Origin of the sequence: Catellatospora vulcania, assembly GCF_009720385.1 — a bacterium.
Classification (GTDB): Bacteria; Actinomycetota; Actinomycetes; order Mycobacteriales; family Micromonosporaceae; genus Catellatospora; species Catellatospora vulcania.
The window spans coordinates 1-56,808 of sequence record NZ_ML769305.1 but is presented as its reverse complement, the minus strand read 5'-3'; the positions used below and the strand labels follow the sequence as shown (position 1 = coordinate 56,808).

Annotated in this window: 56 protein-coding genes and 1 rRNA gene (1 of these 57 only partly in view); 49 read left to right on the top strand and 8 right to left on the bottom strand. The window is 71.8% G+C overall.

Going from position 1 to position 56,808, the window contains the following annotated elements; translation table 11 throughout:
- Both F6W97_RS12185 and F6W97_RS12180 read right to left on the bottom strand, forming a co-directional pair.
- Window positions 1-816 carry the 5' portion of a sensor histidine kinase gene (locus tag F6W97_RS12185; RefSeq protein WP_155370380.1) on the bottom strand. The gene continues 456 nt to the left of window position 1, outside the view, so 816 of the gene's 1,272 nt are visible here — the first part of the coding sequence; the start codon lies at window positions 814-816; its stop codon lies off the left edge, out of view.
- 121 nt (window positions 817-937) lie between these two features.
- Window positions 938-1,594 carry a response regulator transcription factor gene (locus F6W97_RS12180; RefSeq protein ID WP_269059687.1) on the bottom strand — a complete coding sequence of 219 codons (657 nt, stop codon included), beginning with the start codon at window positions 1,592-1,594 and terminating at the stop codon, window positions 938-940.
- Between the two features lie 218 nt (window positions 1,595-1,812).
- Here F6W97_RS12180 and efp point away from each other — a divergent pair, with 218 nt between their 5' ends.
- Window positions 1,813-2,370 (top strand): elongation factor P, encoded by a 558-nt coding sequence (gene efp, locus F6W97_RS12175; RefSeq protein ID WP_120320098.1) that lies wholly within the window; start codon window positions 1,813-1,815, stop codon window positions 2,368-2,370.
- 30 nt (window positions 2,371-2,400) lie between these two features.
- Window positions 2,401-2,838, top strand: a complete 438-nt coding sequence (nusB, locus tag F6W97_RS12170) for a transcription antitermination factor NusB (protein WP_155370378.1) — start codon at window positions 2,401-2,403, stop codon at window positions 2,836-2,838.
- 72 nt (window positions 2,839-2,910) lie between these two features.
- Here the strand turns inward: nusB and bldD are convergent, their stop codons facing one another.
- The gene (gene bldD / locus F6W97_RS12165; protein ID WP_120320100.1) at window positions 2,911-3,399 is read right to left on the bottom strand and encodes a transcriptional regulator BldD; all 489 of its coding nucleotides are present in this window, start codon (window positions 3,397-3,399) and stop codon (window positions 2,911-2,913) included.
- A 324-nt stretch (window positions 3,400-3,723) separates the two neighbouring features.
- Between bldD and pyrR the strand changes: the two genes are divergently transcribed.
- The 24 genes from pyrR (at window position 3,724) to F6W97_RS12045 (ending at window position 30,520) form a co-directional block, all read left to right on the top strand.
- Entirely contained in the window at window positions 3,724-4,314 is a 591-nt protein-coding gene (pyrR, locus tag F6W97_RS12160; protein ID WP_155370377.1) for a bifunctional pyr operon transcriptional regulator/uracil phosphoribosyltransferase PyrR, read from the top strand.
- Window positions 4,311-5,219, top strand: coding sequence for an aspartate carbamoyltransferase catalytic subunit (locus tag F6W97_RS12155; RefSeq protein WP_155370376.1), 909 nt, complete (start codon window positions 4,311-4,313; stop codon window positions 5,217-5,219). The genes pyrR and F6W97_RS12155 overlap by 4 nt, the downstream gene beginning before the upstream one ends.
- A gap of 17 nt (window positions 5,220-5,236) precedes the next feature.
- Window positions 5,237-6,511, top strand: coding sequence for a dihydroorotase (locus F6W97_RS12150; protein ID WP_230686616.1), 1,275 nt, complete (start codon window positions 5,237-5,239; stop codon window positions 6,509-6,511).
- Entirely contained in the window at window positions 6,508-7,647 is a 1,140-nt protein-coding gene (carA, locus tag F6W97_RS12145; RefSeq protein WP_155370374.1) for a glutamine-hydrolyzing carbamoyl-phosphate synthase small subunit, read from the top strand. Before F6W97_RS12150 ends, carA begins: the two co-directional genes overlap by 4 nt.
- 1 nt (window position 7,648) lies before the next feature.
- On the top strand, window positions 7,649-10,987 hold the full coding sequence (carB, locus tag F6W97_RS12140; RefSeq protein WP_155370373.1) for a carbamoyl-phosphate synthase large subunit: 3,339 nt from the start codon (window positions 7,649-7,651) through the stop codon (window positions 10,985-10,987).
- Window positions 10,984-12,036 (top strand): quinone-dependent dihydroorotate dehydrogenase, encoded by a 1,053-nt coding sequence (locus F6W97_RS12135; protein ID WP_155370372.1) that lies wholly within the window; start codon window positions 10,984-10,986, stop codon window positions 12,034-12,036. The genes carB and F6W97_RS12135 overlap by 4 nt, the downstream gene beginning before the upstream one ends.
- Window positions 12,037-12,110: 74 nt before the next feature.
- Window positions 12,111-13,370 carry an adenosylmethionine--8-amino-7-oxononanoate transaminase gene (locus F6W97_RS12130; protein WP_269059683.1) on the top strand — a complete coding sequence of 420 codons (1,260 nt, stop codon included), beginning with the start codon at window positions 12,111-12,113 and terminating at the stop codon, window positions 13,368-13,370.
- A gap of 71 nt (window positions 13,371-13,441) precedes the next feature.
- Window positions 13,442-14,287, top strand: coding sequence for an orotidine-5'-phosphate decarboxylase (pyrF, locus tag F6W97_RS12125; RefSeq protein ID WP_155370370.1), 846 nt, complete (start codon window positions 13,442-13,444; stop codon window positions 14,285-14,287).
- A gap of 212 nt (window positions 14,288-14,499) precedes the next feature.
- On the top strand, window positions 14,500-14,814 hold the full coding sequence (gene mihF / locus F6W97_RS12120) for an integration host factor, actinobacterial type (protein WP_120320109.1): 315 nt from the start codon (window positions 14,500-14,502) through the stop codon (window positions 14,812-14,814).
- Window positions 14,815-15,138: 324 nt separating this feature from the next.
- The gene (gene gmk / locus F6W97_RS12115) at window positions 15,139-15,753 is read left to right on the top strand and encodes a guanylate kinase (RefSeq protein WP_155370369.1); all 615 of its coding nucleotides are present in this window, start codon (window positions 15,139-15,141) and stop codon (window positions 15,751-15,753) included.
- A gap of 37 nt (window positions 15,754-15,790) precedes the next feature.
- On the top strand, window positions 15,791-16,057 hold the full coding sequence (rpoZ, locus tag F6W97_RS12110; protein WP_120320111.1) for a DNA-directed RNA polymerase subunit omega: 267 nt from the start codon (window positions 15,791-15,793) through the stop codon (window positions 16,055-16,057).
- 10 nt (window positions 16,058-16,067) lie between these two features.
- Window positions 16,068-17,261, top strand: coding sequence for a bifunctional phosphopantothenoylcysteine decarboxylase/phosphopantothenate--cysteine ligase CoaBC (coaBC, locus tag F6W97_RS12105; protein ID WP_155370368.1), 1,194 nt, complete (start codon window positions 16,068-16,070; stop codon window positions 17,259-17,261).
- A gap of 133 nt (window positions 17,262-17,394) precedes the next feature.
- Window positions 17,395-18,585: a methionine adenosyltransferase gene (gene metK / locus F6W97_RS12100; protein WP_155370367.1), complete on the top strand. Its 1,191-nt coding sequence runs from the start codon at window positions 17,395-17,397 to the stop codon at window positions 18,583-18,585.
- 263 nt (window positions 18,586-18,848) lie between these two features.
- A complete protein-coding gene (locus tag F6W97_RS12095; protein ID WP_155370588.1) occupies window positions 18,849-20,750 on the top strand; it encodes a primosomal protein N' in 1,902 nt (633 codons plus the stop codon).
- 271 nt (window positions 20,751-21,021) lie between these two features.
- Window positions 21,022-21,579: a peptide deformylase gene (def, locus tag F6W97_RS12090; RefSeq protein WP_155370366.1), complete on the top strand. Its 558-nt coding sequence runs from the start codon at window positions 21,022-21,024 to the stop codon at window positions 21,577-21,579.
- Window positions 21,580-21,584: 5 nt separating this feature from the next.
- The gene (gene fmt, locus F6W97_RS12085) at window positions 21,585-22,511 is read left to right on the top strand and encodes a methionyl-tRNA formyltransferase (protein WP_155370365.1); all 927 of its coding nucleotides are present in this window, start codon (window positions 21,585-21,587) and stop codon (window positions 22,509-22,511) included.
- Window positions 22,508-23,965: an RsmB/NOP family class I SAM-dependent RNA methyltransferase gene (locus F6W97_RS12080; RefSeq protein WP_230686614.1), complete on the top strand. Its 1,458-nt coding sequence runs from the start codon at window positions 22,508-22,510 to the stop codon at window positions 23,963-23,965. Before fmt ends, F6W97_RS12080 begins: the two co-directional genes overlap by 4 nt.
- Window positions 23,966-24,141: 176 nt before the next feature.
- Complete coding sequence (rpe, locus tag F6W97_RS12075) at window positions 24,142-24,849, top strand: ribulose-phosphate 3-epimerase (RefSeq protein WP_155370364.1); 708 nt, start codon at window positions 24,142-24,144, stop codon at window positions 24,847-24,849.
- A gap of 2 nt (window positions 24,850-24,851) precedes the next feature.
- The gene (locus F6W97_RS12070) at window positions 24,852-25,922 is read left to right on the top strand and encodes a GGDEF domain-containing response regulator (RefSeq protein WP_155370586.1); all 1,071 of its coding nucleotides are present in this window, start codon (window positions 24,852-24,854) and stop codon (window positions 25,920-25,922) included.
- 134 nt (window positions 25,923-26,056) lie between these two features.
- Window positions 26,057-27,145: a bifunctional diaminohydroxyphosphoribosylaminopyrimidine deaminase/5-amino-6-(5-phosphoribosylamino)uracil reductase RibD gene (gene ribD, locus F6W97_RS12065; RefSeq protein WP_155370363.1), complete on the top strand. Its 1,089-nt coding sequence runs from the start codon at window positions 26,057-26,059 to the stop codon at window positions 27,143-27,145.
- A gap of 40 nt (window positions 27,146-27,185) precedes the next feature.
- Window positions 27,186-27,788, top strand: coding sequence for a riboflavin synthase (locus F6W97_RS12060; RefSeq protein WP_155370362.1), 603 nt, complete (start codon window positions 27,186-27,188; stop codon window positions 27,786-27,788).
- A gap of 2 nt (window positions 27,789-27,790) precedes the next feature.
- Window positions 27,791-29,023 (top strand): bifunctional 3,4-dihydroxy-2-butanone-4-phosphate synthase/GTP cyclohydrolase II, encoded by a 1,233-nt coding sequence (locus F6W97_RS12055; protein WP_155370361.1) that lies wholly within the window; start codon window positions 27,791-27,793, stop codon window positions 29,021-29,023.
- The gene (ribH, locus tag F6W97_RS12050; protein ID WP_155370360.1) at window positions 29,023-29,496 is read left to right on the top strand and encodes a 6,7-dimethyl-8-ribityllumazine synthase; all 474 of its coding nucleotides are present in this window, start codon (window positions 29,023-29,025) and stop codon (window positions 29,494-29,496) included. The genes F6W97_RS12055 and ribH overlap by 1 nt, the downstream gene beginning before the upstream one ends.
- Window positions 29,497-29,611: 115 nt before the next feature.
- Window positions 29,612-30,520, top strand: a complete 909-nt coding sequence (locus F6W97_RS12045) for a GerMN domain-containing protein (protein WP_155370359.1) — start codon at window positions 29,612-29,614, stop codon at window positions 30,518-30,520.
- Between the two features lie 104 nt (window positions 30,521-30,624).
- On the opposite strand, the gene F6W97_RS12040 is transcribed toward F6W97_RS12045, so the two are convergent.
- Window positions 30,625-31,572, bottom strand: a complete 948-nt coding sequence (locus F6W97_RS12040) for an NADP-dependent oxidoreductase (RefSeq protein WP_155370358.1) — start codon at window positions 31,570-31,572, stop codon at window positions 30,625-30,627.
- Between the two features lie 94 nt (window positions 31,573-31,666).
- Between F6W97_RS12040 and F6W97_RS12035 the strand changes: the two genes are divergently transcribed.
- The 11 genes from F6W97_RS12035 (at window position 31,667) to F6W97_RS11985 (ending at window position 41,564) form a co-directional block, all read left to right on the top strand.
- Complete coding sequence (locus F6W97_RS12035) at window positions 31,667-31,930, top strand: phosphoribosyl-ATP diphosphatase (RefSeq protein WP_155370357.1); 264 nt, start codon at window positions 31,667-31,669, stop codon at window positions 31,928-31,930.
- 112 nt (window positions 31,931-32,042) lie between these two features.
- Window positions 32,043-32,888 carry an ATP phosphoribosyltransferase gene (gene hisG, locus F6W97_RS12030; RefSeq protein ID WP_155370356.1) on the top strand — a complete coding sequence of 282 codons (846 nt, stop codon included), beginning with the start codon at window positions 32,043-32,045 and terminating at the stop codon, window positions 32,886-32,888.
- A gap of 252 nt (window positions 32,889-33,140) precedes the next feature.
- Window positions 33,141-33,605, top strand: a complete 465-nt coding sequence (locus F6W97_RS12025) for a PH domain-containing protein (protein WP_155370355.1) — start codon at window positions 33,141-33,143, stop codon at window positions 33,603-33,605.
- 346 nt (window positions 33,606-33,951) lie between these two features.
- On the top strand, window positions 33,952-34,542 hold the full coding sequence (gene infC, locus F6W97_RS12020) for a translation initiation factor IF-3 (protein WP_155370585.1): 591 nt from the start codon (window positions 33,952-33,954) through the stop codon (window positions 34,540-34,542).
- Between the two features lie 72 nt (window positions 34,543-34,614).
- Window positions 34,615-34,809: a 50S ribosomal protein L35 gene (rpmI, locus tag F6W97_RS12015; protein WP_120320124.1), complete on the top strand. Its 195-nt coding sequence runs from the start codon at window positions 34,615-34,617 to the stop codon at window positions 34,807-34,809.
- A gap of 40 nt (window positions 34,810-34,849) precedes the next feature.
- Window positions 34,850-35,221 (top strand): 50S ribosomal protein L20, encoded by a 372-nt coding sequence (gene rplT / locus F6W97_RS12010; RefSeq protein WP_120320125.1) that lies wholly within the window; start codon window positions 34,850-34,852, stop codon window positions 35,219-35,221.
- Window positions 35,222-35,229: 8 nt separating this feature from the next.
- On the top strand, window positions 35,230-36,039 hold the full coding sequence (locus tag F6W97_RS12005; RefSeq protein WP_230686612.1) for a TrmH family RNA methyltransferase: 810 nt from the start codon (window positions 35,230-35,232) through the stop codon (window positions 36,037-36,039).
- Window positions 36,040-36,376: 337 nt separating this feature from the next.
- Window positions 36,377-37,468, top strand: a complete 1,092-nt coding sequence (gene pheS / locus F6W97_RS12000) for a phenylalanine--tRNA ligase subunit alpha (RefSeq protein WP_155370354.1) — start codon at window positions 36,377-36,379, stop codon at window positions 37,466-37,468.
- A 2-nt stretch (window positions 37,469-37,470) separates the two neighbouring features.
- Window positions 37,471-39,951 (top strand): phenylalanine--tRNA ligase subunit beta, encoded by a 2,481-nt coding sequence (gene pheT, locus F6W97_RS11995; RefSeq protein ID WP_155370353.1) that lies wholly within the window; start codon window positions 37,471-37,473, stop codon window positions 39,949-39,951.
- On the top strand, window positions 39,951-40,841 hold the full coding sequence (gene folP / locus F6W97_RS11990; RefSeq protein ID WP_155370352.1) for a dihydropteroate synthase: 891 nt from the start codon (window positions 39,951-39,953) through the stop codon (window positions 40,839-40,841). Before pheT ends, folP begins: the two co-directional genes overlap by 1 nt.
- A gap of 9 nt (window positions 40,842-40,850) precedes the next feature.
- A complete protein-coding gene (locus F6W97_RS11985; protein WP_155370351.1) occupies window positions 40,851-41,564 on the top strand; it encodes a pyrimidine reductase family protein in 714 nt (237 codons plus the stop codon).
- A 178-nt stretch (window positions 41,565-41,742) separates the two neighbouring features.
- On the opposite strand, the gene F6W97_RS11980 is transcribed toward F6W97_RS11985, so the two are convergent.
- Both F6W97_RS11980 and F6W97_RS11975 read right to left on the bottom strand, forming a co-directional pair.
- Entirely contained in the window at window positions 41,743-43,011 is a 1,269-nt protein-coding gene (locus tag F6W97_RS11980; protein ID WP_155370350.1) for an MFS transporter, read from the bottom strand.
- Window positions 43,008-43,628, bottom strand: a complete 621-nt coding sequence (locus F6W97_RS11975; protein ID WP_155370349.1) for an ArsR/SmtB family transcription factor — start codon at window positions 43,626-43,628, stop codon at window positions 43,008-43,010. Before F6W97_RS11975 ends, F6W97_RS11980 begins: the two co-directional genes overlap by 4 nt.
- Before the next feature lie 109 nt (window positions 43,629-43,737).
- Here F6W97_RS11975 and F6W97_RS11970 point away from each other — a divergent pair, with 109 nt between their 5' ends.
- The 9 genes from F6W97_RS11970 to argH all read left to right on the top strand — a co-directional run bounded on the left by F6W97_RS11970 (window position 43,738) and on the right by argH (window position 52,151).
- Complete coding sequence (locus tag F6W97_RS11970; protein WP_230686611.1) at window positions 43,738-44,418, top strand: TNT domain-containing protein; 681 nt, start codon at window positions 43,738-43,740, stop codon at window positions 44,416-44,418.
- Entirely contained in the window at window positions 44,415-44,666 is a 252-nt protein-coding gene (locus F6W97_RS11965; protein WP_155370347.1) for a hypothetical protein, read from the top strand. Before F6W97_RS11970 ends, F6W97_RS11965 begins: the two co-directional genes overlap by 4 nt.
- Before the next feature lie 69 nt (window positions 44,667-44,735).
- The gene (gene argC, locus F6W97_RS11960) at window positions 44,736-45,749 is read left to right on the top strand and encodes an N-acetyl-gamma-glutamyl-phosphate reductase (RefSeq protein ID WP_155370346.1); all 1,014 of its coding nucleotides are present in this window, start codon (window positions 44,736-44,738) and stop codon (window positions 45,747-45,749) included.
- A 67-nt stretch (window positions 45,750-45,816) separates the two neighbouring features.
- A complete protein-coding gene (gene argJ, locus F6W97_RS11955) occupies window positions 45,817-46,974 on the top strand; it encodes a bifunctional glutamate N-acetyltransferase/amino-acid acetyltransferase ArgJ (RefSeq protein WP_155370345.1) in 1,158 nt (385 codons plus the stop codon).
- Complete coding sequence (gene argB / locus F6W97_RS11950; protein WP_155370344.1) at window positions 46,971-47,855, top strand: acetylglutamate kinase; 885 nt, start codon at window positions 46,971-46,973, stop codon at window positions 47,853-47,855. Before argJ ends, argB begins: the two co-directional genes overlap by 4 nt.
- On the top strand, window positions 47,852-49,129 hold the full coding sequence (locus F6W97_RS11945) for an acetylornithine transaminase (RefSeq protein WP_155370343.1): 1,278 nt from the start codon (window positions 47,852-47,854) through the stop codon (window positions 49,127-49,129). Before argB ends, F6W97_RS11945 begins: the two co-directional genes overlap by 4 nt.
- Complete coding sequence (argF, locus tag F6W97_RS11940; protein ID WP_155370342.1) at window positions 49,126-50,052, top strand: ornithine carbamoyltransferase; 927 nt, start codon at window positions 49,126-49,128, stop codon at window positions 50,050-50,052. The genes F6W97_RS11945 and argF overlap by 4 nt, the downstream gene beginning before the upstream one ends.
- Window positions 50,053-50,095: 43 nt before the next feature.
- Window positions 50,096-50,629 carry an arginine repressor gene (locus F6W97_RS11935; protein ID WP_155370341.1) on the top strand — a complete coding sequence of 178 codons (534 nt, stop codon included), beginning with the start codon at window positions 50,096-50,098 and terminating at the stop codon, window positions 50,627-50,629.
- 109 nt (window positions 50,630-50,738) lie between these two features.
- Window positions 50,739-52,151: an argininosuccinate lyase gene (gene argH, locus F6W97_RS11930; RefSeq protein ID WP_155370340.1), complete on the top strand. Its 1,413-nt coding sequence runs from the start codon at window positions 50,739-50,741 to the stop codon at window positions 52,149-52,151.
- 183 nt (window positions 52,152-52,334) lie between these two features.
- Here argH and F6W97_RS11925 read toward each other — a convergent pair whose 3' ends face one another.
- Window positions 52,335-53,252, bottom strand: a complete 918-nt coding sequence (locus F6W97_RS11925; RefSeq protein ID WP_155370339.1) for a prenyltransferase/squalene oxidase repeat-containing protein — start codon at window positions 53,250-53,252, stop codon at window positions 52,335-52,337.
- 6 nt (window positions 53,253-53,258) lie between these two features.
- Between F6W97_RS11925 and F6W97_RS11920 the strand changes: the two genes are divergently transcribed.
- Complete coding sequence (locus F6W97_RS11920; RefSeq protein ID WP_155370338.1) at window positions 53,259-53,960, top strand: DNA-3-methyladenine glycosylase; 702 nt, start codon at window positions 53,259-53,261, stop codon at window positions 53,958-53,960.
- A 137-nt stretch (window positions 53,961-54,097) separates the two neighbouring features.
- On the opposite strand, the gene F6W97_RS11915 is transcribed toward F6W97_RS11920, so the two are convergent.
- On the bottom strand, window positions 54,098-54,748 hold the full coding sequence (locus F6W97_RS11915; protein WP_155370337.1) for a hypothetical protein: 651 nt from the start codon (window positions 54,746-54,748) through the stop codon (window positions 54,098-54,100).
- Window positions 54,749-54,888: 140 nt separating this feature from the next.
- On the opposite strand from F6W97_RS11915, the gene tyrS reads away from it, so the two are divergent.
- The gene (gene tyrS, locus F6W97_RS11910; protein ID WP_407924571.1) at window positions 54,889-56,157 is read left to right on the top strand and encodes a tyrosine--tRNA ligase; all 1,269 of its coding nucleotides are present in this window, start codon (window positions 54,889-54,891) and stop codon (window positions 56,155-56,157) included.
- A 575-nt stretch (window positions 56,158-56,732) separates the two neighbouring features.
- Window positions 56,733-56,808, top strand: a 16S ribosomal RNA gene (locus F6W97_RS11905); the annotation flags it as partial.

The window sequence follows — 56,808 nt, the reverse complement described above, 5'->3', positions numbered from 1 at the left end:
GGTGAGCAGCGCGGCGACCGCGTCGGTGAGCCGGTCGGTGGCCGCGATGACCCGGCGCAGCGCGTCCGGTTGCCGGGCGGGTGAGTCCAGCGCCGCCTCCGACACCGCCCGGATCACCGTCAGCGGGGTGCGCAGCTCGTGCGCCGCGTCGGCCACGAACCGCTCCTGCTGGGTGAGCGCGTCGGCGATGGGCTGGGTGCCGCGGCGGGCCAGCAGGTAACCCCCGACGCAGGTCATCACCGTGAACGCGGTGCCGCCGACGACCAGCGCGAGCGCCAGCCGCCGGTGCGCGGCCTGTCCCGGACCCGGGTCGGCGACCGCCACGACGGTGCCTGCGATCGCCCCCGTCTCGGCATGCCGGAACGGCACCGCCAGCAGGTGCACGACCTCCTGCCGCTCGTCACGGACCGCCTCGCTCAGCTCGCCGCCCACGGCGCGCACCTGCCGTGCCGGCCCGAGCAGCGTGGGCGGGGCGATGACGGCCAGCCGGGCCGGGTGCGCGAAGACCAGGGTGACATCGGTCCGGTCGGCCTCGTACACGTAGACCGCGGTGGACCCCTGCGCGATCGCGTTGTCGTAGAGCTTGTCCAGCAGCAGCGCACCGGAGTCGTAGTACAGCAGCGCCACCGCCGTGCCCGCGGTGCGGTGCAGATCGGCCGTGACCGCCTCCGCCCGCTGCCGCTCATCCACGACCAGCGCCACCGCCCCCATCCCCGCCAGCCCGATGATGTTGAGCGCCAGCAGCAGCGCCGTCAACCGCATCCGCAACCCCGCCAGCCGCTCGGCAGTCTGCAACTGCCGCGTCTCCCGCCTCACCCCACACCCCCGCCCCGCCCCGCCCCGCCACCCAAGATCGCGACGATCTTGCGCGAACTGTTGCCCTTCTGCCCGGTATGAGTGTGTCGCACCCACCGGCCGCGCAAGATCGTCGGGGGCATCAGCGGCCGGCCAGGTCGACGCGGTAGCCGGTGCCGCGGATGGTCGTGATGATGGGTGGGTCGCCTAGTTTGCGGCGGAGTTGGCCTACGACGACGTCCACGACGTTCGAGGTGGGGTCGGCCTGCTCGTCCCAGCAGTGTTCGAAGAGGTCGGCGCGGGTGACCACGGCGGGGCGGCGGACCAGGAGCATCTCCAGGACGGAGAACTCCTTGGGGGTGAGGGTGAGCAGGACGCCGTCGCGGCGGACTTCGCGGCGGGCGGTGTCGACCTCGACGTCGCCGGCGCGCATCACCGGGGGGAGCATGGTGCCGCGGCGGCGGCAGAGGGCGCGTACGCGGAGCACCAGTTCGGCTGCGACGAAGGGTTTGACGACGTAGTCGTCGGCGCCGGCCTCGAAGCCGGCTACGCGGTCGGTGACGTCGTCGAGGGCGGTTAGCATGAGGGCTGGCACGCCGAGGCCGGCCTCGCGGCGGCGGCGCAGCTGGCCGGCGGAGTCGCCCTCGGGCAGGATGCGGTCCAGCACCAGGCAGTCGTAGTCGTTGACGCTCATGCTCACGTCGGCCTGGCTCCAGTCGGCCGCCTGGTCGACGGCGAACCCGACCGAGCGCAGGGCGGTCACGACCACCCCACGCACCTCAGGGTCATCCTCTACCACCAGTACCCGCACGGCGGCGAGGCTAGCAACCGCGGTGCTCGCCCGGCTAGCGCGGCCGCTCGGGACGCCTCGCCGCGACCGTCGCGGACCGGCGGCCGCGACGGGTGATCGTCACAGGGTGTCCCCGGCCACCCGCGCGCCCGGCCTGAGATCACGGGCCGGTAAAGTAGTCAGGTCTGTTCTTTGTCAAGTATCTGATCATGTACGGGAGCCTGGCTGTGGCTAGCACGAACGACCTCAAGAACGGCATGGTGCTCAACCTCGACAAGGAGCTCTGGGCCGTCGTCGAGTTCCAGCACGTGAAGCCCGGCAAGGGTCCGGCCTTCGTGCGCACGACCCTCAAGCACGTGCTCACGGGCAAGGTCGTCGACAAGACGTTCAACGCGGGCACCAAGGTCGAGACCGCGAACGTCGACAAGCGCACCATGCAGTACCTGTACGCCGACGGCGACGACTTCGTCTTCATGGACCTGGACACCTACGACCAGATCCACGTCAGCGGCGTGACCGTCGGCGACAACGTGAACTACCTGCTGCCCGAGGCCGAGGTGGTCGTCGCCACCCACGAGGGTGTGCCGCTGTACGTCGAGCTGCCGACCAGCGTGATGGTCAAGATCACCTACACCGAGCCGGGCCTGCAGGGCGACCGCTCCACCGGCGGCACCAAGCCGGCCACCATCGAGACCGGCGCGACCGTGCAGGTGCCGCTGTTCATCACCAACGGCGAGAAGATCAAGGTCGACACCCGCGACGGCCGTTACCTGGGCCGGTCCTGATGGGCCTGTCGCCCGTCCGGGGGACTGCTCGTGGCTGAGGCGCCGAAGTCGCAGTCGTCCGCGCGCCGCAAGGCACGCAAGCGGGCGCTCGACGTGCTCTACGAGGCGGATCTGCGCGACCTGCCGGTGCGCACCGTGCTGGCGGCATACCTGGAGCGCATGGAGGCGCCGCGCCCGGAGCACCTGCCGTACGCGGTGTCGCTGGCCGAGGGCGTCAACGAGCACCTGGACAACATCGACGAGACGATCGCCACCTTCGCCGAGGGCTGGACGATCGACCGGATGCCGGTGGTCGACCGCAACCTCGCCCGCATCGCGGTGTACGAGCTGCTCTACGTGCCCGAGATCGACGACCCGGTGGCCATCACCGAGGCCGTCGAACTGGCCAAGGAGCTCTCCACCGACGATTCGCCGCGCTTCCTCAACGGCCTGCTCGGCCGTATCGCGGACTACGCGCCGCGCCACTGAGCACATCCGACGCGAAAGCGGCCTTTCACCCTTGCCGGGGTGAAAGGCCGCTTTCGTCGGTGCGGGAGAGTGTCAGCTCGCGAAGAACGCGCGCGGGTCGGCGACGAGCACGCCGTGGTCGGCCAGCCGCTCGATCAGTTCGGTGGGGGTGCAGTCGTAGAACACGGCCAGCGCCTGCAGGTCCACGGCACGGATGGAGAGCACCCGGCCGTTGTAGTCGCCGCGCTGCTGCTGGATGGCGCGCGCGTAGCGGGCGACCGAGGCAAGATCTTCCTTGGCGCCGTCGTAGAGGCGCTCCAGGTCCAGGACGATCTTGCTAGTTGCCTCCTGGCGCGGGGCCGGGCCGTCGGGCAGGAGCTCGCCGACGGGCACGCGGTAGAAGTCGGCCAGCTCGGCCAGCCGGGACACCGTGACAGCACGGTCGCCGCGCTCGTACGAGCCGACGACGACAGCCTTCCAACGCCCGTTCGACTTCTCCTCCACGCCCTGCAGGGACAGGCCCTGCTGCTGGCGGATGGAGCGCAGTCGCGCACCGAGGGACTTGGCGTAATCAGACGGCATTCCGACACTCCCAGCTATATGCCGGGGCGGGTTCCCCGACGATCGCTACGCAGCGTGACGGTACGGCGCGGAAGACACGTGGTCAAGTGCTCGTTGACCACAAGTTGAGACAACCTCATCCGACCAGCTTGATCAACTGAACTGATCCGCCAGTGTCAACGGTATGACCTGCGGATTGACTCACCCCCGCGCGTATAGGCCGCCGTCACACTGCTAAGTTTACTGATCAGATGGTCGTCGGCTCACCCCGCCGACCATGGACATTGACATCCTTTAACGACCCGTCCAGTGAGGCGGGGAAGGAGGTCTGCCTTGGCGCGCCCAATGACAGACGAGTCGAACCACCAGCAGCCGGCCGGGCCGGCTCCCACGAAGATCGTGATCTCCGCCGCGGACGTCTCCCGCGTGCTGGACCGCATCGCGCACCAGATCCTCGAGAAGACCTCCGGGGCCGCGGACGTGGTGCTGATGGGCATCGCCACCCGCGGGGTCCCGATCGCCCGCCGGCTGGCCGAGCGCATCCACGCCTTCGAAGGCGTGCAGGTGCCCGTCGGCATCCTCGACATCACGCTCTACCGCGACGACCTGCGCAGCAGCTCCGTACGCGCGGTCGGGCGCACCGAGGAGCCCGTGGGCGGCATCGACGGCCGCAAGGTCATCCTCGTCGACGACGTGCTCTTCTCCGGCCGCACCATCCGGGCCGCCCTCGACGCCCTGTCCGACCTCGGCCGCCCCGCGGCCGTGCAGCTGGCCGTGCTCGTCGACCGGGGCCACCGGCAGCTGCCGATCCGCGCCGACTATGTCGGCAAGAACATCCCCACCGCCCTGTCCGAGCAGGTCAAAGTGAAACTGGTGGAGATCGACGGGAACGACGAGGTGGTCCTCGCCACCGGTTCGAAGGGCGGAACCCGATGAAGCACCTGCTGTCGACGGCCGACCTGGACGCGGCCACCGCGACAGAGATCCTGGACATCGCCACCGAGATGGCCAGCGTCTCCGGCCGCGAGATCAAGAAGCTGCCCACCCTGCGCGGCCGCACCGTGGTGAACCTCTTCTACGAGGACTCCACCCGCACCCGGATCTCGTTCGAGGCGGCCGCCAAGCGGCTGAGCGCCGACGTGATCAACTTCTCGGCCAAGGGCTCCAGCGTGGAGAAGGGCGAGAGCCTCAAGGACACCGCCTGGACGCTGCAGGCCATGGGCGCCGACGCGGTCGTCATCCGGCACCCCGCCTCCGGCGCGCCGCACCGCCTGGCCAACTGGGTCACCGGCAGCGTGCTCAACGCCGGTGACGGCACCCACGAGCACCCGACGCAGGCGCTGCTGGACGCGTACACGATGCGCTCGCGGATGGGCCGGCTCGACGGCCTGCACGTGGCCATCGTCGGCGACGTGCTGCACAGCCGGGTGGCCCGCTCCAACGTGCTGCTGCTCAACACCCTCGGCGCGAAGGTGACCCTGGTCGGGCCGCCGACCCTGGTGCCCACCGACCTCAACGCCTCGGTCCAGGTCGCCTACGACCTCGACGCGGTGCTGCCGCAGGCCGACGTGGTGATGATGCTGCGGGTGCAGAGGGAGCGGATGACCGACTCCTACTTCCCCTCGGCCCGGGAGTACTCCCGCCGCTACGGCCTCGACGGCGCACGGCTGCGCCGGATGCCCGCGCACGCGATCGTCATGCACCCCGGCCCGATGAACCGCGGCATGGAGATCACGCCCGAGGTGGCCGACTCGCCCCGCTCCACCATCGTCGAGCAGGTCACCAACGGCGTCTCCGTGCGGATGGCCTGCCTCTACCTCCTCCTCGGAGGAGCCCGATGACCGTCCGGAGGACGCCTGTGACCATCCTGATCCGCAACGCCCGCGTGCTGGGCGGCGAGCCCACCGACCTGCTGCTGCGTGACGGTGTCATCGCCGAGATCGGCCCGGGCCTGGCCGCCGACGGAGCCGAGGTCGTCGACGGCACCGGCCTGGTGGCCCTGCCCGGCCTGGTGGACCTGCACACCCACCTGCGCGAGCCGGGCCGCGAGGACGCCGAGACGGTGTACACCGGCTCCCGTGCCGCGGCGCTGGGCGGCTACACCGCCGTCTGCGCGATGGCCAACACCTCGCCGGTCGCCGACACGGCCGGCGTGGTCGAGCAGGTGTACCGGCTGGGTCAGGAGGCCGGACTGGTCGACGTGCAGCCGATCGGCGCGGTCACCGTCGGGCTGGCCGGCGAGCGCCTGGCCGAGCTGGGCGCGATGGCCGACTCGGCGGCGCGGGTGCGGGTCTTCTCCGACGACGGCTTCTGCGTGGCCGACCCGCGGCTGATGCGCCGGGCGCTGGAGTACGTCAAGGCGTTCGACGGCGTCATCGCCCAGCACGCCGAGGAGCCCCGGCTCACCCAGGGCGCGCAGATGCACGAGGGCGACGTCTCGGCCCGGCTCGGGCTGACCGGCTGGCCCGCGGTCGCCGAGGAGTCGATCATCGCGCGGGACGTGCTGCTGGCCGGGCACGTCGGCGCGCGCCTGCACGTCTGCCACGTGTCCACCGCGGGCAGCGTCGACATCATCCGGATGGCCAAGGCCCGCGGCGTACGCGTCACCGCCGAGGTCACCCCGCACCACCTGCTGCTCACGCACGACAAGGCGGAGTCCTACGATCCCGTCTACAAGGTGAACCCGCCGCTGCGCACCGACGCCGACGTCGAGGCGCTGCGGGAGGGCCTGCGCGACGGCACGATCGACATCGTGGCCACCGACCACGCCCCGCACGCCGCGGAGGACAAGGAGTGCGAGTGGGCGTACGCCCGCCCCGGCATGCTCGGCCTGGAGACCGCGCTGCCCATCGTCCTCGACGTGCTCGGTGAGGACTGGCCGCTCATCGCCGAGCGCATGTCCTACGCCCCCGCCCGCATCGCGGGCCTGGACGGGCACGGCAACGCGCTGACCGCGGGCGCGCCCGCGAACCTGACCCTGGTCGACCCCACGGTGCGGTGGAGCGTCGACCCGACCGGGCTGGCCAGTCTCAGCCACAACACGCCGTACGCCGGGATGACCGTGCCCGGCCGGATCGTCGCCACCTTCCTGCGGGGCGTGCCGACGGTGCTCGACGGAAAGGTTCAGAAGTGACCGAAGCAATCTTGGTCCTGGAGGACGGCCGCACCTTCCGGGGTGAGGCCTACGGGGCGGTCGGCGAGACCTTCGGCGAGGCGGTCTTCACCACCGGCATGACCGGCTACCAGGAGACCCTCACCGACCCGTCGTACCACCGCCAGGTCGTGGTGCAGACCGCGCCGCACATCGGCAACACCGGCGTCAACGACGAGGACGACGAGTCCGACCGCATCTGGGTCGCGGGCTACGTGGTGCGGGACCCGGCGCGGGTGCCGTCGAACTGGCGCTCGACCGAGGACCTCGGCACCCGGCTGGAGCGCTCCGGCGTGGTCGGCATCAGCGGCGTCGACACCCGCGCGCTGACCCGCCACCTGCGCGAGCGCGGCGCGATGCGGGTTGGTGTGTCCAGCGTGGAGACCGACCCGCAGGCGCTGCTGGCCCGGGTGCTGGAGCAGCCGGAGATGACCGGGGCGGACCTGTCCCTGCAGGTCTCCACGCCGGAGATGTACACCGTCGACGCCGTAGGCGAGCACCGCTTCACCGTCGCGGCACTGGACCTGGGCATCAAGCGCAACGTGCCGCGGCGGCTGGCCGCCCGCGGGGTGACCACGCACGTGCTGCCCGCGAACTCGACCCTCGGCGACCTGCTGTCGGTGGGCGCGGACGCGGTGTTCTTCTCGCCCGGCCCCGGCGACCCGGCCACCGCCGACCACGCGGTGACGCTGGCGCAGGAGGTCATGAAGCGGAGCCTGCCGCTGTTCGGCATCTGCTTCGGCAGCCAGATCCTGGGCCGCGCGCTCGGCTTCGGCACGTACAAGCTGGGTTACGGCCACCGCGGCATCAACCAGCCGGTGATGGACCGCGCCACCGGCAAGGTCGAGGTCACCTCGCACAACCACGGCTTCGCCGTCGACGCGCCGCTCGACGGCGTGGCCGACACGGAGTTCGGCCGGGTCGAGGTGTCGCACGTGTGCCTCAACGACAACGTGGTGGAGGGCCTGCGCGCGCTGGACGTGCCCGCCTTCACCGTGCAGTACCACCCGGAGGCGGCAGCGGGGCCGCACGACGCCGACTACCTGTTCGACCGCTTCGTCGAACTGGTCGAACGACCCGGCCAGGTCCGCGCGCGACTCATCAACGGAGGCAAGTGAGATGCCGAAGCGGACTGATCTCAAGCACGTGATGGTGATCGGCTCCGGGCCGATCGTCATCGGCCAGGCCTGCGAGTTCGACTACTCCGGCACCCAGGCCTGCCAGGTGCTGCGCAGCGAGGGCCTGCGGGTCAGCCTGGTCAACTCGAACCCGGCGACCATCATGACCGACCCCGAGTTCGCCGACGCCACCTACATCGAGCCGATCACGCCCGAGTTCGTGGAGAAGGTCATCGCGGCCGAGCGCCCCGACGCGCTGCTGCCCACCCTGGGCGGGCAGACCGCGCTGAACACCGCGGTCGCCCTGTACGAGTCCGGGGTGCTGGAGAAGTACGGCGTGGAGCTGATCGGCGCCGACATCGAGGCGATCCGCCGCGGCGAGGACCGGCAGCTGTTCAAGGGCGTCGTGGCCAAGGCCGGGGCCCGGCTCGGGCTGACCGGTGACCTGGTGCCGCGAAGCCGGGTCTGCCACTCGATGGACGAGGTCCGCGACACCGTCGCCGAGCTGGGCCTGCCGGTCGTCATCCGGCCGTCGTTCACCATGGGCGGCCTCGGTTCGGGCATGGCGCACACCCCGGAGCAGCTCGACCTCATCGCGGGCACCGGCCTGGCCGCCTCCCCGGTGACCGAGGTGCTCATCGAGGAGAGCGTGCTCGGCTGGAAGGAGTACGAGCTCGAGTTGATGCGCGACAAGCACGACAACGTCGTGGTCATCTGCTCGATCGAGAACATCGACCCGATGGGCGTGCACACCGGCGACTCGGTGACCGTGGCCCCCGCGATGACCCTGACCGACCGCGAGTACCAGGAGATGCGCGACCTCGGCATCGCGGTGCTGCGTGAGGTCGGCGTCGACACCGGCGGCTGCAACATCCAGTTCGCGATCAACCCGGCCGACGGACGCATCGTGGTCATCGAGATGAACCCGCGGGTGTCGCGCTCGTCCGCGCTGGCGTCCAAGGCCACCGGCTTCCCGATCGCGAAGATCGCGGCGAAGCTGGCCATCGGGTACACCCTCGACGAGATCCCCAACGACATCACCCTGAAGACGCCGGCCGCGTTCGAGCCGACGCTCGACTACGTCGTGGTGAAGATCCCCCGGTTCGCGTTCGAGAAGTTCCCCGGCGCGGACCCGGAGCTGACCACGACCATGAAGTCGGTGGGGGAGGCGATGAGCCTGGGCCGCAACTTCCCCGAGGCGCTGAACAAGGCGATGCGCTCGATGGAGACCAAGGCCGCCGGCTTCTGGACCACGCCCGACCGCTTCGGCTCCGCCGAGGAGGCCCTGGAGGCGCTGCGCATCCCGCATGACGGCCGGCTCTACGCCGTCGAGGAGGCGCTGCGCCACGGCGCGACCGTCGCCCAGGTCACCGCGGCCTCCGGCGGCATCGACCCGTGGTTCGTGGACCAGATCCTGGGCCTGGTCGAGCTGCGCGCGCAGATCCTCGACGCGCCCGTGGTCGACCTGCCGCTGCTGCGCAAGGCCAAGCGGGCCGGCCTGTCCGACCGGCAGCTCGCCGCGCTGCGGCCCGAGTTCGCGGGCGAGGACGGCGTGCGCATCCTGCGCCACCGCCTGGGCGTGCGGCCGGTCTACAAGACCGTCGACACCTGTGCGGCCGAGTTCGCCGCCGCCACGCCGTACCACTACTCGTCCTACGACGAGGAGACCGAGGTCGCCCCGAGCGCCCGGCCCAAGGTGCTGATCCTGGGCTCCGGCCCGAACCGCATCGGGCAGGGCATCGAGTTCGACTACTCGTGCGTGCACGCGGTCATGGCGCTCAAGGGCCGGTACGAGACCGTCATGGTCAACTGCAACCCGGAGACCGTCTCCACCGACTACGACACCGCCGACCGCCTCTACTTCGAGCCGCTGACCTTCGAGGACGTGATCGAGGTCGTGCACGCCGAGCACAGCTCCGGCGTGGCCGCGGGCGGCCCCGGCGTCATCGGCGTCATCGTGCAGCTCGGCGGGCAGACCCCGCTGGGCCTGGCGCAGCGGCTCAAGAACGCCGGCGTGCCGATCGTGGGCACCAGCCCCGAGTCGATCCACCTCGCCGAGGAGCGGGGCGCGTTCGGCCGGGTGCTGGCCGAGGCGGGGCTGCGTGCTCCGGCGCACGGCACCGCCATCTCGTACGAGGACGCCAAGCGCATCGCGGACGAGGTCGGCTACCCGGTGCTGGTGCGGCCGTCGTACGTGCTCGGCGGGCGCGGCATGGAGATCGTGTACGACGACGCCACGCTGCGCGACTACATCACCCGCGCCACCGACATCTCGCCGGAGCACCCGGTGCTGGTGGACCGGTTCCTCGACGACGCGATCGAGATCGACGTGGACGCGCTCTGCGACGCCGACGGCGTGGTCTACATCGGCGGCGTGATGGAGCACATCGAGGAGGCCGGCATCCACTCCGGCGACTCGGCGTGCGCGCTGCCGCCGATCACCCTCGGCGGGCGGCACCTGGACGTGGTGCGCGAGTACACCGAGGCGATCGCCCGCGGCGTCGGCGTGCAGGGACTGCTCAACGTGCAGTACGCGCTCAAGGACGACATGCTCTACGTGCTGGAGGCCAACCCGCGCGCCTCGCGTACCGTGCCGTTCGTCTCCAAGGCGACCGCGGTCCCGCTGGCCAAGGCCGCCGCCCGGATCATGCTCGGCGCGACCATCGCCGAGCTGCGCGCCGAGGGCATGCTGCTGGCCACCGGCGACGGGGGCCTGCTGCCGGAGAACTCCCCGGTCGCCGTCAAGGAGGCGGTGCTGCCGTTCAAGCGGTTCCGCACCCCCGCGGGCAAGGGCGTCGACACCCTGCTGTCGCCGGAGATGAAGTCCACCGGCGAGGTCATGGGCATCGACATGGCGTTCGGCCACTCCTTCGCCAAGTCCCAGGCCGCGGCGTACGGCACGCTGCCGACCAGCGGCAAGATCTTCGTCTCGGTCGCCAACCGCGACAAGCGGGGCATGATCTTCCCGATCAAGCGCCTGGCCGACCTCGGCTTCGAGATCGTCGCCACCGTCGGCACCGGTGAGGTGCTGCGCCGCCACGGCATCGTCTGCGAGGTCGTCGGCAAGCACAGCGAGGACGCCGAACGCGACGCCGTCAGCCTGATCGCCTCCGGCGAGGTGAAGATGGTCATCAACACCCCGCAGGGCTCCGGCGCGAAGGCCCGCTCCGACGGCTACGAGATCCGCTCCGCCGCCGTGGCCGCCGACATCCCCTGCTGCACCACGGTCCCCGGCGCCGCCGCGGCCGTGATGGGCATCGAAGCCCTCATCCGCGGCGACATGACCGTCCGCCCGCTGCAGCACCTGCACGCCGTGATCCGCCCGGAGCTGTCGGCGTGACCCTGTTCGAGAAGGTGGTCCGCCCCCGGTTGTTCCGGATCGGGGGCGGCGACGCCGAGCACGCGCACGAGTGGACGCTGCGCCGGCTGGCCGGGATCTCCCGGCAGCCGGCGGTGCTGAGCCTGCTCAAGCGCCGCTACGCGGTGGACCGGCCGGTCGACGTGTTCGGGGTGCGGTTCCCGAACGCGGTCGGGCTGGCGGCGGGCATGGACAAGAACGGGGTCGCGCTGAAGGCGTGGCCCGCGCTCGGGTTCGGGTTCGTCGAGGTCGGCACCGTGACGGCGCTGGCGCAGCCGGGCAACGACCGGCCGCGGCTGTTCCGGCTGCCGGACAGCCGGGCGATCATCAACCGGATGGGCTTCAACAACGAGGGCGCGCACGCCCTGGCGCGACGGCTGGCCGAGCTGGGCCCGCTGGGCGTGCCGCTGGGCATCTCGCTGGGCAAGTCCAAGGTGACCCCGCTGGAGGAGGCGGTGGCGGACTACCGGGCGTCCTACGACGCGCTGAAGTCCTACGGCGACTACTTCGCCGTCAACGTCTCCTCGCCCAACACTCCGGGGCTGCGCAGCCTCCAGGACCGCGACCAGCTGGACGCGATCCTGGCGGCCCTGACCGAGCCCGCGGGCACGCCCGGGGGCACGGGGTCGGCCAAACCCGTCCTGGTGAAGATCGCGCCCGACCTGACCGACCACGCCGTCGCCGAACTGCTCGAAGTGTGCCTGGCCCGGGGGGTGGCCGGTCTGATCGCGACGAACACCACGCTCAGCCGTGACGGCGTCGCCCCGGCCGACCAGGCCACGGCGGCACAGGCGGGCGGCCTGTCCGGCGCACCGCTGACCGAGCGGGCGCACAAGGTCGTGTCGTTCGTGCACGGCGAGACGAACGGCCGCCTTCCGGTCATCGGTGTCGGCGGCCTGATGACCGCCGACGACGCGGCCCGGATGTTCGACGCGGGCGCGAGCCTGGTCCAGCTCTACACCGGATTCATCTACCACGGCCCCGCCCTGATCCGCGCCGCGGCCACCCGGGCCCCCGAGGCCACCCGGTGACCGACGAGGTTGAGAAGGGCGCCTTCCACAACGGAAACCGTGGTGAAGGTGCCCTTCCTTTCACACAGGACGAGTTGGTACGGCTGGATCGGGCGCATGTGTGGCACCCGTACGGGCCGATGCCTGGCCGCGCCGAGCCGCTGGTCGTGGAGAGCGCGCAGGGCGTCAGGCTGCGGCTGGCCGACGGGCGCGAGCTGGTCGACGGGATGTCGAGCTGGTGGGCGGCGATCCACGGCTACCGGCACCCGGTGCTCGACGCCGCGGTGAGCGCGCAGCTCACGCGGATGAGTCATGTCATGTTCGGCGGGCTCACCCACGAGCCCGCGGTGCGGCTGGCCAAGACCCTGGTCGACATCACCCCGGACGGGCTGGAGCACGTGTTCCTGGCCGACTCCGGTTCGGTGAGTGTCGAGGTCGCGGTCAAGATGTGCCTGCAGTACCAGGTGTCGCGCGGCCGCCCGGCCAAGCGGCGGCTGGCGACCTGGCGGGGCGGCTACCACGGCGACACGTGGCAGCCGATGAGCGTGTGCGATCCCGACGGCGGCATGCACTCCCTCTGGGGCGACGTGCTGCCCCGACAGGTGTTCGTGGACGTTCCCCCGGTCGAGTACGACGAGTCCTATGTGACGGTGCTCAAGGACGCGCTCGCGGCGCACGCGCACGAACTGGCCGCGGTCATCGTCGAGCCGGTGGTGCAGGGGGCGGGCGGCATGCGCTTCCACGACCCGCGTTACCTGCGCGCGCTGCGGGAGCTGTGCGACGAGTTCGACGTGCTGCTGGTGTTCGACGAGATCGCCACCGGCTTCGGGCGCACCGGTGAACTGTTCGCCGCCGACCACGCCGGGGTGACGCCCGATGTGATGTGCGTGGGCAAGGCGTTGACGGGCGGATATCTGACACTCGCCGCGGCGCTGTGCACGGCCGAGGTGGCCCGGGGCATCTCGCAGGGCGCGGTGCCGGTGCTCGCGCACGGGCCCACGTTCATGGGCAACCCGCTGGCCTGCGCGGTCGCGAACGCCAGCATCGAGCTGCTGCTGTCGGGTGACTGGCGGGGCGACGTCCGCCGGATCGAATCCGGGCTGCGTGCCGGTCTCGCACCGGTGCGTGAGCTGCCCGGCGTCGCCGACGTACGGGTGCTCGGCGCCATCGGCGTGGTGCAGCTCGACCACGACGTGGACATGGCGGCCGCCACGGCCGCCGCGGTGGCGCACGGCGTATGGCTGCGCCCGTTCCGCGACCTGATCTACACGATGCCGCCCTTCGTCAGCTCCGATGAGGATGTGTCGGCCATCACGAACGCGATGTACGCGGCCGCTGCCGCCTGTGCGTCGTGACCCGGCGCCGGCGCGGTCGTGCAGCACGACCGTGCGGGCGCGACGGTCACGTCCGAGAGTGAGGAGAATTCATGGAGCCGTTCGGTGCGCGCCTGGCGCGGGCGATGGACGAGCGCGGACCGCTGTGTGTCGGGATCGACCCGCACAGCTCGCTGCTGAAGGCGTGGGGCCTGCCCGACGACGCGGACGGGGTGGCGTCGTTCTGCCGGACGACGGTCGACGCGCTGGCCGGCAGGGTCGCCGTCGTCAAGCCGCAGTCGGCTTTTTTCGAGCGATTCGGGTCCCGCGGAGTGGCGATTCTTGAGTCAACTATCCGACAGTTTAGGCAGGCCGGAACCCTTGTGCTTCTCGACGTGAAGCGAGGCGACATCGGCTCGACCGCCGCCGCATACGCGGACGCATATCTGAACCCATCGAGACCCATGTATGTCGACGCGATCACCGCGAGCCCGTTCCTGGGCCTCGGTTCGCTCGCGCCGATGTTCGACATGGCGGCTGAGCACGGCGGAGGCGTCTTCGTTCTGGCTCTCACGTCCAACCCGGAGGGTCCGGGCGTGCAACACGCTCGGGGTATCGACGGCCGTACCGTCGCGCAGACGATCATCGACGAGATTTCCCAGCTCAACAAGGGTGTGGAGCCGATCGGAAGCCTCGGACTGGTGGTCGGCGCGACCATCGGCGAAACCGGTCACGACCTGTCCCAGGTGAACGGCCCGTTCCTCGTTCCGGGGCTCGGCGCGCAGGGCGGCACGGCCGGTGATCTTCGTCGGATCTTCGCCGGGAACCTCGGCGCGGTGCTGCCCTCGTCGTCGCGCGAAGTGCTCGGCGCGGGTCCCGACGTGCAATCGCTTCGGGACGCGGCATCTCGGACTCTCGATGCCTGCCGGGACGCATTGGGACGTCCGGGCCGGTCGTGACCTTTCCGTGATCATGCGCGGTGACGTTGCCGAAAACGCCGTCGACCGCTAGGTTTCCCCGCGCTGGGCTGATCTGCTCGCGTGGCCCACCAGTCACGCGGGTTTTCACCAGCAACGGATGCCGAAGGTTAGCCGCCGAGTCCGGTGGGGAACCCGACGCACCACACGCCGGCGATCCCGTCGGCGTGACCAAGAGGACCTGAGGAGAACTGGTGCCGCTCCCGTCACTGACCCCAGAGCAGCGCGCTGCCGCGCTGGAGAAGGCCGCGGAGGTCCGCAAGGCTCGGGCTGAGCTCAAGGAGCAGCTCAAGCAGGGCAAGACCACCCTGGCCGCCGTGCTTGACCGCGCCGAGGGCGACGATGTCGTCGGCAAGCTCAAGGTTTCGGCCGTGCTGCAGGCGCTCCCCGGCATCGGCAAGATCCGGGCCACGCAGATCATGGAGAAGCTGAAGATCGCCGACTCCCGCCGCCTGCGCGGGCTGGGCGACCAGCAGCGTAAGGCGCTGCTGGCCGAGTTCGCGGCCTGAGCCGACGAACCTCGTCAGCTGAAAAAATCGCCGCGGGCGGACGCCCCGTCCGCGGCGAACGGGCAGCGGTGTGCCGAGGCTCCACCGCCTGCCCACCGGAACGGTCCGCCACCTGCGGTGTGAGTGACCCTCACACCTTCGGGTGATCGGTTCGTTCCACAGATCGTCGCCCGGCGGCGCTGTCGTTTCGACAGCGCCGCTGGTTCGTTTATGCGGGCAGGAAGGCCCCATCCGGGCCGGAACCCCCTGTTAAGTCTTGGTGACGTACTGCTCAAACAGGGGCCCGGCTGCCACCTCCGCTCCTCGATTGGGTAGAACTTGAGAATGGAAGACGACGTACCGCTCGCCGCCAGAGCGGCCGCGCCCGCCCGCCTGACCGTGCTCTCCGGTCCTTCCGGTGTCGGCAAGGATGCCGTCATCGAGGTCATCCGGAAGCGTTCTCCCTGGGTTTGGCTGTCCGTCTCGGTCACCACCCGCAAGAAGCGCGACTACGAGATCGACGGCAAGCACTACACGTTCGTCAACCGCACCGAGTTCGAGCGCCTGGCCGACACCGGCATGCTGCTGGAGTGGGCCGAGTTCGCCGGCAACCTCTACGGCACGCCGCGCGCCGCGGTGGAGGGCCGGATCGCCGCCGGCATCCCCGCCCTGCTGAAGATCGACCTGCAGGGCGCCCGCCAGGTCCGCGAGACCTGGCCGGACGCCCAGCTCGTCTTCCTCGCCCCGCCCAGCCGCGAAGAGCTGCGCCGCCGGCTCATCGGCCGCGGCACCGAGAGCCCGGACACCATCCGCCGCCGCCTGGCCCACGCCGACGAGGAACTGGCCGCGGAGTCCGAGTTCGACACCACTGTCGTGAACGACTACCTCGAGCGCGCTGCGGACGAGTTGGTAGGATTGCTCGGTTCGCCGGCGCTCGCCGCTGCACGCCCGCGCGTTTAGCGCCCGGAACACTCTTCTACGACAAGGACTGGACACCGTGGCTGGAACCGTCGCACACCCCGAAGGCATCACCAACCCGCCCATCGACGAGCTGCTCGAGAAGACCTCGTCGAAGTACGCGCTGGTGATCTTCGCGGCCAAGCGTGCCCGGCAGATCAACGCCTACTACAGCCAGCTCGGTGAGGGCCTGCTCGAGTACGTCGGCCCGCTGGTCGAGACCACCCCGCAGGAGAAGGCGCTGTCCATCTCCATGCGGGAGATCAACGCCGGCCTGCTCACCGCCGAGCCCACCAACGAGGCCTGAGCCTCCCGGCATGGCTCGCGTCGTCCTGGGTGTAGGCGGCGGCATCGCCGCCTACAAGGCCTGCGAGCTGCTGCGCCTGCTCACCGAGTCCGGTCACTCGGTGCGCGTGGTGCCCACCGCTTCCGCGCTGCGCTTCGTCGGCGCGCCGACCTGGGAGGCGCTGTCCGGCCAGCCGGCCGCGACCGAGGTCTGGTCGGATGTGCCGCAGGTGCCGCACGTCAAGCTCGGGCAGACCGCCGACCTGGTGCTCGTCGTGCCCGCCACGGCCGACCTGCTGGCCAAGGCCGCCCACGGCATGGCCGACGACCTGCTCACCAACACGCTGCTCACCGCGCGCTGCCCGGTCGTGTTCGCCCCGGCGATGCACACCGAGATGTGGGAGCACCCGGCCACCGCCGACAACGTGGCCACCCTGCGCCGCCGCGGCGCGCTGGTGATCGAGCCCGCGGTCGGCCGACTCACCGGCAAGGACACCGGCAAGGGCCGGCTGCCCGACCCGGAGCAGATCTTTGAGACGGCGCAACGGGTGCTGGCCCGCGGCGTCGCGCCGCAGGCCGACCTGGCCGGCCGCCACGTCGTGGTCACCGCGGGCGGCACCCGAGAACCGCTGGACCCGGTCCGCTTCCTGGGTAACCGCTCCTCCGGCAAGCAGGGGTACGCCTTCGCGCGCACCGCGATCGCCCGGGGCGCCCGGGTGACCCTCGTCGCCGCCAACGTGTCGCTGCCCACGCCCGCCGGGGTCGACCTGGTCCGGGTCGGCACCACGGCCGAGCTGCGCGACGCGGTGATCGGCGCGGCCAAGGAGGCCGACGCCGTGGTCATGGCAGCGGCCCCGGCCGACTTCCGCCCGGTGGCGTACGCCGACCAGAAGATCAAGAAAACCGCGGACGGCGCCGCGCCGGTCATCGAGCTGGCCCTGAACCCGGACATCGCGGCCGAACTCGGCGCGGGCAAGCGTCCCGGCCAGGTGCTGGTCGCCTTCGCGGCCGAGACGCACGACGCGCTGGAGCACGCCCGCGGCAAGCTGATCCGCAAACGAGCCGACCTGATCGTGGTCAACGAGGTCGGCCCGGACAAGGTCTTCGGGGCCGACCACAACGAGGCGGTCGTGCTCGGCGCGGACGGCTCACAGCGAGAACTGCCCGCCCGCAGCAAGGACGATCTCGCCGACGCGGTCTGGGACCAGGTCGTCGCGCTGCTGTGATCACCGTCCCGTCCTGCGGACTCTCGGGCAGGGCTTGCGCCCGTGCGGCGCTGTAGGGAACTAGACTTTCGCCAGGACGCCGATGGCCTTACGGTCCATCCATCGTCATCAAGCGCTGTATTGGAGAAATCGAGTGGCACGTCGCCTGTTCACCTCGGAGTCGGTCACCGAGGGTCACCCGGACAAGATCGCTGACCAGATCAGCGACGGCATCCTGGACGCGCTGCTCGCCCGGGACCCGCGCAGCCGCGTCGCCGTCGAGACGCTGATCACCACCGGCCAGGTGCACGTCGCCGGAGAGGTCACCACCCAGGCGTACGCCGACATCCCGACCATCGTGCGCGACACGATCCTGGGCATCGGCTACGACTCCTCCAAGAAGGGCTTCGACGGCGCGTCCTGCGGCGTGAGCGTGTCGATCGGCTCGCAGTCGCCCGACATCGCCCAGGGCGTCGACAGCGCGCTGGAGCAGCGCTCCGGCGAGGGCGCCGACAGCCTCGACGCGCAGGGCGCGGGCGACCAGGGCATGATGTTCGGCTTCGCCTGCTCGGAGACCCCCGAGCTGATGCCGCTGCCCATCGCGCTGGCACACCGGCTGGCCCGCCGCCTCACCGCGGCCCGCAAGGACGGCGCGATCCCTTACCTGCGCCCCGACGGCAAGACCCAGGTCACCATCGAGTACGACGGCTTCAAGCCGGTCCGGCTCAACACGGTCGTGGTCTCGTCGCAGCACGCGCCCGACATCTCGCTGGAGTCGCTGCTCACGCCCGACGTCCGCGAGCACGTGATCGCGCCCGAGCTGGACGGCCTGGGCCTGGACACCGAGGGCTACCGGCTGCTGGTCAACCCGACCGGCCGCTTCGAGATCGGCGGCCCGATGGGCGACGCCGGCCTCACCGGCCGCAAGATCATCGTCGACACGTACGGCGGCTACGCCCGCCACGGCGGCGGCGCGTTCTCCGGCAAGGACCCGTCGAAGGTCGACCGCTCGGCGGCGTACGCGATGCGCTGGGTGGCCAAGAACGTCGTCGCGGCCGGCCTCGCCGAGCGCTGCGAGGTGCAGGTGGCGTACGCCATCGGCAAGGCCAAGCCGGTGAGCCTGTTCGTGGAGACGTTCGGCACCGAGACGGTGTCGGTCGAGCGCATCGAGCGCGCGATCGGCGAGGTCTTCGACCTGCGTCCCGCCGCGATCATCCGCGACCTGGACCTGCTGCGCCCGATCTACCAGCAGACCGCCGCCTACGGCCACTTCGGCCGCGAGCTGCCGGACCTGACCTGGGAGCGCACCGACCGCGTCGCCGACCTCAAGTCCGCCGTCAGCTGACCTGCTCGGCCCCGCCTGCGGCAGGCGCCCCTGAGGCGTTCCGCGCCCCCCGTTTTGCATAGACGTTGGCCTATCTGGATGAGTTCGATCGCCGAACTCTCACCCAGATAGGCCAACGTCTATTTCGGGCGGGGTGTGGGGCGGTGAGGGCGGGGGCGGGGTGGGTGGGGGGAGTCGGAGGGGTCTGCTAAGACTTCCTGGTGACTCCGCGCCCGAAACGTGATCGTGAGCCGGCCGAGCGCCTGCCCGTCGCGCGGGTGTGCGTGGACGTGCCGCTGCCGCACCTGGACCGGACCTTCGACTACCGGGTGCCGGCCGAACTCGACGTCAAGGCGTGGCCGGGGACCCGGGTGAAGGTGCGCTTCAGCGGCCAGCTCGTCGACGGGTGGCTGCTGGACCGGGTCGAGGACACCGCGCACGAGGGACGGCTGTCCTGGCTGGAGAAGGTCGTCTCGGCCGAACCGGTGCTCGACCCGCAGGTGCTGCGCGCGGCCCGGGAGATCGCCGACCGGTACGCGGGCGGCCTCGCCGACGTGCTGCGCCTGGCGGTGCCGCCCCGGCAGGCGAAGGTCGAAGCCGAACCGGCCCTGCCCGCCCCCGAGGGCCGGGTTCCGGAGCCGCCGCACGAGGGCTGGCGGCGTTATCCGGCGGGCGAGGCGTTCCTGCGGGCGCTGGGCGAGGGGCGTGCGCCGCGGGCGGTGTGGTCGGCCCTGCCGGGGGAGCAGTGGCCGGACCGGATCGCCGAGGCCGTCGCCGCGACCCTGCACGCGGGCAGGGGCGCGGTCGTCGTCGTGGCCGACGCCCGCGACCTGGAGCGCCTGGACACCGCCCTGACCGCCCTGCTGGGACCGGACCGGCACGTGGCGCTGGCGGCGGCGCTGGGGCCCACCGAACGCTATCGCCGCTTCCTGCGGGCCCGGCGCGGTCAGGTCGCGGCCGTCGTAGGCACCCGGGCGGCCGGGTTCGCCCCGGTGGCGGACCTGGGCCTGGTGGCGATCTGGGACGACGGGGACGACGTGCACGCCGAGCCGCGCTCGCCGTACCCGCACGCCCGGCAGGTGCTGCTCACCCGGGCGCAGCAGCAGGACGCCGCGGTGCTGGTGGGCGGGTTCGCGCGGACCGCCGAGGCGCAGCTGCTGCTGGCTACGGGCTGGGCGAAGGAGATCGCCGCCAACCGGGACGAGTTGCGCCGGTACGCGCCGGTGGTGCAGCCCGCCGACGAAAATCAGCTGGCCCGGGACCCGGCGGCCGCGTCGGCCCGGCTGCCCAGTGCGGCCTGGCTGGCGGCCCGGGACGCGCTGGCCGCCGGTGCGCCGGTGCTGGTGCAGGTGCCCCGGCGGGGGTACGTGCCCGCGGTTTCCTGCCAGGAGTGCCGCGAGCGGGCCCGCTGCGCGCACTGCGCGGGTCCGCTGGCGCTGGGCAGCGCGCAGGGCGTCGCCACGTGCCGGTGGTGTGCCCGGCCCGCCGCGGGGTGGACATGCCCGGCGTGCGGCGGGCGGCGGCTGCGGGCCGCGGTGACGGGCGTGCGGCGTACCGCGGAGGAACTGGGCCGGGCCCTGCCCGGTGTGCCGGTGCGCACCTCGGGGCGGGAGGCGGTGCTGGCCTCGGTGCCCGCGGAGGCTGCCCTGGTGCTGGCCACGCCGGGCGCGGAGCCGGTGGCCGAGGGCGGTTACGGCGCGGTGCTGCTGCTGGACGCCTGGGCGCTGCTGACCCGGGCCGATCTGCGGGCCACCGAGGAGGCGGCCCGGCGCTGGTTCAACGCCGCCGCGCTGGCCCGCCCGGCCGGGCGGGGCGGCAAGGTGGTCGTGGTGGCGGACACCGGCTTGGCCATCGTGCAGGCGCTGGTGCGCTGGGACCCGGCCTGGCTGGCCGAGCGGGAGCTGGGGGAGCGCCGCGAGCTGGGCTTCCCACCGGCGGCCCGGATGGCCACGCTGACCGGCCAGGCCGACGCCGTGAACGAGCTGCTGGACCTGGTCAAGCTGCCCGACGGCGTGCAGGTGCTGGGCCCGCTGCCGGTCGGCGAGGACGAGGAGCGGATGCTGCTGCGCACCGGCCGTGCCGCCGGCCTCGCCCTGGCCAAGGCCCTGCACGACGCGGCGGGCGTACGCAGCCTCCGCAAGGCAGCCCACCCCGTCCGCATCCAACTGGACCCCCACGAACTCTGACCCCGGCCACCCGGCCTCGACCGCCGCCGCGCCCGGCCTCGCCCGCCGCCGTCCCGTCGCCTGCGGGCGAAGATCGCCGTTTCGTGCCACAAAGTGCGGTGGGACCTCGCCTGGTGACACGAAACAGCGATCATGCTTCCACGGTGACCCAGCCGGACCGTCGCCAACAGGACAAAGGTCTCGCCGCGCGACCGATCGTGCAGGCGGGCACGGGGCACTCCGTAGACTGATCAGCACTGCCCTTCGTGCGACTGCCTAGGAGACGACCCCTGTGACCGTCCAGCCCATCCGTCTTTTCGGGGATCCGGTGCTGCGCACCGCCGCCGACGAGGTGGTCACCTTCGACAAGGAACTGCGCGGGCTCGTGCGCGACCTGACCGAGACCATGCGCGATGCCGGAGGTGTGGGACTGGCCGCGCCGCAGATCGGCGTCGGGCTGCGGGTGTTCAGCTTCGACGTGGACGACGTCGTCGGCCACCTGATCAACCCGGTGCTGCACTTCCCCGACGAGGAGGAGATGGACGGCGACGAGGGCTGCCTGTCCGTGCCGGGGCTGTACTACGACACCAAGCGCCGCAAGAACGTCATCGCCAAGGGCTTCAACGAGACCGGCGACGCGCTGCAGATCGTCGGCACCGGGCTGATGTCGCGGTGCATCCAGCACGAGACCGACCACCTCGACGGCGTCATCTTCATCGACCGCCTCGACATGGCCTCGCGTAAGACCGCGCTGCGCGACATCCGCCGCGCCGACTGGTACGACCCGACCCGGACCGTGGTGAAGGTGTCCCCGCACGCCGCGCCGAGCCCGTTCGGCCTGGGGAGGTAGTCCCCGTGCGCCTGGTATTCGCCGGCACGCCCGAGGTGGCGCTGCCCTCCCTGGACGCCATCGAGAAATCCGGCCACGAGCTGCTGGCCGTGGTCACCCGCCCCGACGCGCCCTCGGGCCGCGGGCGGCGCATGGTGCGCTCGCACGTGGCCGCCTGGGCCGACGAGCGCGGCATCGAGGTGCTCACCCCGGCCCGGCCGCGTGAGCCCGAGTTCCTGGACCGGCTGCGTGAGCTGGCCCCCGACTGCGTGCCCGTCGTCGCGTACGGCGCGCTGGTGCCGCCGGTCGCGCTGGAGATCCCCGTACACGGCTGGGTGAACCTGCACTTCTCGCTGCTGCCCGCATGGCGCGGCGCGGCCCCGGTGCAGCACTCGGTCTGGCACGGCGACGAGTTCACCGGCGCTTCGGTGTTCCAGCTGGAGGCGGGCCTGGACACCGGGCCGGTGTTCGGCACTCTGACCGAGACGATCCGCCCCCGCGACACCTCCGGCGACCTGCTGGAGCGGCTCGCCGTGGACGGGGCTGGACTACTGGTCACGGTGCTGGACGCGATCGGCGCGGGCGGGGCGCGCGCCGTGGCGCAGCCGGCCGACGGCGTCACCCTGGCTCCGAAGATCACCGTCGAGGACGCCGAGGTGCGCTGGGCAGAGCCCGCGTTCGCGGTGGACCGGCGGGTGCGTGCCACCACGCCCGGCCCCGGCGCGTGGACGACGTTCCGCGGTGAGCGGGTCAAGCTCGGCCCGGTGCTGCCGGTGGCCGACGGGCCCGCGCTCAAGCCCGGCGAAATGCTGGTGGAGAAGCGCAGGGTGCTGGTCGGCACCGCCACCGGCCCCGTCGAGCTGGGCGAGGTACGTGCCGCGGGCAAGAAGCCCATGTCGGCGGTGGACTGGGCCCGTGGGGTCCGCGTCGAGGGTGAGGACAGCTTCCAGTGACATCGTTCCGCGGGGGCAGCAGCTCCGGTGCGGCCAAGCCGCGCCAGCACGACCGCGACGCCCGGGGCGGGCGCGGTCCACGGGCCGGGCGGCCCGCGCACGACCCGTCCCGGATGGCGGCGTACCAGGCGCTGCTGGCGGTCCACCGCGACGACGCGTACGCGAACCTGGTGCTGCCGGGGCTGCTGCGCGAGGCGGGCCTGTTCGGCCGCGACGCGGCGTTCGCCACCGAGCTGACCTACGGCACGCTGCGCGCCCGGGGCACCCTCGACATGATCATCGCATCGGCGGCGGACCGCGACATCTCGCGTATCGACCCGCCGGCCCGTGACGCGCTGCGCCTGGGGGCGTACCAGGTGCTGCACACCCGGGTGCCCTCGCACGCCGCGGTGGCCTCCACGGTCGACCTGGTGCACTCCGTCGCGCCGGGCGCGGCCGGCTTCGCCAACGCGGTCATGCGCCGGATCGCCGAGCGCGACCTGGACGCCTGGCTGGCCGTGGTGGCGCCGTCCGAGCAGGACGACCCGGTCGGCCACCTCGCGGTCGTCGAGAACCATCCGGAGTGGATCGTGCGGGCGTTCCGGGAGGCGCTCGGCGGCGACCTCGCCGAGACCGCCCAGCTGCTCGGCGCGGACAACGACCGGCCCGAGGTGCACCTGTGCGCCCGGCCCGGCCGGTCCGACGCGATCGAGCTCGCCGACGCCGTCGGCGGCCAGCCCGGCGCGTTCTCCCCGTACGCGGTCTACCTCGGCGGCGGCTCGCCGGGCGAGCTGGTCGAGATCAAGACCGGTCGGGCGCACGTGCAGGACGAGGGCAGCCAGCTGGTCGCCAGCGCGCTGCTCGACGCCCCGCTCGATGGTCAGGACGAGCGCTGGCTGGACCTGTGCGCAGGGCCGGGCGGCAAGGCGGGCCTGCTGGCGGCGGTGGCCGCGCAGCGCGGCGCGCACCTGACCGCGGTCGAGGTGACCGAGCACCGGGCGAAGATGGTCGCCAACGCGGTGCGCGGCCTGCCCGCGACCGTCGTCTGCACCGACGGGCGCAGCGTCGGCTCCGATCGTGACCTGCCCGAGGGCGGCTTCGATCGGGTGCTCGTCGACGCGCCGTGCACCGGCCTGGGCTCGCTGCGGCGGCGTCCGGAGTCGCGCTGGCGGCGCCAGCCGTCGGATCTGCCGCCGCTGACCAAGCTGCAGCGCGAGCTGATCACCGCGGCGCTGCGCGCGGTGCGCCCAGGCGGGCTGGTGGCGTATGTGACCTGCTCGCCGCACCTGGTCGAGACCCAGGTCAGCGTCACCGAGGCGGTGCGCCGGTCCGGATTGGACGTCGAGTTCGTCGACGCCCGGCAGTCGCTGCCGGCCGGTATGCCCGGTCTCGGCGATGGGCCGACGGTGCAGCTGTGGCCGCACCGGCACGGCACCGACGCGATGTTCCTGGCCCTGCTGCGCCGCAAGGCCTGAGCCCGCCGGCCTCGGCTTGCTCGCGGCCGGGACGCTGCGCCCGGACGTGCTCGGCGGCAAAGGGCGCAGAGTCCGCCGCCGCAACAGCCGAACGACCGACAAGCCCCTCCCGTCGTGTGACGGCGGGAGGGGGACGCGGCGGGCGAATCCCGGTTCACGCTCCGTAAGCTGATCGTGTGACGCCCGACATCATCATCGCCCCCAGCATCCTCGCCGCGGACTTCGCGAACCTCGCCGCCGAGGCGCGAGCGGTGGAGGGCGCGGCGGACTGGTTGCACGTCGACGTGATGGACAACCACTTCGTGCCGAACCTGACCATCGGCCCGCCCGTGGTGGAGAGCCTGCGCCGGACCACTGCGATCCCCTTCGACTGCCATCTGATGATCGAGGACCCGAAACGCTGGGCCCCGGCGTACGCGCAGCTCGGCGCGTACAACGTGACGTTCCACGCGGAGGCCTGCGCCGACCCGGTGGCGCTGGCGAAGGATCTGCGCGCGGCCGGGACCCGGGCCGGGCTGGCGGTGGACCGCGACACCCCGATCGAGCCGTACCTGGAACTGCTGCCGCACTTCGACACGATCCTGGTGATGACCATCAAGGCGGGCTTCGGCGGCCAGGCCTTCATGCCCGAGATGCTGGACAAGGTGCGCACCGCCCGCAGCCACGTCAACGCCGGCCACCTGGACATCCGCATCGAGGTCGACGGCGGCATCGCCGCGGACACCATCGAGGCCGCGGCGCTGGCGGGCGCGGACGCGTTCGTCGCCGGAACAGCGGTGTACGGAGCCGACGATCCCGCGCAAGCCTGTCGTAAACTGCGTGCTCTGGCGGAGGCGTCCCGCGTTCGTCAGACCACATCGGACAGTGGGGGCGCGACAGTTTGACCATCGAGCCGCAGGCAGCCGGTCAGGCCGAGGTGATCCTGGTCGTCGACGACGACCCGGACATCGTACGCGTGGTCGAGGTCAACCTGCGCCTGCACGGGTTCGACGTGATGACAGCCCACAGCGGCCCGGAGGCGCTGGCGCTGCTGGAGCACCGCCGTCCCGACCTGGCCCTGGTCGACCTGATGATGCCCGAGATGGACGGCCTGGAGCTGACCCGGCGGCTGCGCGCCGACCCGATGGTCACCGCGCTGCCCATCATCGTGCTCACCGCCAAGGCGCTCACCTCCGACAAGGTGGCGGGGCTGGCCGCGGGCGCGGACGACTACATCGTCAAGCCGTTCGACACCTCGGAGCTGATCGCCCGGGTGCGCGCTGCGCTGCGGCGCAACCAGGAGGCGCGGGAGGTCTCCCCGCTGACCGGGCTGGCCGGCAACACCCGCATCCTGCGCGAGATCGCCGACCGGCTGAAGGCGGGCGACGACTACGCCGTCTGCTATGTCGACATCGACCGGTTCAAGAGCGTCAACGACGTGTACGGTTTCGGCCGCGGCGACCAGTTCATCAGCGCGCTGGCCCGGTCCATGCGCCGGGCCACGGTGTCGGTGGGCCTGCCCCCGGCGTTCCTGGGCCACGTGGGCGGCGACGACTTCGTGGTGGTCTGCCACCCGTCACAGGTGCAGGAGATCACCAGCTACGCCATCTACGACTTCCAGCGGGCCTCGGACGCGCTCTACGACCCGATCGACTCCTCGCGCGGCTACCTGGAGGTCGTCGACCGGCGCGGCATCGTGTTCGAGGTCAACCTGGTGACGCTGTCCATCGGGGTCGCCGTGTCGACCAGCCGCGCGTTCAGCCACCCCGGCGAGGTCGTCGCGGTCGCGTCCGAGATGAAGATGTCGGCGAAGAAGTACAAGGGCAATTTCGTCGCCCTCGACCAGCGCTCGGACCACCCGCCCGACCCCTCCGCGCCGCTGCCCCAGCGCCGGCCCGCCGCGGACCCCGCGGCGGTGCTGCCCCAGCAGCGCGTCACAGAGAGCGACACCGCCGCCGAAACCGGCCCGCACGCGTGACACACTGGCGTGCCGGTCAGGCACACGTCGCCTGCCGGAGCAGGACCTGGGCGTCCTTCGCAGCGCGGCGGAGGCAGACGCCGATCAAGGCTGCGTGAGCAGGCGAGCAAAACACCGCAGGGAGGTTCGAGCGGATGGGGCAACTACCCACGGTCAGCCCGGCCGAAGACAAGGCCATGGCTCGGGCGATCGAGCTCGCCGCGCGCGGACTGGGCACCACCAGCCCGAACCCCGTCGTGGGCTGCGTGCTGCTGGACTCCGCCGGGCACGTCGTCGGCGAGGGCTTCCACGCGTACGCGGGCGGCCCGCACGCCGAGATCGTGGCGCTGGCCCAGGCGGGCGAGAAGGCCCGCGGCGGCACCGCGGTGGTCACCCTGGAGCCCTGCAACCACACCGGCCGCACCGGCCCGTGCGTCCAGGCGCTGATCCGCGCGGGCGTGTCCCGCGTCGTGATCGCGGTGGACGACCCGAACCCGCTGGCCGCCGGCGGCGAGGCGACCCTGCGCGACGCGGGCGTCGAGGTCCTGACGGGGGTACGCACCGCCGAGGCGGAGGAGGGCAACATCGCCTGGCTCACCTCGGTGCGCCGGGGACGGCCCTACGTGATCTGGAAGACCGCCTCCACCCTCGACGGGCGCTCCGCGGCGGCCGACGGCACCAGCATGTGGATCACCTCCGAGGCCGCCCGCATGGACGTGCACCGGCTGCGCGGCACCGTCGACGCGATCATGGTCGGCGTCGGCACCGTGCTCGCCGACGACCCCCGGCTGACCACCCGTGACCTGCGCACCGGCAGCCTGGCCATCCGGCAGCCGCTGCGCGTGGTGATCGACTCGCACGGGCGTACGCCCACCGGCGCCCGGGTCCGCGACGGCGCCGCCCCGACGCTGATCGCCACCACCGCCCTGCTCGGCGGCGACGCCGAGGGCCGGGTGGACCTGCGGGCTGTGCTCAGTGAACTTCACCACCGCGGCATCCGCAGCGTGCTGCTCGAAGGCGGCCCCCGGTTGGCCGGAGCGTTCCTGGCCGCGGGCCTCGTCGACCTGATCGTCTCGTACGTCGCGCCGAAGCTGCTCGGTGACGGTCCGGCCGCGCTCGTCGGCGCGGGGGTGACAACCATCACGGACGCCATCGACCTCGAGGTGCTAGATGTTGACCGTGTCGGGCCGGATCTGCGCCTGACCGCCCGTCCGCGCGCGAGCGCGGACAGCGGCACTTTGTGACACGGCCGGACGCCAGTCGCCGGCACGCGAGGAGGAACGAGTGTTCACCGGCATCGTGGAAGAGCTCGGCGAGGTCGTGAGCCTGGCCTGGGAGGGCGACGGGGCCAAGGTCACCGTACGCGGCCCGCTGGTAGTCACCGACGCCAAGCACGGGGACTCGATCGCGGTCAACGGCGTCTGCCTGACCGTCATCTCCACCGCGGGCGACACCTTCGAGACCGAGGTCATGAAGGAGACGTTCGACCGCAGTTCGCTCGGTTCCATCGCCCCCGGCGAGCGGGTGAACCTGGAGCGCGCGGTCACCGCGGCGACCCGCCTGGGCGGGCACATCGTGCAGGGCCACGTGGACGGCGTGGGCACGATCGCCTCGAAGAACCCCGGCGGGGGCTGGGAAGATGTCCGGATCCTGCTCCCGGAGGGCATGTCCCGGTACATCGTGGAGAAGGGGTCGATCACCGTGGACGGCATCTCGCTGACCGTGGTCGCGGTCGACGACGAGTCCTTCACGGTGAGCCTGATCCCGACCACGCTGGAGCTCACCACGCTCGGCCGCAAGCAGCCCGGCGCGCTGGTGAACCTGGAGGTCGATGTGATCGCCAAGTACGTCGAGAAGCTGGTCGCAGCGCAGCGGGGAGCGAAGTGAACATGGGACTCAATACGATCGAGGACGCGATCGCCGCGATCAAGGCGGGCAAGCCCGTCATCGTGGTCGACGACGAGGACCGCGAGAACGAGGGCGACCTGATCTTCGCCGCCGAGCTGGCGACGCCGGAGCTGGTCGCCTTCACCGTGCGCTACACCTCGGGCTACATCTGCGTGGCCATCACCGAGGAGGAGGCCGACCGCCTCGAACTGCCGCCGATGTACTACACCAACCAGGACCGCCGCGGCACCGCGTACTGCGTGACCGTCGACGCCCGCGAGGGCGTGTCGACCGGCATCTCCGCCGCGGACCGCGCGCGCACCCTGCGCCTGCTCGGCGAGCCGGCCACCAAGCCCACCGACCTGGCCCGGCCGGGCCACGTGGTGCCGCTGCGGGCCAAGACCGGCGGCGTGCTGCGCCGTCCCGGGCACACCGAGTCCGGCGTCGACCTGGCCCAGCTCGCGGGCCTGCACCCGGCCGCCGCGATGTGCGAGATGGTCAACGACGACGGCACCATGATGCGCCTGCCCGACCTGCAGCGCTTCGCCGAGGAACACGAGCTGGTGCTGGTCAGCATCGCCGATCTGATCGCCTACCGCCGCCGCACCGAGCAGCTGGTCCGCCGGGTCGTCGAGGCCCGCCTGCCCACCGAGTATGGCGAGTTCACCGCTGTCGGCTACCACGCCACGCACGACAACGCCGAGCACGTGGCGCTGGTCTACGGCGAGGTCGGCGACGGCCAGGACGTGCTGGTCCGGGTGCACTCCGAATGCCTGACCGGCGACGTGTTCGGCTCGGTGCGCTGCGACTGCGGGCCGCAGCTGCAGGCGGCGCTGCGCAAGGTGGCCGAGGAGGGCCGCGGCGTGGTGCTGTACGTGCGCGGGCACGAGGGCCGCGGCATCGGCCTGCTGCACAAGCTGCAGGCCTACCAGCTGCAGGACGCGGGCCGCGACACCGTCGACGCCAACCTCGACCTGGGCCTGCCCGCCGACGCGCGCGACTACGGCACCGGCGCGCAGATCCTCTACGACCTGGGCGTGCGCACCATGCGCCTGCTCACCAACAACCCGGCCAAGCGCGCCGGGCTGGACGGGTACGGCCTGAAGGTGACCGGCCGCGAGGCGCTGCCGATCCGGCCACACCCGGAGAACCTGCGCTACCTGCGTACCAAACGCGACCGGATGGGCCACGACCTGGACCTGTCCGAGCTGGACGACCTGGAAGGGCTGAGCTGATGGCCGGTCACGGCGCCCCCGAACCGACGACCGTGGACGCGACCGGGCTCAGCCTCGGCATCGTCGCCACCCGCTGGCACGCCGACCTGGTCGAGCAGATGCTCGACCGGGCGCAGGCCGCGGCCAAGGCGTGCAATGTGGCTGACGTGCAGGTCGTCCACGTCGCGGGCGCGGTCGAGCTGCCGGTGGTCGCGCAGGCCCTGGCCCGCCGCCACGACGCGGTGGTGGCACTCGGCGTGGTGATCCGCGGGGAGACCGCCCACTTCGAGTACGTCAGTTCCTCGGTCACCGAGGGCCTGACCCGTATCGCGCTCGACGAGTCCACCCCGGTCGCGCACGGCGTGCTCACCGTGGACACCGTCGCGCAGGCCCGCGACCGCGCCGGCCTGCCCGAGTCCAGCGAGGACAAAGGCGGGGAGGCGGTAGTCGCCGCCCTCGACGCCGCCGTCACCCTGCGCACCCTCGCCCGCTGACCGACACGAAGGAAGGGCGCCTTCCACACGGACGTCCGTGTGGAAGGCGCCCTTCCTTCGTCCTTCGCCTGAACGGTGGGTGGCGGGCATTGACGGGTGGACGTACACCTGAGGTATGTCTGCGCTGAGGTTCAAGGTGCTCCTGCCGGTCGCGCTGGTCGCGCTGTCGGCCGCGTGCACCCCCACCACGCCCTCACCGGACCCCACGGGGTCAGCGGCGCCGTCGGCCTCGGCCGCGCCGGGCACCACCGCACCCTCACCCAGCGCGCCGGGCTCCACTGACGAGCCCGCCCCGCCCGCGAACACCGCCGGCTCGCTGGCCGTCTACTACCTCGCCAACGACCGCGGCGAGCCGAAGCTGGTCCGCGAGTTCCACCGGCTGTCCACCGGCGACGGGTCCGCCGCGGCGAAGGTGAAGGCCGCGGTGGCCGAGATGCTCGACGGCCGCACCGCGTACGACCCCGACTACTCCAGCATGTGGCCCGCCAGTGCCCGGGTGCGCGGAGCGACCGTGTCCGGCGACACTGTCACCGTCGACCTGGCCGGGGCGCGGATCAACGGCGATGCCGGTTCCTTCGCCGCCCACCAGGCGGTGCAGCAGCTGGTGTGGACCGCGACCGCGGTCAGCGGCAAGCCCAAGGTGCGCATCCACCTCGACGGCAAGCCCGTCGACGAGCTGTGGGGCCACGTCGGCACGAAGGACCCGCTGCGCCGCGCCCCGGCGGTGGACACGCTGCTGCCGGTGTGGCTGATCGACCCGCAGGAGGGCGCGACGGTGCCCAAGGACTTCACCCTGCACGTGGCCGGCATGGTCTTCGAGGCCACCATGAACTACGAGATCCGGCGGGGGAGCACCGTGGTCCGCGAGGGTTTCATCACCCTGGACGCGGGCGGCCCGGCCCAGGGTGAGGCGAAGCTGCGGCTGTCGCTGCCGACCGGCACGTACGTCATCGAGGTCTTCGACATCTCGGAGAACGACGGCGCGAAGATGTTCGTCGACAACCACACGGTCACCGTGAAGTGACCGCCGCCGGGGCCGCCGCCCCGATGCGATGGCGGCCCCGGCGCGGATCTTGTGCAGTTGGTGTCGTTCCAGCGACACCAACTGCACAAGATCCATTCCACCGGTCAGTCGACGGTCAACACGATCTTGCCGGAGGTCTGCCCGGTCTCGCCCAGCTCGTGCGCCTGCGCCGCCTCGGCGAGCGGGAACGTCGCGGCCACCAGCGGGCGCAGCTTGCCCGCCTCGATCAGCGCGGCGACCTCCTCCAGCCCGGTGTGGTCGGGCTCGACGAGCATGCCGGTGCCGCGTACGCCCAGCGCCTGGGCCTTGCGGGCGGTCTCGGCGGCGCTGCCCGCGTTCAGGATGCCGACGAGGATGCCGCCGGGGCGCAGCGTGTGCAGCGAGCGGTCCTCGTAGTCGCCGCCGACCGTGTCGAACACCACGTCGACGTCCTTGGCGACCTGCACGAAGTCGTACGCGGTGTAGTCGATCGGCTCGTCCACGCCCAGCTCGCGCAGCAGCTCGTGTTTGGAGGCGCGGGCCGTGCCCAGCACGTACGCGCCCCTGGCCTTGGCGATCTGCACCGCCAGATGCCCGACTCCGCCCGCGGCGGCGTGCACCAGCACCCGCTGGCCCGCGGTCAGCTGCGCCGTGTCGACCAGGGCCTGCCACGCGGTGAGTGAGGCCAGCGGCAGCGCCGCGGCGTGCACGTGGTCCAGCCCGGCGGGTTTGCGGGCCAGGTGGCGCGACGGCGAGGTGACGTACTGCGCGTAGGCGCTCGCGGCCTGCGGGAAGCGCGGCATGCCGAAGACCTCGTCGCCCACCGCGAACCGGGTCACCCCCGCCCCCAGCTCCACGACCTCGCCGGAGACGTCCCAGCCCACCGTGAACGGCGGGTCGCCGACGGCCCCGCCGCGGGTGCGCACCTTCCAGTCCACCGGGTTCACCCCGGCGGCGCGCACCCGCACCAGCACCTCGGTCGGGCCCGGTGCCGGGCGGTCCACCTCGGTCAGGCGGAGCACCTCGGGCCCGCCCAGGCTGTCCTGGCGTACGGCCAGCATGCGTTCGGTCATACCGCCCATGATCCTCGTTTTCGGCCCGTCCCAGCATGTGCCGCGCGGCCGGGCGCTGCGGGCGCTGTGATCGGGATCGGGCAGAATGGCTCCCGTGAAGACGTTCGAGGAGCTGTTCGAGGAGCTGCAGGCCAAGGTGGCCGCGGGTGACCCGGCCTCCGGCACCGTCAAGGCGGTCACCGCCGGGGTGCACGCGGTCGGCAAGAAGGTGGTCGAGGAAGCGGCGGAGTCGTGGATGGCCGCCGAGCATGAGGGCCCCGAGCGGGCCGCAGAAGAGATCTCCCAGCTCCTCTACCAGACCCAGGTCCTGATGCTCGCCTCAAACCTCACCCTCAAGGACGTCTACCGACATCTGTGATCCCGCCCGGTCTTCCTCCCGGGTTGATCATGAACTTGTGGCACGGCTCGACGGTGTGTCGCCGCCACAACTTCATGATCAACTAGCCTTGATCACAGAGACGAGTCGAGAGATGCTTCGCATTGCCGTGCCCAACAAGGGCACCCTGTCCAAACCTGCCTCCGACATGCTGCGGGAGGCGGGCTACCGCCAGCGCGGCGACGACCGCGACCTGGTCTGCGTGGACGCCGACAACGGCGTCGAGTTCTTCTACCTGCGGCCCCGCGACATCGCCGTGTACGTCGGCTCCGGCGACCTCGACCTGGGCATCACCGGCCAGGACCTGCTGGTCGACTCCGGCGCCCCGGTCAGCGAGCTGCTGCCGCTGGGCTTCGCGCCGGCCACGTTCCGCTTCGCGGCTCCTCCGGAGACCGTCCGCGACCTGGCCGACCTCGCCGGTCGCCGGGTCGCCACCGCGTACCCGGGGGTCGTCGAGCGTTTCCTCGCCGACCACGAGATCAAGGCCGACGTGGTCAAGCTCGACGGCGCGGTGGAGAACGCGGTGCGCCTCGGCGTCGCCGACGTGATCGCCGACGTCGTCGCCACCGGCGGCACCCTGCGCCAGGCCGGGCTGGTCCCGGTCGGCGAGCCGATCCTGGTCTCCGAGGCGGTGCTGGTCGGCCGGCCCGAGGGCGAGCGCAACGGCGCGGTCAGCCAGCTGCTGCGCCGGCTGCAGGGCGTGCTGGTGGCCCGCCGGTACGTGATGCTCGCCTACGACGTACGCGCCGACCGGCTGGAGGGCGCGGTGGCGCTGACCCCGGGCATCGAGTCGCCGACGGTGTCGCCGCTGCACCGGGAGGGCTGGGTCGCCGTCCAGGCCATGGTCATGCGCACCGAGGTGCACCGGATCATGGACGAGCTGTACGACCTCGGCGCCCGCGCCATCCTGGTCACCGACATCCACGCCTGCCGCCTGTAACGCCGGCACGCCACCGGCTCACGCCGGCACGCCACCGGCTCACGCCGGCACGCCACCGGCTCACGCCGGCACGCCACCGGCTCACGCCGTTCACCGCCGTGACCCGGGCTACCCCGTCCGCGTCGCCCGTCCCGAATAGACGTTGGCCTATCTGACCGAGTTTGATCTCGAAAACTCGACCAGATAGGCCAACGTCTATGGAAAACCGTGGCGGTGGCACCGGCCGGCCGGGCGCGTGGCAGACTCGGCCGGGTGAGCAGTGAGGGACAGCGCGTCAGTTTCCGGCCCCAGCGCACCCGGAAGGTGTGCATCGTCGCCGCGGTCGCGGTGCTGGTGCTCTTCACCGTGATCGGCACCGCGCTGACCGAGGTCGGCGAGGGCGTGTTCCGCAAGGGCGACCAGTTCGCGATGATCGGCCTCGGCGTCGTCTTCGCCCTGGGCATCATGGCCGTGGCCCGCCCGCGGGTAGACGCCGACGCAGACGGCGTACGGGTCCGCAACATCATCGGCGGGTACGAGCTGCCCTGGGGTGCCGTGCGCGCCGTCAACATCGAGCGCAACCAGCCCTGGATGAGCCTGGAGCTGGAGAACGACGACACGGTGTCGGTGCTCGCGGTGCAGGCGGTGGACCGGGCGTACGCCCTGGAGGCCGTCCAGGCCCTGCGCGCGCTGCGCGCGGCCGCCCGTGCCGAGCAGCCCGCACCGGCCGTGAGCTGAGCCATAGCCGCACCGTCCCGGAGATGCAATCCCGGGTTGTGGTAATCTTTGCAAGTCGACCTTTCCGGTTGCCCGCGATCATGCCCTGTGCTTGGTCCGGCAGCCCGGAGGCAAGCGGAGCGCCTGCTCCCACCCGTTCGCCATCGAGCGATTCGGGTCCGGTCACCTGGTGAGGGACTTTCCTGTCCTGATCTCAGGTCGTGCACTTGGCGTGCACCCAGACCGGTCGAGCGGGCCCAGGCTGTCGCCTGGGCCTTCTGCTTTCGGTCAGACGCCAAGCGCATCGCCGCGAAATCCGGCGGTGCGGAACACGATTGAGGGAGGCCACATCAGCGTCGAGCCACGCATCAACGATCAGATCAGGGCACGTGAGGTCCGACTGGTCGGCCCCGAGGGCGAGCAGGTGGGCATCGTCCCGCTGGAGCGCGCCCTGCAGTTGGCCGCCGATGTCGATCTGGATCTGGTCGAGGTTGCGCCCATGGCACGCCCGCCGGTCTGCAAGCTCATGGACTTCGGCAAGTTCAAGTACGAGAGCGCGCTCAAGGCCAGGGAAGCCCGGCGTAACCAGCAGCAGACGGTCATCAAGGAGATGAAGCTCCGGCCGAAGATCGACTCGCACGACTACGAGACCAAGAAGGGTCACGTCGTGCGGTTCCTCAAGGCCGGGGACAAAGTCAAGGTGACGATCATGTTCCGCGGTCGCGAGCAGAGCCGCCCGGAGCTTGGCTTCCGCCTCCTGCGCAAGCTGGAGGAAGAGGTCGCCGAGGTCGGTTTTGTCGAGTCGTCGGCGAAGCAGGACGGGCGAAACATGATCATGGTGCTTGCGCCGCACCGCAGCGCGAAGCTCGCGGCCCGCAAGGGTGACGAGGGCACCGGTGCGGAAGGCGACGAGGCCCTGGCCGAAGGGGCCGTGGCCGAGTCCTCGGCACAGGCCTGACGACGCTCGATTGGGCACCTGCCGCACAGCCCCCGCTGTGCGGCGAGATTCTGCAACAGGGGAGAACTTCCTATGCCGAAGATGAAGAAGCACAGCGGCATGGCCAAGCGGGTCAAGGTGACCGGCTCTGGCAAGATCATGCGCGAGCAGACCGGTCTGCGCCACCGCCTGGAGGTCAAGTCCTCCAAGGAGACCCGTAGCCTGAGCGGCACGGTCCCGGTGGCCAAGGCCGACGAGAAGCGCATCAAGAAGATGCTCGGCCGCTGACGCGCGCCTTTTAGACGGAAACCTTTAAGGAGAAGCTGATATGGCACGCGTCAAGCGGGCGGTCAACGCCCAGAAGAAGCGCCGTACCCTGCTCGAGGCCGCCAGCGGTTACCGCGGCCAGCGCTCCCGCCTGTACCGCAAGGCGAAGGAGCAGATCCTCCACTCGATGCAGTACGCCTACCGGGACCGCAAGGACCGCAAGGGCGACTTCCGGCAGCTGTGGATCACCCGCATCAACGCGGGCGCTCGTGCCAACGGCATGACGTACAACCGCCTCATCCAGGGCCTCAAGCTCGCGGGTGTCGAGGTGGACCGCAAGATCCTGGCCGACCTGGCCGTCAACGACGAGGCCGCGTTCGCCGGCATCGTCGCGGTGGCCAAGAAGGCCGTCGCCGAGGCTCAGGCCGCCTGAGCCCGTCGGTGACGCAGCACTTCCATCGACCCGGGGACCCGCTGTTCACGCAGCGGACTCCCCGGGTCGTTGCCGCTGTCAAGCTGCACCGCCGCCGGGACCGGGAGAAGGCCGGGCGCTTCCTGGCCGAGGGCCCGCAGGCGGTCCGCGAGGCCCTGGCCGCCGACGCGGTACGCGAGATCTTCGTGACCGAGGACGGCCAGGCGCGCCACCGCACGCTGCTGCGCGGCGCCAACTTCTCCGTGGTCACCGACGAGGCCATGCAGTCACTTGCCGACACGGTCACCCCGCAGGGCGTGATCGCCGTCTGCGACCTGCTCGACGTGCCGCTGGAAGCGGCCCTGGCCCGTGCGCCCCGGCTGGTCGCGGTGGCCGTCGAGATCCGCGACCCCGGCAACGCCGGCACGGTGCTGCGCACCGCCGACGCCGCGGGCGCCACCGCCGTGATCTTCGCCGGCGACGCCGTGGACCCCTTCAACCCCAAGTGTGTACGCGCCTCCGCCGGCAGCCTGTTCCACCTCGACGTGGTCCGCGCCCCCGACGCCGCGGCGACCCTGTCCGCCCTGCGCGACGCGGGCCTGCGCACCCTGGCCACCTCCGGTTACGGCGCGACCGACCTCGACGACCTCGCCGACGACGGCTCCCTGGCCCGGCCCACCGCGTGGCTGTTCGGCTCCGAGGCGCACGGCCTGCCCGACGACCTGCGCGACGCCGCCGACGCCGCCGTCCGGGTACCCATCCACGGCCGCGCCGAGAGCCTCAACCTCGCCGCCGCCGCCGCGGTCTGCCTCTACGCCTCCGCCCGCGCCCAGCGCTGACGCCCGCGCTCCGGCCTGCCGCCCCACCCCGCCTTACGTAGACGTTGGCCTATCTGGATGAAAAACCTGCGATCAAACTCATCTAGATAGGCCAACGTCTATGGCAAACGGGGGCGCGAGCGCGCGAGCGCGGGCGGTATGCTCCAGGGCGAGAACCCGTCCGAGAGGTGAGCGAGTCATGAAGCGCCGTTCCTTTAGCCAGCCCGCCGGTGGCGGGCGGCGGAACTGACTGCGCTCAGCTCTTCCTCTCAGGTCGCACCGGTGGGCGGCGGCGAAGCCGCGCGTGCCCGTCCTGGCCCTACGCCTAGACTGATCCGGTTGCCGATCTGGAGTTCTGATGACATACCGTCACGATCCGTACGACCCCAAGCAGGCCGCGATGCTCGATCCGGCCGCCCTCGACGACGCCGTCGCCGCGGCGGGCAAGGCCTTCGCGGACGCCGCCGACCTTGACGCACTCGCTGTGCAGAAGGCGGCGCACCTGGGCGACCGCTCGGCGGTGTCGCTGGCCCGCCGCGAGATCGGCGCGCTGCCGCCGGCCGCGAAGTCCGAGGCGGGCAAGCGCGTCAACGAGGCCCGCACCGCGATCCAGGCCGCCTACGACGCGCGCCACGTGATCCTGGAGGCCGAGCAGGCCCAGCGCGTGCTGGAGACCGAGGCCGTCGACGTCACCCTGCCCTGGGACCGCCGCCCCCGCGGCGCCCGCCACCCGCTCACCACGCTGATGGAGCGGGTCGGCGACCTGTTCGTCGGCATGGGCTACGAGATCGCCGAGGGCCCCGAGGTCGAGCTGGAGTGGGCGAACTTCGACGCGCTCAACATCTCGCCCGACCACCCGGCCCGCGGCCTGATGGACACGTTCTGGGTGAAGGCCGCCGAGTCGGCGACCGGGGCCACCGAGTCGGGCCTGGTGCTGCGTACGCACACCTCGCCGGTGCAGGCCCGCACCATGCTCAGCCGCAAGCCGCCGATCTACGTGGTGGTGCCGGGCAAGGTGTACCGCACCGACGAGCTCGACGCGACCCACTCGCCGGTCTTCCACCAGGTCGAGGGCCTGGTGGTGGACAAGGGCATCACCATGGCGCACCTCAAGGGCACGCTGGACCACTTCGCCCGTGCGATGTTCGGTCCGGACGCGCGCACCCGCTGGCGGCCGCACTACTTCCCGTTCACCGAGCCGTCGGCCGAGTTCGACGTGTGGTTCGCCGAGCACCGCGACGGCCCGCAGTGGGTCGAGTGGGGCGGCTGCGGGATGGTCAACCCGAACGTGCTGCGGGCCTGCGGCATCGACCCGGAGGTCTACTCCGGCTTCGCGTTCGGCATGGGCATCGAGCGGACCCTGATGTTCCGCAACGGACTGAGCGACATGCGGGAAATGATCGAAGGCGATGTGCGGTTCACCCGCGCGTTCGGCATGGAGGTGCACTGACCATGAAGGTTGGACTGTCATGGCTGCGTGAGCATGTCGAGCTGCCCGCGGACCTCACCGAGGCCGATCTCGACCTCGCGCTGAACAACCTCGGCATCGAGGTGGAGGAGATCGCGGACCAGCGCCACTCGGTGCAGGGCGCGCTGGTGGTCGGCAAGGTGCTGACCATCGAGGAGCTGACCGAGTTCAAGAAGCCGATCCGCTTCTGCACCGTGGACGTGGGCCAGGCCAACGGCAGCGGCGCGCCGCAGGAGATCGTCTGCGGCGCCCGCAACTTCGCCGAGGGCGACCGGGTCGTGGTGATCCTGCCCGGCGGCGTGCTGCCCGGCGGCTTCGCCATCGGCGCGCGCAAGACGTACGGCCGCAACTCGCACGGCATGATCTGCTCCGCGGCGGAGCTGGGCCTGTCCGGCGACCACGACGGCATCATCGTGCTGCCCGAGTCGGTGCAGGCGCAGCCGGGCGACGACGCGCGCCCGGTGGTCGGCCTCGACGACATCGAGGTGCACGTCACCGTCACGCCCGACCGCGGATACCAGATGTCGGTGCGCGGCCTGTCGCGCGAGCTGGCGCACGCGTTCAAGGCCCGGTTCACCGACCCCGGTCTCGTGCCCGCCCCCGGCGGCACCGCGGACCCGGCCTGGCCGGTGACGATCCAGGACACGGTGGGCTGCGACCGGTTCGCGGCCCGGCTGGTGCGCGGGGTCGACCCGTCCGCGCCGACCCCGGACTGGATGGCCAAGCGCCTGCTCACCGCGGGTGTGCGTACGCTCGGTCTGGCCATCGACATCACCAACTACGTGATGCTCGAACTCGGTCAGCCGATGCACGCCTTCGACGCCGACCGGATCACCGGCGGGCTCGTGGTGCGCCGGGCGGCCGAGGGGGAGAAGCTGACCACCCTCGACGGGCAGGCCCGGGTGCTGTCCGCCGAGGACATGGTGATCTGCGACGACACCGGGCCGATCTCGCTGGCCGCCGTGATGGGCGGGCAGACCTCCGAGGTCGTCGACGGCACGACGAACGTGCTGTTCGAGGCGGCGCACTGGGACCCGACGATGGTCGGGCGCACGGCGCGGCGGCACAAGCTGTTCAGCGAGGCAGCCAAGCGCTGGGAGCGCGGCGTCGACCGGCAGCTGTGCCTGGTCGCGATCGAGCGCGCGGTGCAGTTGCTGGTCGAGCACGGCGGCGGCACGGCGGGCGAGCAGATCCTCGATCTGAACCACCCCGGAGACCCGACCATGATCTCGATGGCGGCGACCGAGCCCGGCCGGCTGATCGGCGTGGACTACTCCGTCGACCGCATCGGCGACCTGCTCACCGAGGTGGGCTGCGACACGGCCGTGTACGACGACCGGGTCGACGTGATCACCCCGTCCTGGCGGCCCGACCTGCGCCAGCCCGCGGACCTCGTCGAGGAGGTCGTCCGGCTGGACGGCTTCGAGAACGTGCCCAGCGTGCTGCCGATCGCCCCGCCCGGCAAGGGCCTGACCCCGTCGCAGCGCCGTAAGCGCTCGGTGGGCCGGGCCCTGGCCGAGCAGGGTTACGTCGAGGTGCTGTCGTACCCGTTCGTGTCCGCGAACGCGCTGGCCGTGCTCGGGCTGCCCACCGACGCGGTGCGGCTGGCCAACCCGCTGTCCGACGAGGAACCGCTGATGCGGACGAGCCTGCTGCCGCCGCTGCTGACGGCGCTCAAGCGCAACGTCGGCCGCGGCCAGCGCGACGTCGCGCTGTTCGAGCAGGGCCTGGTGTTCCTGCCCGACCTGTCGGCCGGTGTGCCGCCGGTGATGGGTGTGGCGGGCCGTCCCGACCCGGCACTGTGGGAGAAGGCGAACGCCTCCGTCCCCGCGCAGCCGTGGCAGGTGGCCGTGGTGCTGGCCGGGGAGTTCGAGCGCTCCGGCTGGTGGGGTCCGGGCCGGGCGGCGTCCTGGTCGGACGCGGTGCAGGCCGCGCGTGACGTGCTGGCCGCCTCGGCCGTGCCGGACGCGTCGGTCGGCGTCGCCGCCGTCCAGCAGGCGCCCTGGCACCCGGGGCGGTGCGCCGCGATCTCCGTCGACGGTGTCGTCGTCGGGTACGCGGGCGAGCTGCACCCGGCCGTGTGCGCCGCCCTGGACCTGCCCAAGCGCACCTGCGCGATGGAGCTGAACCTGGACGCGGTCCCGCTGCCGGGGCCGACCCCGCCGCCGGTGTTCTCGACGTTCCCGCCCGCGCTGATCGACGTGGCCCTGGTGCTCGCGTCGGAGGTGCCCGCGGCGCAGGTCGAGGCGGCCCTGGCAGAGGGGGCCGGTCCGCTGCTGGAGTCGGTGCGGCTGTTCGACGTGTACACGTCCGAGCAGCTCGGGGCTGGTCAGCGCTCGCTGGCGTACAAGCTGACGTTCCGCGCGCCGGACCGGACCCTGACCGTCGAGGAGGCGGTCGCGGCCCGGGACGCGGCGGTGGCCGTCACGGCGCAGCGTTTCGGCGCGGTCCTGCGCGGCGCCTGATGTTCGTCCCCGACATCGCCGCTGCGAAGCGGGTCATCGCCGGACGCGAGTTCGACTTCGACCGCCAGGTCGCGGTGATGGCGGTGGTGAACCGGACCCCCGACTCGTTCTACGACAAGGGGGCAACCTACGCGCTGGACGCGGCGGTCGCGGCAGTCGATGCCGCGGCCGCCGCCGGCGCGGACTGGGTCGACATCGGCGGGGTGAAGTTCTCGCCCGAGGGCGGCGACGTGCCCGCCGAGGTCGAGCTGGAGCGGGTGCTGCCGGTGGTGCTGGCCACCGTCGAGCGGCACCCGCACCTGGTGATCAGCGTGGACACGTTCCGGGCCGACGTCGCGCGGGCGTGCCTGGACGCGGGGGCGCACGTCGTCAACGACACCACCGGCCTGCACGACCTCGCGCTGGCCGACCTGGTCGCGTCGCACCCGCACACCCAGCTGATCGTCACGCACAGCCGGGCGAAGCCGCGCACGCACTTCCCGCGCCCGCAGTACGCCGACGTGGCGGGCGAGATCGCGGACTTCCTGCGGTCACGGGTCGCGGTCGCGCTGGAGCGGGGCGTACGCCCGGAGCAGATCGTCATCGACCCCGGTCACGACCTGAACAAGAACACGTTCCACACCCTGGAACTGACCCGGCGGCTGCCGGAGATCGCCGCGGTCGGGTACCCGATGCTGGCCGCGGTGTCCAACAAGGACTTCGTCGGCGAGACGCTGGACCGCCCGCAGGGACAGCGGCTGTCCGGCAGCCTCGCCGCCGCGGTGGCCTCGATCATGCTCGGGGCCAGGATCGTGCGCATGCACAACGTGCGCGAGTCCGTCGACGCGGTCCGCATGACCGAGGCGATCCTGGGCTGGCGCCAGCCCGCCTACACCGTGCACAACATGTGAGGTCAGCGTATGCGCAGGCTGTCGCCCGAACCCGCCGGTGAGCTGTCCGACGACGAGCTGCTCGCCGCGTATCCGCGCGGGAACGGCACGCTGCTGCGGGCCAACATGATCACCTCGCTGGACGGGGCGGCGACCCTGGAGGGCCGCTCCGGGTCGCTGGGCAGCCCCGCCGACCAGGACCTGATGAAGCGGCTGCGGATGCAAGCCGACGTGGTCGTGGTCGGCGCGGGCACGATCCGGGCCGAGGGGTACGGCGCGACCCTGCTCGACGACGCGGCCCAGGCCTGGCGGGTGGCGCACGGGCTCACCCCGCACCCGCGGTTCGCCGTGGTGACCCGCGGCGGCGACATCCCGGAGAAGTTCTTCGCCGACCCGCCCGCCCGGCCGATCGTCATCACGTACACCTCCGCGCCGCACGCCTACCCCGACGCCGCCGAGGTGATCGACTGCGGCGACTCCTCGGTCGACCCCGCGGTCATGGTGGCCGAACTGGCCGCCCGCGGCCTGCCCCAGATCCTCTGCGAGGGCGGCCCGCACCTGCTCGGCAGCCTGGTCACCGCCGACCTCGTCGACGAACTCTGCCTCACCGTAAGCCCGACCCTGGCCGGCCCGGGTTCCGTCCGCATCGTCTCCGGGCCGCCCGCGGCCCCCCGCCGCATGCATCCCGCCCACGTCCTCACGGACGGCACCCACCTCTTCCTCCGCCACACCCGTACGCGCTGACCTCGATCCGCCGCGTCGAGCGCCACTCGCCGCTCCGGGCGGGCGGGCGGTCCAAGATCGCCGGACTTGCCTGGCATCTGTGCGTATCTTGAGCCCGCATTCGCCCACCTGCCAGGCAACTCGGCGGATCTTGCGCCGCGCGCGTGGCACGCGCCGCGCATGGGCCGGGCGGGTCGGGTCAGGCGGCGACCGGGGCGGGTTCGCGGGCCACGGCGGCCGGCGTGACCGGGGTGTCGGCGCGCAGGTGGCGTACGCCGCGGTTGGTGAGCATGCCGGCCACCGCGAGCACCATCACCGCCGCCGCGCACAGCAGCGCGTTGCGGGTGCCGATCCACGCGGCCAGCGGACCCGCGGCGACCTGCCCGACCGGGATGGCCAGGAACGAGCCGAGCATGTCGTACGAGTACACCCGGGCGAGCCGGTCGGCGGGCACGTGCCGCTGCAGCGAGGAGTCCCAGGCGATGGCGAACTGCTCGGCGGCGACCCCGGCGAGGAACCCGGCGGCCATCAGCACCGGCAGGTAGGGCAGTTCGGCCAGGGCGACCATCGGCACCACGAAGCCGAGCATGCTGACGCAGCCGACCAGCAGCGGCCGGCGCAGGCGCAGCCGCAGCGCCAGCACGGCCCCGGCGACCATGCCGGCGGTGTGCACGGCCAGCACGGTGCCCCAGCCGGAACGGCCGATGGTGGCGTCGGCGACGGTGGGACCGAGCACGTTCATACCGCCGGAGTGCGCCGCGTTGATGAACATGAACGCGAGCACCACCGACCAGACCCAGCTGCGCGAGACGAACTCGGTCCAGCCCACGCGCAGCTCGTGCAGCGTGCTGTCGCGCGGCGTGCCGCGGTCGCGCACGTCGGGCACGCGGACCAGCGCGAAGGCGAGCGCGCTCAGCGCGAAGGTGGCGGCGTCGGCGGCCAGGCCCCAGCCGGGGCCGACGGCGGCGACGAGCACGCCGCCCAGCGACGCTCCCGCGATCATGGCGGTGTTGCCGCCGAGCCGGTTGAGGGCGTTGGCGGGGGTGAGCAGGTGGGCGGGCACGGTCTGCGGCACCAGGGCGGCGGTCGCGGGCATGGCGATGGCGCTGACCATGCCGTTGACGGCGCTGAGCCCGATGAGCAGGGGGATGGTCGCGGTGCCGGTGAGCACCAGCGCGGCGACGGCGGCCTGGGTGAGCGCGGCCAGCACGCCGGATCCGACCATGACCAGGTGCCGGGGGAGCCGGTCGGCGAGCACGCCGCCGAAGAGCACGAACAGCACGTTGGTCAGCGACCGGGCTCCGACGACCAGGCCCAGGGCGACAGGGGAGCGGGTCAGGTCGAGCACGGCGAAGGCCAGCGCGATGGGCGCCACGGCGTTGCCGAGCAGGCTGACGACCCGCCCGGTGACCAGGTGGCGGAACGGGGCGTGGCGCAGCGGCGCGAGCGAGTCGCGGAAGGTGGTCATGCCGTCTCCTGGGGGTGCGGGGCGGGGGTGAGGGGTCCGCTCGTGGAGCGGGCCTCGTCCTGCAGACGGAACAGGGCGATGGTGGCGCTGACACGCACCGTGCCGGGGGTGTGCGGGCGCTGGGCGATCCGGTGCATGTGCTCGCTGGCCTCGGCGATCCGGTCGCGGATGCCCTTCCACTCGTCGAGGTCGACCCAGAGTTCGGCGTCGGTGAGGGTGCCGACGGAGTCGGGGCCGGTGACGATCGCGCGGGCGCGCCGCTGGAGTTCGGCGGCGAGTGCGGCGTACACGATCTGGACCTCGTCGGCCCGCGGGTGCGGCCGGTCGCCGGGCGGGGCGAACGCCTTGTTGACGTCGTACCGGTAGCGCTTGGCCTGCCCGCCGCGGATCTTCTCCTCCCCGGCGACCTCGATCGAGTCGGCGTTGAGCAGCAGGCGCAGGTGGTAGCTGGCGTTGGCGTGGGTGATGCCGAGCTCGCGGGCTACCTCGGCGGCGTTCATCTCCGCGCCGGTGAGCAGCGACAGGATGCGCAGCCGGATCGGGTGGGCCAGGGCGCGCAGGTCGCCGGTGACCGTGCGGCCGCGCTGCGGCGCCGGGCGCTCATCTCCCAAAGACATGTTGGGGAGTGTAGACCACCAAACGTTTCTTGGGGAGTACGCCGAGAGCAACCCCGACGCCCTCCCGCCCGTTAGTGATCACGCCTATTGGTTCACTAACGGGGGTTTTGTGAAAATCCGTCTCCTGGTCGCCGCGCTCGCCGCGGCGATGCTCGTCCCGCTCGCCCCAGCCGTCGAAGCGTCGGCCACTCTCGGCTACGGGCGCGGCGAATGCCGTCCCGGCACGCCCGCGATCGCTCCGGCCACCCAGGTCTTCTTCGACCCGGCCCGCCCGGAGCTCGGCCCGAAGCCGCTGCCGCGCTCCGGCGTGGTCGGCCCGCTGCTGCACGGCTATCAGCGCTTCGGCGCGCTGCCCGAGGCCGACTTCGTAGCGCAGTTCCGCGACGGCGCGAGCTGGGTCTACCCGCCCAACGACGGCTTCATGAGCCACGGCGACATGGTCGACCGCAACCCGCTGGAGCTCACCGTGGGCGCCCGGCTCGACCGCTTCGGCTTCGCGGGCGGCTCCTTCCTGGCCCCGGTGCGCACGCCGTACGCCGACCGGGCGCTGCCGCCGCAGAACCTGAACACCCCGCAGGGCGCGCCGCAGGCCAACTATCACGTGTACTGCGTGGCCAAGGGGTTCACCGTGGACGCGGGCATGACCGCCCCCTGGTTCGGCCAGCCCGGCCTGGGTATGCAGTACAAGCTGATGTCTTCCTACCTGCCCGAGGCGGGCACGCAGCTGAGCGTGACCTGGCTGCTGGACCACGGCTACCTGGTCGAGGAGATGCCGGCGGTGCGCGGGTGATCCCGGATCGGCACGTGCTCGTCACCGCGCTGCTCGAAGCGGGGCAGCCGCCGGAGTCCTTCCAGGTGCCGGGCGTGCACGAGCACGTGCCGATCCCCACCGACTTCTGGTTCCTGCGCCCGGCGGGGGACCGCTGGGAGATCGGCTCCTACGAGCGCGGGGTGTACGAGGTGCGCGAGGCCTTCCGCAGCGAGTCCTCCGCGTGCACCCGGTTCTACGAGGTGATCACGGGTTTCCCCGATGAGTGACGCGGGCCTCATTTGCATGAACATGCACCGGGTCGTATGCTCATGGCGAATGTTTATGCGGAGGTAGGTATGGGAATCCGGATCGGCATCGCCGGGGCCAGCGGGTACGCAGGCGGCGAGCTGCTACGCCTCATCGCCGGGCACCCCGAGTTCGAACTCGTCGCAGCCACAGCCCACAGCCAGGCCGGCAAGCCCGTCGCGGCGGTGCATCCGCACCTCACCGGACTGGACCTGACCCTCGCCGAGACTACGCCCGAGGTCTTCGCCGACGCGGACCTGGTCTTCCTGGCCCTGCCGCACGGCGAGTCCGGCGCGGTCGCAGCGGGCCTGCCCACCGCGGCGAAGGTCGTCGACCTGGGCGCGGACCACCGGCTGCACGACGCCGCGGCGTGGACCCGCTACTACGGCGGCGAGCACGCCGGGGCGTGGACCTACGGCCTGCCCGAGCTGCCCGGCCAGCGCGAGCTGATCGCCGCTTCGTCCCGGGTCGCCGCCACCGGCTGCTACGCCGTCGCCACCACGCTCGCGCTCGCGCCGCTGCTGCACAGCGGCCTGGCCGAGCCCGACGACGTGGTCGTGGTCGCCGCCTCCGGCACCTCCGGCGCGGGCAAGTCGGCCAAAGTGCACCTGCTGGGCAGCGAGGTGATGGGGGACCTCAGCCCGTACAAGGTGGGCGCGCACCAGCACGTGCCGGAGATCAAGCAGGCCACCGGCGCGGCGAGCCTGTCGTTCACCCCGGTGCTCGCGCCGATGCCGCGCGGCATCCTGGCCACGGTCACCGCCAAGCCCACCAACTGCGACATCACCGCGGGCGTGGTGCGGGCTGTGCTCGCCGACGCGTACGGCGACGAGCCGCTGGTGCACCTGCTGCCCGAGGGAGCGTGGCCGCACACGGCCGCCACGCTGGGTTCGGCTGCGGCACACCTGCAGGCCACCGTGGATGTCGACAGCGGCCGGATCATCGTGGTCAGCGCGATCGACAACCTCGGCAAGGGCGCCGCGGCGCAGGCCGTGCAGTGCGCCAACATCATGTTCGACCTGCCGGAGACCTCCGGCCTGTCTGTCTTCGGAGTCGCACCGTGAGCGAGCGTAGCGAGCGAACCATGGCCCTCAGCGCCCATGCCGACGGCGAGCGAAGCGGGGTGCCGGCATGACGGTCACCTCCCCCAAGGGTTTCCGGGCCGCAGGTGTCGCCGCAGGGCTGAAGAGCACCGGCGCGCTGGACCTGGCACTGGTCGTCAACGACGGCCCCGACGCCACCGCCGCCGGCGTGTTCACCGCCAACCGGGTCAAGGCCGCCCCGGTGCTCTGGTCGCAGCAGGTGATCAAGGGCCGTGCGGTCAAGGTCGTGGTGCTCAACTCCGGCGGCGCGAACGCCTGCACCGGTCCGGGCGGCTTCCAGGACACCCACTCCACCGCCGAGTACGTGGCCTCCCGGCTGGGCGGCATGGGCGCGGGCCAGGTCGCGGTCTGCTCGACCGGGCTGATCGGCGAGCGGCTGCCGATGCCCAAACTGCTGGCCGGCGTCGACGGCGCGACCAAGGCACTGGCCAAGGCGGGCGGCTTCGCCGCGGCGGAGGCCATCATGACCACCGACACCCGGGCCAAGGTGGTCGAGGTCGCGACCGGCGACGGCTGGACCGTCGGCGGCATGGCCAAGGGCGCGGGCATGCTGGCCCCGTCGCTGGCCACGATGCTGTGCGTGCTCACCACCGACGCGATGGCCGGCGGCGACGCCCTCGACGAGGCGCTGCGGGAGGCGTGCCGGCTCACCTTCGACCGGATCGACTCCGACGGCTGCATGTCGACCAACGACACGGTGCTGCTGCTGGCCTCCGGCGCGTCCGGCGTCGAGCCGACGCAGGAGGAGCTGACCGCCGCCGTCACCCGGGCCTGCCACGACCTTGCCCAGCAGTTGCTGGCCGACGCCGAGGGGCACACCAAGCAGGTCGCCATCGAGGTCGTCAACGCCGACTCCGAGGAGGACGCGGTGATCGTCGGTCGGGAGATCGCCCGCAACAACCTGGTCAAGACGGCGCTGTTCGGCAAGGACCCGAACTGGGGCCGCATCCTGGCCGCGGTCGGCTGCACCGACGCTGTGTTCGAGGCCGACGAGCTGGACGTCGCCATCAACGACGTGTGGATCTGCCGGGCCGGCGCCGCCGCCGAGGACCGCAGCAAGGTGGACCTGTCCGGGGTCAAGGTGCACATCATCGTGGACCTCAACGCCGGCGACCACAGCGCCACCGTGTGGACCAACGACCTGTCCCACGCGTACGTGCACGAGAACTCGGCGTACTCGTCATGAGTCCGCAGGAGAAGGCCGCCGCGCTGGTCGCGACGCTGCCGTGGCTGACGAGGCTGCAGGGCGAGACGATCGTGGTCAAGTACGGCGGCCATGCGATGACCACGCCTGAGCTGCGCGCGTCGTTCGCGGCCGACATGGCGTACCTGCGCGCCGTCGGGCTGCGCCCGGTCGTGGTGCACGGCGGCGGCCCGCAGATCTCGGCGATGCTGGACCGGATGGGCATCGCCTCGGAGTTCAAGGGCGGGCTGCGGGTCACCACCGCCGACGCGATGAGCGTGGTGCGCATGGTGCTGCTGTCGGTCGGCAAGGACCTGGTCACCGAGATCAACGGGCACGGTACGCACGCGGTCGGGCTGTCCGGCGACGACGCGGGCCTGTTCACCGCCGTCCGCCGCGGGGCCGTCGTCGACGGCGAGCAGGTCGACCTCGGGCAGGTCGGCGACGTGCTCGACGTCGACACCGCGCTGATCGACGGCCTGCTCGCGGCCGGGCACATCCCGGTGGTGTCCACGGTCGCCCCCGACGTGCACGGCGTGCCGCACAACCTCAACGCCGACACCGCCGCCGCGGCCCTCGCCATCGCGCTCGGCGCGCGCAAACTGATCGTGCTGACCGACGTGCCCGGCGTGTACGCCAACTGGCCCGACACCGACAGCCTCATCTCCAGGATGACGGCCAAGGAGCTGGACGCGCTGCTGCCGACGCTGTCGGCCGGCATGGTGCCCAAGATGGAAGCCTGCCTGCGCGCCGTCCGGGGCGGGGTGCCGTCCGCGGTCGTCGTCGACGGCCGGGTCCCGCACTCCACCCTGCTCGAGATCTTCACCGACGAGGGGTTCGGCACGATGGTCGTCCCCGATGATTCAGACGGGCCTCTGTCATGACCTTGACGCAGCGGTGGCAGCAGTCGCTGATGGACAACTACGGCACCCCGCCGCTGGCACTGGTCAGCGGCGCGGGTTCGGTCGTGGTGGACGAGGCGGGCCGCTCGTACGTCGACCTGCTGTCCGGGATCGCGGTCAACGCGCTCGGCCACGGCCACCCGGCCGTCGTCGCCGCGGTCACCAAGCAGATCTCCCAGCTCGGGCACGTGTCGAACCTGTTCGTCGCCGAGCCGCCGGTCGCGCTGGCCGAGCTGCTGCTCGCGCTGACCGGCCGCCCCGGCAGGGTGTTCTTCGCCAACTCGGGCGCGGAGGCCAACGAGGCCGCGTTCAAACTCGCCCGGCGCACCGGGCGTACCCACGTCGTCGCCTGCGAGCAGGCGTTCCACGGCCGCACCATGGGCGCGCTGGCGCTGACCGGCCAGCCTGCCAAGGCCGACCCGTTCCGGCCGCTGCCTGGCGACGTCACGCACATCCCGTACGGCGACACCGCCGCCCTGGCCGCCGCCGTCAGCGACCGGACCGCCATGGTGATCCTGGAGCCGATCATGGGCGAGGCGGGCGTCGTGGTTCCTCCGCCCGGCTTCCTGGCCGCGGCCCGGGAGATCACCGCCCGGCACGGCGCGCTGCTGGTGCTCGACGAGGTGCAGACCGGCGTCGGCCGCACCGGCCACTGGTTCGCCCACCAGGCCGAAGGCGTCGCGCCCGACGTGATCACCCTGGCCAAGGGACTCGGCGGCGGCCTGCCCATCGGTGCGACCATCGCGTTCGCCGACGGCGCGTTCGCCCAGCGCCACCCCGGCGGCGCGGCGGCGCTGTTCACTCCGGGCCAGCACGGCACCACCTTCGGCGGCAACCCCGTGGCCTGCGCCGCGGCTCTCGCGGTGCTGCGCACCATCGCCGCCGACGGGCTGCTCGACCACGTCAAGCGGATCGGCGAGCGGATCCGCCGCGGCGTCGAGGCGCTGGGCCACCCACTGGTCGACGGCGTACGCGGAGCCGGCCTGCTGCTCGGTATCGTGCTCACCGCCCCGGTCGCCCCGGCCCTGCAGAAGGCGCTGCTGGACGCCGGTTTCATCGTCAACGCAGCCCAGCCCGACGTGATCCGGCTGGCCCCGCCGCTGATCCTCACCAGTGCCCAGGCCGACGCGTTCCTGGCCGCGCTCGGCGCGGCCCTCGACCTCGCCGCGCCCCAGCCCGTGACCCCCGCCCCGCCCGCGCAGTCCGCGATCGTCGCGCAGGCGGGTTCCCCCACCGAGACCGGAGCTTCAGCATGACCCGGCGGCATTTCCTGCGCGACGACGACCTGACCTCGGCCGAGCAGGACCAGGTCCTCACCCTCGCCCAGGAGTACGCCGAGAACCGGCGCGGGCACCGCGAGGCCCTCGACGGCAAGTCGATCGCGGTGCTGTTCGAGAAGCCGTCGCTGCGCACCCGGGTGTCGTTCGAGGTCGGCATCTCCGAACTCGGCGCGCACGCGGTCCTCATCGACGCCACGAACACGCACTTCGGCCGGGGCGAGACCATGTCGGACGCGGCCAAGGTGCTGTCCCGCTATGTCGACGCGATCGTGATCCGGACCTTCGAGGACACCCGGATCGAGGAGCTGGCTGCGGCCGCGACCGTGCCGGTGATCAACGCGCTGACCAACCACTTCCACCCCTGCCAGGTGCTGGCCGACCTGCAGACCGTCCGGCAGCGGCTCGGGCACACGCAGGGCCGCACGCTGACCTACGTCGGCGACGCGGCCAACAACATGGCGCACTCGTACCTGCTCGGCGGGGCCGTGGCGGGCATGCACGTGCGCATCGCGGGGCCGTTCGGCTTCACCCCCGACCGGGCGATCCTGGCCCAGGCCGCCGAGGTCGCGGCCCGCACCGGTGGTTCGGTCACCGAGTACATCGAGGCCAAGGACGCCGTCTCCGGGGCGGACGTGATCGCCACGGACACCTGGACCTCGATGGGACACGAGGGCGACGGGCTGGACCGGATCACCCCGTTCCTGCCGTACCAGATCAATGCCGCGCTGCTCGCCCACGCCGACCCGAATGCGATCGTGCTGCACTGCCTGCCTGCCCACCGCGGCGAGGAGATCACGGATGAGGTGATGGACGGTGCGGCGAGCGCAGTTTTCGACCAGGCTGAGAACAGGCTGCACGCGCAGAAGGCGCTGCTGACATTCCTCATGGAGCAGGTATGACCGACGGTGCTCGGCACGCAGCGAAGCGATGCGAGGTGACCGCATGACCGCACCGATGACCCGCACGGCCCGGCACGCCCGGATCGAGGAGCTGATCCGCAGCGGCGCCGTGACGTCGCAGACCCAGCTCGCCGAGCTGCTCGCGGCGGACGGCGTGCAGGTGACCCAGGCGACCCTCTCCCGTGACCTGGAGGAGCTGGGCGCGGTCAAGGTACGCGGCCGCGACGGCGCCCCCGCCGTCTACCTGATCCCCGAGGACGGCCACCCGGCCCTGCGCCCGGCCGCGATCGGCCCCGCCCGCCTGATCCGCCTGCTCCGCGAGGTCCTCAACGGCACCGACCACAGCGGCAACCTCGCCGTCCTGCGCACCCCGCCCGGCGCGGCCCACTACCTGGCCAGCGCCATCGACCGCAGCGGCCTACCTGACCTCGTGGGAACCATCGCCGGCGACGACACCATCTTCGTCGTCGCCCGCGACCCCGCCGGCGGCGAAGCCCTAGCCGCCAAGTTCGCCACCTGGGCCGGCCTCGACAACACCCCCGACGACCTGGTCGTCATAGAAGAAGACCTCACCTGACCACCCCCGCGCGCTTGACCCCGTTGATCATGAACTTATGGCACGGTTCGACGGCGTGTCATGGCCACAACTTCATGATCAACCAATTGAGACGAAGGACGGAACAGAGATGACCCGGCTCTGGGGAGGGCGGTTCGCGGACGGACCCGCCGAGGCGCTGGCACGGCTGTCGGTCAGCGTGCACTTCGACTGGCGGCTCGCGCCGTACGACCTCGCCGCCTCGCGCGCCCACGCCCGCGTGCTCGCCGCGGCCGGCCTGCTCGACCCGGAAGAGCTCGGGAAGATGCTGGCCGCCCTCGACGACCTCGACGCCGCGGTGGCGACCGGCACGTTCCGGCCCACCATCGAGGACGAGGACGTGCACACCGCCCTCGAACGCGGCCTGCTGGAGCGCCTCGGCGCGCTCGGCGGCAAGCTACGCGCCGGCCGCTCCCGCAACGACCAGGTCGCCACCGACCTCCGGCTCTACCTGCGCGACCACGCCCGTGACCTGGCCACCCGCATCGCCGAGCTGGCCGACGCGCTCACCGAGCAGGCCGGCCGCCACGTGGACACGCCCGCCCCCGGCATGACCCACGTGCAGCACGCCCAGCCAGTCACCTTCGGCCACTGGCTGCTGGCCCACGTGCAGCCGCTGCTGCGCGACCTGGACCGGCTGCGCGACTGGGACGAGCGCACCTCGGTCAGCCCGCTCGGAGCGGGCGCGCTGGCCGGCTCCGGCCTGCCGCTCGACCCCGGCGCCGTCTCCAAGGAGCTGGGCTTCCGCACCTCGTTCGCGAACTCCATGGACGCCGTCAGCGACCGCGACTTCGTCGCGGAGTTCCTGTTCATCACCGCGCTGCTCGGCGTGCACCTGTCCCGGCTGGGCGAGGAGGTGGTGCTGTGGACGTCGTACGAGTTCGGCTGGGTCGAGCTGGACGACGCCTTCGCCACCGGCTCGTCGATCATGCCGCAGAAGAAGAACGCCGACATCGCCGAGCTGGCCCGGGGCAAGGCCGGCCGCCTCATCGGCGGGCTGGTCAACGTGCTGACCATGCTCAAGGGCCTGCCGCTGACGTACGACCGCGACATGCAGGAGGACAAGGAGCCCGTCTTCGACGCCGTCGACACGCTCAGCCTCGTGCTGCCCGCGCTCGCCGGGATGATCTCCACCATGACGGTACGGGTGGACCGCCTCGCCGCGTCCGCGCCGGTCGGCTTCTCGCTGGCCACCGAGGTGGCGGACTGGCTGGTCCGCAAGGGCGTGCCGTTCCGCGACGCGCACGAGATCACCGGGCAGCTGGTGGCCCTGTGCTCGGTGCGCGAATGCGAACTGCACGAGGTCAGCGACACCGACCTCACCACGGTCAGCGAACACCTGGACCCGTCGGTCCGCGACGTGCTCACCGTGAAGTCGGCCCTGGCCGCCCGCATCACACCCGGCTCGACCGGCCCCGGCCCCGTCGCCGACCAGCTCGCCTCGGTCGTCGAGCAGCTCAAGACCTGGCACGCCTGGGCCGACGAGTCCGTCGTCCCTCGCTGACCGGTCTCACCGATCGGTCTCACTTGCCGGTCTCTTGCCGGTCTCGCTTACCGGTCTCGCTTACCGGTCCAAGATCGCTGTTTGCGGTCATGATCTGTGCTCCTACCGCAGATCATGACCGCAAACGCCGATCTTGACCCGTGGGCCGGTCCAGGCGGGCGCCCGACTGCCGCGCGGGGCGGGTCAGATGCGGCCGTATGCGCGTAGGGTCCGCAATCGCTCGACGGCGACCAGGCCCTTGGCAGCCCGCTCGGCCAGCGGCCAGGCCTGCGCGTCGACCTCCGCCCAGCTCCAGGTCAGCGGCCACGACCCGTCCGGAAGCTGCTTGCTCAGCACATAGTCGAGATTCGCCTCGATCGACGCGGGATCCACCGCCGCCGACAGCGGCGAGTCGGGCGTCTGCGCCACGTCCAGCGGCTGCAGCAGGTACTCCGTCCACGCCTCGGGCCGGTTCTCCACGAGCCTGGCCGCGGCGCGCCGCATCGCGGCGACCGCCCGCAGCCGGGCCGCTTCCGGCAGGTTCCGGGCCTGGACGAACAGCTCCGCTGCGGTCAGGTCGCCGCGGTCCAGGCCACCGGCCCCCTCGGCCCGGCCCTCCAGCCGCGTCAGCACCGTCTCGGTCAGCTCGCCCAGCAGCGCGGGCGGCACCAGCTCCCGGTACTCCCACAGCGCCCCGGCCAGCCCCGCCGTCGGGTTGAGCACGCAGTCGCCGAACGTGCTCCCGATGTCCGCATACGTCCACCACGGAGCGCGGGGGGAGTCCTCCGTCTCCGGCGGCACGATCCACCAGCGCCGCCCCGCGGCGTCATAGGTGTCCAGCAGATAGCCGACAGCCCGGCGCACCAGCGGCTCCTCGACGCCCGCACGGATCTCGTGCAGCACCGTGCACGCGCACCAGGTCGCCACCGCCGAAGACACGGGGGTACGCAGATCCGGCTCCAGCGCGTGCCCGAACCCGCCGTCGTCGTTCTGGTACGACACCAGCTCGTCGAGCACCGCCCGCGCCGAACCGGACTCGAAATGAAAGCGCAGCCGGGCCCGGTCCAGCGGCCGTCCCTGCTCGTACACGAACTGCGCTGCCCGCGTGAAGACAGTCGACATCCGCCGATGTTCGCGTACGGGTACGACAGCAAGGATTTTGCATTCGGGCCGAAGGCGGCGTTCCCTGGTGACGTGGACGACGCACCCGACTACTCGCTGCTCGACGCCCCCGCCTCGCACGTCACCGACATCGCGCGCGGCCTGCTGGGCTGGGGGCTCGAAGCCAACGGGGTCCGGATCAGGATCACCGAGGTCGAGGCGTACGCGGGCGTCGGTGAGGATCCCGCCTCGCACAGCCACCGGGGACCCACCGCGCGCAGCTCGGTGATGTTCGGGCCGGCGGGTGTGCTCTACGTGTACTTCGTCTTCGGCATGCACTGGTGCCTGAACGTGACCGCGGGCCGCGAGGGTGAGGCCGCGGCGGTGCTGCTGCGCGCGGGCGCGGTCGTCGGGGGAGTGGACCTGGCGCGCGAGCGCCGCGGCCCCGTCGCCGACCGCGAGCTGGCCCGGGGGCCAGCGCGGCTGGCGACGGCGCTGGGCATCGACGGGTCCGCCAACCGCACGTCGTTGCTCGACGGCACCGGCCCGGCGCGGCTGCTCCCGTCGGCCGACCGGGTGCCGGCGGAGGCGATCCGATCCGGCCCGCGCGTGGGTGTGGCCGCCGCGCACGACCGCCCGTGGCGCTTCTGGCTCGACGGCGACCCGTCCGTGAGCCCGTACCGCCGCCACACGCCGCGCCGCCGGAGCGCCACACCCCCCACGGCATAGACGCTGGCCTATTACGTCGACTGAAACGAGATCAAACTCGACGTAATAGGCCAGCGTCTATGAACGGGCGGGGCGGGGCGGGGCGGGCGGGGCGTGGCGCACCGGGAGGTCGGGGTGGGACGAGGTTCGGGCGGGATCTACGCAGGTTCGGGGCGGAGGACCGCGCCGACGCCTTCGTCGAGCCGCACCTCGCTCGCGTTGACGATGATCAGCTCGGCGTCGTTGAGCACCGCGGCCCGGACCAGCGCGTCCTCGGCGCGTACCGGATGGGCGCGGGAAGCCCCCAGCTGCCGCAGCCGCTCCTCGCTCGCCGACAGGTCCGCGGGCGAGTCGCCGATCCACACCCGGGCCTTGGCCAGCGCGGTCGGATCCAGCAGCAACGCCTCGACCTGCCGGTTCTCGAACGCGGCCAGGGTGTCGGCGACACCGCACGCGGCCGGCTCGGCGGCGCTGTCGGGCAGCGGCTCGCCGTCGCGCTTGGCCAGCAGCGGTGTCACGTGCGGCAGGGGGGCCATCTCGGCACTGTCGGTGCACAGCGGCTCCGGCATCGCCTCGGAGTAGTGCACGCGGCCCTGCGCGGCGAAGACGGCCAGGCCGTGCCGCTCGCGCGGGCGCTGGTACTGGGCCAGGGCCCCTTCCAGCGCCAGCAGCGTGGGCTCGTCGATGCCCTCTTCCAGCAGCGTCTCCCGGGCGGCCCGCCAGCGCAGCTTCAGTGCCGCGGCGGTCGCCTCGGTGTGATCGGTCCCGTCGATGTACAGCGACGCCCACGGACCGGGGATTTCATACATGGCGCGAAGAAACGACAGTTCCATGTCCGCGCTATGCCCGCGGCCCGACCGCGGCAACCGCGCGATCATGCCATGTTCGCCACAGGCCTGGGCCGTCGGCAGGGAAACCGGCTGTCGGCCGGTCTGCCCGGTGCGCGACAATCGACGGCGTGACGGACATCCTCGAAGATCTGCAGTGGCGTGGCCTGCTGCAGGACTCCACCGACCTGGACGAGCTGCGCAAGCACCTGGCCGAGGGGCCGGTGACGTTCTATGTCGGGTTCGACCCGACCGCGCCCAGCCTCCAGGTCGGCAACCTGGTGCAGGTGCTGACCGCGCGCCGGCTCCAGCAGGCGGGGAACATTCCGGTCCTACTGGTGGGCGGCGCGACCGGCCTGATCGGCGACCCCAAGGCCGAGGGCGAGCGCTCGCTCAACTCCGAGGAGACCGTCGCCGGCTGGGTCGACAAGATCCGCCGGCAGGTCGAGCCGTTCTTCGACTTCGAAGGCGCCAACGCGGCCCGCATGGTCAACAACCTGGACTGGACCTCGCCGCTGTCGGCGATCGAGTTCCTGCGCGACGTCGGCAAGCACTTCCCGGTGAACCAGATGCTGGCCCGCGAGGTGGTCAAGGCGCGGCTGGAGAGCGGCATCAGCTTCACCGAGTTCGCGTACCAGATCCTGCAGTCGCACGACTTCTTCCAGCTGCACCAGCGCCACGGTGTGACGCTGCAGCACGGCGGCTCGGACCAGTGGGGCAACATCATCGCCGGGGTCGACTTCAACCGGCGCAAGGGTGTGCGCGGCGTGCACGCGTTCACCACCCCGCTGATCACGCGGGCGGACGGCACCAAGTTCGGCAAGAGCGCCGAGGGCATGTCGGTCTGGATGGACGCCGCGATGACCAGCCCGTACGCCTTCTACCAGTTCTGGTTCAACGCGGCCGACGCCGACATCGTGAACTACCTGAAGGTGTTCAGTTTCCGCTCGCGCGCCGAGATCGAGGAGCTGGCGCGGGAGACCGCGGAGCGGCCGTTCGCGCGGGCCGGGCAGAAGGCGCTGGCCGAGGAGCTGACCACGCTGCTGCACGGAAAGGATGAGTGCGAGCAGGTCATGACGGCCTCGCAGGCACTGTTCGGCCGCGGCGCGCTGACCGACCTCGCGCCGTCGACGCTGCGTTCGGCGCTGGCCGAGGCCGGCCTGGTCGAGGTCGACGAGCTGCCGAGCGTGGCGGTGCTGTTCAAGGAGTCCGGCCTGGCGGCGAGCCTCGGTGAGGCGCGCCGTGCGGTCGCCGAGGGCGGGGCGTACGTCAACAACGAGCGCATGACCGACGCCGACGCTCCGGTGTCCGCGGACCTGCTGCTGCACGGCAAGTACCTGGTGCTGCGCCGTGGCAAGAAGACCATCGCAGGCGCTGAGCTGCGGAAATAGGCTGTTGACCATGATGTGACGCGGGACGCGTCCCCCCGATTTGCGGGCGGCGGCGCGTCCCGCGTAATGTTCTCTCTGCCAGCGCGGAACGGACAAAACAGCCGAGACCAGAAGGTCGGAGCAAAGAGGCCGGAGCGCACCGGGTGGGGCCGATTTGATCGGCCGAAACCAACCGGGTATGGTTATCGAGCCGGTGACGAGCCGGGCGGATGAGCTCGCCGAGAATCTTCTCGGAGGAAGCCGTCGGCCGGGTCGCTGGTTCTCCTCGACCTCGTACGGACCTCAGCGGTTCAGCGTGTTCGGGGTGTCCAAACGGACGAGCCGGACAGATCCGAAAATTCGGATTTGACACGGAACGGCCGGATGGGTAGGCTGGATGAGTTGCCCCGGAGACGGACAGGGAGACCTGAAAGTCGCGGTGTGTGCTTGTTCTTTGAGAACTCAACAGGGTGCTATTTAAGCCAAGTGCCAATTATTGGCCATCCCGGCTTGTGTCGGGGTGGTTGCTTTGGTGATGGATTCGGATTCGGACATTAATTTGTCGGGGTTTGATCTTTTGCCGGGTTTTTGAATTCTTTTTGGAGAGTTTGATCCTGGCTCAGGACGAACGCTGGCGGCGTGCTTAACACATGCAAGTCGAGCGGAAAGGCC

Bases quoted from the DNA above. Each gene is read 5' to 3' on its own strand.
- bldD (WP_120320100.1), bottom strand. From the start codon at position 3,399: ATGCCGTCTGATTACGCCAAGTCCCTCGGTGCGCGACTGCGCTCCATC.
- F6W97_RS11945 (WP_155370343.1), top strand. From the start codon at position 47,852: ATGACCTTGACGCAGCGGTGGCAGCAGTCGCTGATGGACAACTACGGC.
- argH (WP_155370340.1), top strand. From the start codon at position 50,739: ATGACCCGGCTCTGGGGAGGGCGGTTCGCGGACGGACCCGCCGAGGCG.
- F6W97_RS11985 (WP_155370351.1), top strand. From the start codon at position 40,851: ATGCGCAGGCTGTCGCCCGAACCCGCCGGTGAGCTGTCCGACGACGAG.
- F6W97_RS11980 (WP_155370350.1), bottom strand. From the start codon at position 43,011: ATGACCACCTTCCGCGACTCGCTCGCGCCGCTGCGCCACGCCCCGTTC.
- argJ (WP_155370345.1), top strand. From the start codon at position 45,817: ATGACGGTCACCTCCCCCAAGGGTTTCCGGGCCGCAGGTGTCGCCGCA.
- F6W97_RS12055 (WP_155370361.1), top strand. From the start codon at position 27,791: ATGGGACTCAATACGATCGAGGACGCGATCGCCGCGATCAAGGCGGGC.
- F6W97_RS12040 (WP_155370358.1), bottom strand. From the start codon at position 31,572: ATGACCGAACGCATGCTGGCCGTACGCCAGGACAGCCTGGGCGGGCCC.
- argB (WP_155370344.1), top strand. From the start codon at position 46,971: ATGAGTCCGCAGGAGAAGGCCGCCGCGCTGGTCGCGACGCTGCCGTGG.
- argC (WP_155370346.1), top strand. From the start codon at position 44,736: ATGGGAATCCGGATCGGCATCGCCGGGGCCAGCGGGTACGCAGGCGGC.
- F6W97_RS11975 (WP_155370349.1), bottom strand. From the start codon at position 43,628: ATGTCTTTGGGAGATGAGCGCCCGGCGCCGCAGCGCGGCCGCACGGTC.
- gmk (WP_155370369.1), top strand. From the start codon at position 15,139: ATGGAAGACGACGTACCGCTCGCCGCCAGAGCGGCCGCGCCCGCCCGC.
- rpmI (WP_120320124.1), top strand. From the start codon at position 34,615: ATGCCGAAGATGAAGAAGCACAGCGGCATGGCCAAGCGGGTCAAGGTG.
- ribD (WP_155370363.1), top strand. From the start codon at position 26,057: ATGGGGCAACTACCCACGGTCAGCCCGGCCGAAGACAAGGCCATGGCT.
- pyrR (WP_155370377.1), top strand. From the start codon at position 3,724: ATGACAGACGAGTCGAACCACCAGCAGCCGGCCGGGCCGGCTCCCACG.
- pyrF (WP_155370370.1), top strand. From the start codon at position 13,442: ATGGAGCCGTTCGGTGCGCGCCTGGCGCGGGCGATGGACGAGCGCGGA.
- F6W97_RS11925 (WP_155370339.1), bottom strand. From the start codon at position 53,252: ATGTCGACTGTCTTCACGCGGGCAGCGCAGTTCGTGTACGAGCAGGGA.
- folP (WP_155370352.1), top strand. From the start codon at position 39,951: ATGTTCGTCCCCGACATCGCCGCTGCGAAGCGGGTCATCGCCGGACGC.
- F6W97_RS12045 (WP_155370359.1), top strand. From the start codon at position 29,612: ATGTCTGCGCTGAGGTTCAAGGTGCTCCTGCCGGTCGCGCTGGTCGCG.
- rplT (WP_120320125.1), top strand. From the start codon at position 34,850: ATGGCACGCGTCAAGCGGGCGGTCAACGCCCAGAAGAAGCGCCGTACC.
- F6W97_RS12155 (WP_155370376.1), top strand. From the start codon at position 4,311: ATGAAGCACCTGCTGTCGACGGCCGACCTGGACGCGGCCACCGCGACA.
- ribH (WP_155370360.1), top strand. From the start codon at position 29,023: ATGGCCGGTCACGGCGCCCCCGAACCGACGACCGTGGACGCGACCGGG.
- pheT (WP_155370353.1), top strand. From the start codon at position 37,471: ATGAAGGTTGGACTGTCATGGCTGCGTGAGCATGTCGAGCTGCCCGCG.
- F6W97_RS11920 (WP_155370338.1), top strand. From the start codon at position 53,259: ATGTTCGCGTACGGGTACGACAGCAAGGATTTTGCATTCGGGCCGAAG.
- coaBC (WP_155370368.1), top strand. From the start codon at position 16,068: ATGGCTCGCGTCGTCCTGGGTGTAGGCGGCGGCATCGCCGCCTACAAG.
- pheS (WP_155370354.1), top strand. From the start codon at position 36,377: ATGACATACCGTCACGATCCGTACGACCCCAAGCAGGCCGCGATGCTC.
- F6W97_RS11935 (WP_155370341.1), top strand. From the start codon at position 50,096: ATGACCGCACCGATGACCCGCACGGCCCGGCACGCCCGGATCGAGGAG.
- carB (WP_155370373.1), top strand. From the start codon at position 7,649: ATGCCGAAGCGGACTGATCTCAAGCACGTGATGGTGATCGGCTCCGGG.
- hisG (WP_155370356.1), top strand. From the start codon at position 32,043: ATGCTTCGCATTGCCGTGCCCAACAAGGGCACCCTGTCCAAACCTGCC.
- argF (WP_155370342.1), top strand. From the start codon at position 49,126: ATGACCCGGCGGCATTTCCTGCGCGACGACGACCTGACCTCGGCCGAG.
- F6W97_RS11915 (WP_155370337.1), bottom strand. From the start codon at position 54,748: ATGTATGAAATCCCCGGTCCGTGGGCGTCGCTGTACATCGACGGGACC.